We start from the raw sequence: 57671 nt of genomic DNA on the forward strand, positions 1-57671 counted from the left end.
CCGCCGCTCACGCCGAAGCCGCCGGCTGCACCGCCCGCCGCGCCGCCTGCGCCGCCCGAGCCTTCGTGACCCGAGCTCACCGCGTTCAGCGCGCCGTGCGCAACCGTCGACTTCTCGACGTGCGTCGCCGCCATCGTGCGCAGGTAGTAGGTCGTCTTCAGACCGCGCACCCAGGCGAGCTTGTAGATCTCGTCGAGCTTCTTGCCCGATGCGCCCGCCATATAGATGTTCAGCGACTGCGCCTGGTCGATCCACTTCTGACGACGCGACGCCGCCTCGACGAGCCACACCGGATCGACTTCGAACGCGGTCGCGTAGATCGCGCGCAGGTCGGCCGGGATGCGGTCGATGCGCGAGAGCGTGCCGTCGAAGTACTTGAGGTCGGCGACCATCACTTCGTCCCACAGGCCGCGCGCCTTCAGGTCACGCACGAGGTAGTCGTTGACCACGGTGAATTCGCCAGACAGATTCGACTTCACGTAGAGGTTCTGGTACGTCGGCTCGATACATGCCGACACGCCGATGATGTTCGAGATCGTCGCGGTCGGCGCGATCGCCACGCAGTTCGAGTTGCGCATGCCGTAGGTCGCGATGCGCGAGCGCAGCGCCGCCCAGTCCATCGACTCGCTCGCATCGACTTCGACGTAGCCGCCGCGCGCCTGCTCGAGCAGCTTCACCGAGTCTTGCGGAAGGATGCCGCGATCCCACAGCGAACCGCGGTAGCTCGAATAGCGGCCGCGCTCTTCGGCGAGCTCGGTCGACGCGTAGTACGCGTAGTAGCAGACCGCTTCCATCGAGCGATCGGCGAACTCGACCGCTTCCTGCGACGCGTACGGCGTGCGCAGCACGTGCAGGCAGTCCTGGAAGCCCATGATGCCCATGCCGACCGGGCGATGCTTGAGGTTCGAGTTACGCGCCTTGGCGACCGCGTAGTAGTTGATGTCGATCACGTTGTCGAGCATGCGCATCGCGACGCTGACCGTGCGCTTCAGCTTGTCGTGGTCGAGCGCGAGCGTGCCGTCGGCCTGCTCCTTCAGGTGCGCGACGAGGTTCACCGAGCCGAGGTTGCAGACGGCGATTTCGGCATCGCTCGTGTTCAGCGTGATTTCCGTGCACAGGTTCGACGAGTGAACGACGCCGACGTGCTGCTGCGGCGAGCGCACGTTGCACGGATCCTTGAACGTGATCCACGGATGGCCGGTTTCGAACAGCATGCCGAGCATCTTGCGCCACAGCTGCGCCGCCGGAATCTTCTTGAACAGCTTGATCTCGCCGCGCGCGACCTTGTCTTCGTAAGCCGTGTAAGCCGCTTCGAAATCGGCGCCGAACTTGTCGTGCAGGTCCGGGCAGGTGGACGGCGAGAACAGCGTCCAGTCGCCGCCTTCCATCACGCGCTTCATGAACAGGTCGGGAATCCAGTTCGCGGTGTTCATGTCGTGCGTGCGGCGACGGTCGTCGCCGGTGTTCTTGCGCAGCTCGAGGAATTCCTCGATGTCGAGGTGCCACGATTCGAGGTACGCGCACACCGCGCCCTTGCGCTTGCCGCCCTGGTTCACGGCGACCGCCGTGTCGTTGACGACCTTCAGGAACGGCACGACACCTTGCGACTTGCCGTTGGTGCCCTTGATGTGCGAGCCGAGCGCACGCACGCGCGTCCAGTCGTTGCCGAGGCCGCCCGCGAACTTCGAGAGCAGCGCGTTTTCCTTGAGCGCTTCGTAGATGCCGTCGAGGTCGTCGTCGACCGTGGTCAGGTAGCACGACGACAGTTGCGAGCGGCGCGTGCCCGAGTTGAACAGCGTCGGCGTCGAGCTCATGAAGTCGAAGCTCGACAGCACGTTGTAGAACTCGATCGCGCGCGCTTCGCGGTCGATCTCGTTGAGCGCGAGGCCCATCGACACACGCATAAAGAATGCCTGCGGCATCTCGATGCGCACGTTGTCGTGATGCAGGAAGTAGCGGTCATACAGCGTCTGCAGACCGAGGTAGCCGAACTGCAGGTCGCGATTCGCGTCGAGCGCGGCGCCGAGACGCTTCAGGTCGAACTGCAGCAGCTTGTCGTCGAGCAGTTCCGCCTGCACGCCGCGCTTGATGAACTGCGGGAAGTACTCGGCGTAGCGCTCGCCCATTTCGGCTTGCGTCACTTCTTCTTCGAGGATCTCGCGGCGGATCGTGTGCAGCAGGATGCGCGCGGTGACCTGGCTGTAGGCCGGGTCCTTTTCGATCATCGTGCGCGCGGCGAGGATGGCCGAGTCGTACACCTGGCTCATCGGCACGCCGTCGTACAGGTTCTTCACCGTTTCCGCGACGATCGGCTCGGCGCTCACCGCCTCGCCGAGATTCGCGCACGCCGACTCGATGATGCCGCGCAGCGCCGCCATGTCGAGCGGACGCGTGACGCCGTTGTCGGTCACGTTCAGGCCCGGCGTGCTGCCCGCGCCGGCCTGCTCGTCGTGCACGCGCGCCTGGTTGCGCTTCTCGCGGTACAGCACGTAGGCACGCGCGACGTTGTGTTCGCCGCCGCGCATCAGCGCGAGTTCGACCTGATCCTGAATGTCTTCGATATGGAACGTGCCGCCGTTCGGGCGGCTGCGCACGAGCGCGCGCACCACGCTCTGCGTCAATTGCTCGACCAGTTCGCGCACCCGCGCCGACGCCGCGCCCTGACCGCCGTTGACGGCGAGGAACGCCTTCGTCACGGCGATCGCGATTTTCGACGGCTCGAACGCCACCACGCTGCCGTTGCGGCGGATCACCTTGTAGTCGGCGTAGCTGGTGTGCGGCGCGAGCGCCTGCGCGCTCTGTGCCTGGCCGAAGGCCTGGCCAGCCGGTGAGCCCTCGTAGCGGGTCGTCGCGTTGTCGGTGGTTTGCATGTGCAAAGCTCCTGGTCCTGGAAATTGCGGCGAGTGCCGCGGATTAAATCGAACGCCGCGCCGCCGCGAGCGCGTGCGATGAGATACAGGAAGGCCGGCTACGCCGGTTGGCGGGATGCGACTGCGATGAGGCCTGGTTCGATTTGATGTCGGTCGTCATCGAGCATGTCGCGATCACTGGCTGGTCCTTTCCTGAATGCGTCTGGATGCGGCCGGAGATCCCCTTACCCGCCGCGCCCCAGGAATTTTTCGCTGCCTGGAATGCTTGCGGCGCCATGCTCGAAGAGCGGGGCGCCGCAGACTTATACACCCGGTTATTCACATGGTTATGCACAGCCAACACAAGATATAGTGCGAAACCGGGTTTGTGGCACCAAGTATAGTGGAGATTCGAGACAGGTCAAACCGTTTTATTTGCTTTCGAAGTCTTGACTTTTCTGCTCGCGCGCGCAAAAGGCATCGCGTGCGGAACGAGGCGGCGCCTTGTTCCGCGCGCTTTACACGAGATTGCGCGAAGGATCGCGGAAGGCCGTTTACCGGCCCGCGGAAAACTTGAGATAGGGGAAATACCGAGCGTCGAGCGAGGTGTCGCGCTGCAGTCGCGGCCACTCGAAATGCGGACCGGGATCGGTCTTGCGGCCGGGCGCGATGTCGGAGTGACCGGCGAGCGCGTCGATCGGATAGCGTGCCTTCAAAGCGCTCACGAGCGCGGCGAGCGTGCGGTATTGCGCCGCTTCGAAGGCGGTGGTGTCGCTGCCTTCGAGCTCGATGCCGATCGAGAAATCATTGCAGCGCTCGCGGTCGAAAAAATTCGACGGCCCCGCGTGCCACGCGCGCTCGTTGCACGACACGAACTGTTCGAGCGCGCCGTCGCGATGAATCACGAAATGCGCGGACACGCGCACGCCGCGCAGATGCGTGTCGTAGTACGGATGCGCATCGCAGTCGAGCGTGTTCTGGAACAGCTCGGCGATCGCGGTGCCGCCGAACTCGTTCGGCGGCAGGCTGATGTTGTGGACGACGATCAGCGTCGGCACGGCACCTTGCGGCCGCGCTTCGAAATTCGGCGAGGGCAGCTTGCGCGCGGCGGAAACCCAACCGTCGGCATCGACGGCGAACGCGACGCTCATCGGGCGTCGCGGCCGCTCGGACGCGCGCCGTGACGCTGCGCGTGCGCGGCGCAGCAGAAGGTCTGCCCCGCCACGCTCACCGAGTCGCTCTGCGGCGCATGCACGCCGCACTCGACGCAGCGGATCATCGGCTCGGCAAGCTGCGGCTGCCCGTTGGACGAACCTGCGCCGTTATTCGCGGCGTTGGCACCGCTGTTCGCACCATTCGCGCCGGCGCCCGTGCGTTGCGCGGTTTGCGCGTCGTGACGGCGCAGCGCCTTCACGAGCCATTGACCGACGATGAACAGCAGGATCAGCAAAAAGATTTGTCGCATGGTGACACGCTCACACTACAGGCCGGTGCAACAGCACCTCGAAAACAAAACGGCTGCCGACGTACGCGAGCAACAGCGCGACGAACGAGGCCAGCACCCAGCGCAATGCCGCACGGCCGCGCCAGCCGGATACCTTGCGCGCGGTCAGCAGCGCGCCGAACATCACCCACGAGAGAATCGCGAACACGGTCTTGTGATCGAGCCGCAACGCGCGGTCGATCAGTTGCTCGCTGAACAGGATGCCCGAGACGAGCGTCAGCGTGAGCAGCACGAAGCCGGCGCCGATCAGACGGAACAGCAGCTTTTCGAGCGTAAGCAGCGGCGGCAGCGTGTCGAGCCAGCTCGACCACCAGCCGTTGCCGGCCGCCGCGTGCCGTTGCGCGAGACCGCCGCGCATCGCATGCAGACGCCGCTCGACCGCGAGCATCAGGATCGCGTGCAGTGCCGCGATCGCGAACAGACCGTAGGCGATGTTCGCGATCAGGAAGTGCAGCTTGAACATCGGCGCGGCCGCATACGGCAGCACGCGCACCCCGCCGAACGCGAGCGGCAGCAGCGACGCGACGCAGGCGAGCGGCAACACGAGCAGCCGCAAGCCGTCGAGCGGGAAGAAGAAACTCTCGATCCAGTAGATGCCGGCGCCGAGCCAGAACATCGCCGACAGCGCGAACGCGAAGCCGAACACCATCGCGTTCTGCGGGAAGATCGTGGTATGCAGCAGCACGCCGTGAGCGAGCAGCGCGACGCACAGGAGCGCGCGCCCGGGCACGCTCATACCGGTGGCGACCGAAGCGCCCGTGCCGGCGGCATTGACAGGCAACGGCGGGGACAACGGCGGCACGCTCTCGAGCAGCGGGCGCGCGGCCGCGTGCCGGTGCGAGCGCCAGCCGGCCACGGCGAGGCCGCCGTAGAGAAGCGCGGTGAGGGCATACAGTACAATATCCATATTCGAAGTTTACACTAGGGCCCTGCTCCGCGACGTCTTGCGCTTCGCGCGCTGCGCGGGCCCCACCGTTCATCGCTCCCCATGCTCGACAATCTGACTCAACGGATGGCGCGCGTCGTCAAGACGCTGCGCGGCGAAGCCCGGCTCACCGAGGCGAACACCCAGGAAATGCTGCGCGAAGTGCGTCTCGCACTGCTCGAGGCCGACGTGGCGCTGCCCGTCGTGCGCGAGTTCATCGCCAAGGTCAAGGAGAAGGCGCTTGGCGAGGAAGTGATCGCCAGCCTGTCGCCGGGCCAGGCGCTCGTCGGCGTCGTGCAGCGCGAGCTGACCGCGGTGATCGGCGGCGACTACGAAGGCAAGGCCGCCGAGCTCAACCTCGCCGTCACGCCGCCCGCGATCATCCTGATGGCGGGTCTGCAAGGTGCCGGCAAGACGACCACGGTCGGCAAGCTCGCCAAGCTCTTGCGCGAGAAGTACAAGAAGAAGGTGCTGACGGTTTCGTGCGACGTCTATCGGCCCGCCGCTATCGCCCAGCTGAAAACGGTGACCGAGCAGGTCGGCGCGGACTTCTTCCCGTCCGAGCCCGACCAGAAGCCGGTCGATATCGCGCGCGCCGCGGTGGACTGGGCCAGGCGCCATTACCACGACGTGCTGCTCGTCGACACGGCCGGCCGTCTCGGTATCGACGAAGCGATGATGAACGAAATCGCCGCGCTGCACGCCGAACTGAAGCCGGCCGAAACGCTGTTCGTCGTCGACGCGATGCTCGGCCAGGACGCGGTCAATACCGCGAAGGCGTTCAGCGACGCGCTGCCGCTCACCGGCGTCGTGCTCACCAAGCTTGACGGCGATTCGCGCGGGGGCGCGGCGCTGTCGGTGCGTCACGTGACGGGCAAGCCGGTCAAGTTCGTCGGCGTGGCCGAAAAGCTCGACGGCCTCGAAGTGTTCCACCCGGACCGCATGGCAAGCCGGATTCTCGGCATGGGCGACATCCTCGCGCTCGTCGAGGAAGCGCAGCGCGGCGTCGACGTGCAGGCCGCGCAGAAGCTCGCCGACAAGGTCAAGAAAGGCGGCGACTTCGACCTCAACGACTTCCGCGCGCAGCTCACGCAAATGAAAGGCATGGGCGGCCTGTCGTCGCTGATGGACAAGCTGCCCGCGCAGTTCCAGCAGGCCGCGGCCGGCGCCGACATGAGCCAGGCCGAGAAGCAGATGCGCCGCATGGAAGGCATCATCAACTCGATGACGCCGGCCGAGCGCGCCAAGCCCGAGCTGATCAAGGCGACGCGCAAGCGCCGCATCGCCGCGGGCGCGGGCGTGCAGGTGCAGGAAGTCAACCGCATGCTGAACCAGTACGAGCAGATGCGCACGATGATGAAGAAGCTCAAGGGCGGCAATCTGCAGAAGATGATGCGCGGCATGAAAGGCATGCTGCCCGGCATGCGCTAAGCTTGATGGGGACGGTCGCGCACGCCACGCGCGCAAACGCCGTGGCATCGTGCGGCTGACGCCGGGTTCGCGCGGGTTTATATTCTCTAGCGCACGGCGCCGTCCCCGACCGGAACGTCCCACGGGATGTTCCCACTCACTCTATGTATACAGTTACCGCCCGTTAGACGTCATGAACCGCGAAGAAGCCCTCCATATTTTTCAACACTCCGAAGAGATCGTTTCGGCCTCGGACGTCAACGCATCGATCGCCGGCATGGCAACCGCCATCCGCAACGAGATGAGCGAGGACTTCCCGCTCGTGCTGTCGGTGATGGGCGGTGCCGCGGTGTTCACCGGCATGCTGCTGCCGCATCTCGATTTCCCGCTCGAGTTCGACTACATCCACCTCACGCGCTACCGCAATACGACGAAAGGCAGCGACGAAATGCAGTGGCGCGTCGCGCCGGCCGAGTCGGTCAAGGATCGCGTCGTGCTCGTGCTCGACGACATCCTCGACGAAGGCGAGACGATGGCCGCGATCCGCGACCGCATCCTCGCGATGGGCGCGAAGCGCTTCCTGTCGGCGGTGCTGTGCGAGAAGATCATTCCGAAGGCGAAGCCGCTGCGCCCCGACTACTGCGGCTTCGAGGTGCCGGACCGCTACGTGTTCGGCTGCGGGATGGATGCGAAGGGGTACTGGCGCAACCTGCCGACCATCCGGGCGTTGACCGAGGGGGCGTAAGTCGCGCACTGGCGCCTCGGCGCTCCGGCGTAAAAAAAGCAGCCTGTGTTGGCTGCTTTTTTTATGGCTGCATCGGCGACAGGTGGCCTACCGACTCCCGCGTCATAGCTGGTGCACGAAAGAGCGAATCCCGCCGAGCATCATCTCGACCGAGATCGCCACGAGCACGAGCCCCATCAGTCGCTCGAACGCCGCCATCACGCGTTCGCCGAGCCAGGCCTGGATGCGCTCGGCGAGCATCAGCACGATCGCGCAGACGATCATCGTAACGGTCAGCGCGCCGATCCACTCGAACGTCTTGCCCGGCGCCTGCGAGGTCAGCAGCATCACCGTCGCCAGTGCCGACGGACCGGCCAGCGCCGGAATCGCGAGCGGCACGATGAGCGGCTCGCCGCCGCGCGCGTCCCCGCCGAACGGGCCGTCCGGATGCGGAAACACCATGCGCAGCGCGATCAGGAACAGCACGATCCCGCCGCCGATCCGCAACGACAGGTCGCTGAGGCTCATCATGCGCAGAAAGCCCTGCCCGAGCACCATGAACACCAGCAGGATTGCAAACGCGATCGCGACCTCGCGCAGGATCACGACCGTGCGGCGCTCGGGCGCCACGCCCTGCAGACAGCTGACGAAGATCGGGATGTTGCCGAGCGGATCGGTAATCAGGATCAGCAGCACGGTCGCCGACAGAAAGGTGTACTCCACCGCTCGCTCCGCCTGGTACGCCCGCTCAGCTCACTCGCTTAATGCGCGAGTGCCGCGCGCACTTTGTCGATCACGGTCTGCGCCGCGCTCTCGACCGGCAGCAGCGTCGCTTCGGCATCGCGGCGGCCCTGGTATTCGAGCTTGCCGTCCTTCAGGCCACGGTCGCCGATCACGAGACGATGCGGCACGCCGATCAGCTCCCAGTCGGCGAACATGACGCCCGGACGCTCGCCGCGATCGTCGAGGATCACGTCGATGCCGGCCGCGACGAGTTCCGCGTACAGCTTGTCGGCCTGCTCGCGCACCGCGTCGCTGCGGTCATAGCCCATCGGGCACAGCACGACTTCGAACGGCGCGATCGACTCCGGCCAGATGATGCCCTTGTCGTCGAAATTCTGTTCGATCGCCGCGCCGAGAATACGCGTGATGCCGACGCCGTAGCAGCCCATTTCCATCGGCCGCGGCTTGCCGGTTTCGTCGAGGCAGGTCGCGTTCATCGCTTCCGAATACTTGGTGCCGAGCTGGAACACGTGGCCCACTTCGATGCCGCGGCAGATGTCGAGCACGCCCTTGCCGTCCGGCGACGGATCGCCCTTCTTCACGTTGCGAATATCGGCGACGACCGGCTCCGGCAGATCGCGGCCCCAGTTCACGCCGGTGGTGTGATAGTCGACCTCGTTCGAGCCGACCACGAAGTCGCTCATGTTCGCGACGGTGCGGTCCGCGATCACCTTGACCGGCTTCTTCGTGTTGATCGGACCGAGATAACCCGGCGGCGTGCCGAACGTTTCGACGATCTCGGCTTCGGTCGCCATGCGGAAGTCGGCGAGACCGGGCAGCTTGGCGGCCTTGATCTCGTTCAGGTCGTGGTCGCCGCGCAGCATCAGCAGCCAGATGGTCGGCTCGGCGCCTTCGTTTTCGGTGGCGAGAATGATCGACTTGATCGTGCGCTCGAGCGGGATGTTCAGCAGTTCGGCGACGGCCTCGCACTTCGCCTTGCCCGGCGTGGCGGTCTTCTTCATGTCCTCGGCGGGCGCCGCGCGCTGCGCGATGAGTGGCAGCGCTTCGGCCGCTTCGACGTTCGCGGCGAAGTCGGAAGTCGGGCAATAAGCGATGGCGTCCTCGCCGGTGTCGGCGATCACGTGGAATTCGTGCGAGCCGCTGCCGCCGATCGAGCCGTTGTCCGCCGCGACCGCGCGGAACTCGAGCCCGAGGCGCGTAAAGATGCGCACGTACGCGTCGTACATCTTGCGATACGACTCGCGCAAACCTTCGATGTCCTTGTCGAACGAGTACGCGTCTTTCATGATGAACTCGCGGCCGCGCATCACGCCGAAACGCGGACGGATTTCATCGCGGAACTTCGTCTGGACCTGATAGAAGTTGACCGGCAACTGACGGTAGCTCTTGATCTGGTTGCGCGCGATGTCGGTCACGACTTCCTCGTGCGTCGGCCCCATCACGAAGTCGGCCTGCTTGCGGTCCTTGAAGCGCAGCAGCTCGGGGCCGTACTTCTCCCAGCGGCCCGATTCCTGCCACAGCTCGGCCGGCTGCACCGCCGGCATCAGGAGTTCGATGGCGCCCGCCCGGTTCATTTCCTCGCGCACGATGGCTTCCACCTTGCGGATCGAACGCAGCCCGACCGGCAGGTAATTGTAGATACCGCCAGCGACGCGGCGGATCATGCCGGCGCGCACCATGAGCTTGTGGCTGACGATCTCGGCGTCGGCAGGAGCTTCCTTGAGCGTGCCGATAAAGAAACGGGAGGCTTTCATTCAGATTGTCCAAAAGCGGCGGCTCCGGAGGGACCGCCCGAAAAGGTGAAAACGTTGGGGAAATCGATACAGATCCGCCGCCGGGAGCACCGTTCGCCCGACCGGCGGCACCCAGCCCCGCACGGCGCCGCAACCGCCGCGCGCAGCCTTCGCACAAGGGACATGGCACGGGAAACCGACAGGCTACCGCAAACACGGGCCCATTGCGGCGAATCGTTCCATTCTTATGCGATTCGGTGCGTAGGGTCCGTTATCTGTTTATAATCAAAGCAATTTTAAAGGATTCGAAGGTGGTTGTATGCTGGATCGTGAAGGCTTTCGCCCGAACGTCGGCATCATCCTCTTGAACGCGCACAACGAGGTGTTTTGGGGCAAACGGCTCCGTGAACATTCCTGGCAGTTTCCGCAAGGGGGCATCAAATATGGTGAGACCCCCGTGCAAGCGATGTATCGGGAGTTACACGAAGAAACCGGACTGCTTCCTGAGCACGTCAAGGTGATCGGTCGCACGCGCGACTGGTTGCGTTATGAGGTGCCTGACAAGTTCATCAAGCGTGAAGTACGCGGTCATTACCGCGGCCAGAAGCAAATCTGGTTCTTGCTCCGGATGGTGGGACGCGACTGCGATATCTGCTTGCGCGCCACCGACCACCCGGAGTTCGATGCCTGGCGTTGGAACGAGTACTGGGTGCCGCTCGACTGTGTGATCGAGTTCAAGCGGGATGTGTATCAGTTGGCGCTGACGGAGCTATCCCGTTTCATGCGCCGGCCTGTGCCGCGTGCGGAAAAACCTGGCGGGCACCATGGGTCGCGCTATCCCCGGGTGACCTCGTCGATGCAGAGTCCTCCGGATTCCACGGTCAGTACGGTGACTTCGGTCACTGTCGTGAGTTCGGTGAGCATCGCGACCACGACTCACGTTGTGGTCATGCAGGATTGCGGAGATGACGCCGAAGCCGTACAAGCGAACAGCGAAGCGCGGCATGACGAGGAATCCGCCGACGAAAGCGCCGGCCCGCTGGTCCGGCCGGGCATGCGCGGTTAACAATTCCGGGCGGCTGTCGATGCCGCCTCTCTCTGGCGCGGCTTTCGGGCCGCGTCCGTCTTTCGAGGGAATCAGATTGAAAGCATTTGCTCTCGCCGCGGCGTGCGTCGCCACCGGCGCCCTGCTGGCAGGCTGTTCGAGCGCCGGCAAACCGACCAATAAAGACGACAGCGCGTTCGTCTATCTGCTGGACCGCAAGGGCAACTGGGTTGAAAACAAGGTAGACACGCTGCCACCTCTGCCGACGGAGGCGAATCTGCTGCCGTTCGAGGTGTCCGGCAATACGCCGCTGCAATTCGCAATCGACGCGAAATCGGTCAGCGTCGGCGACGACGGCGTCGTGCGTTACACGGTGGTCGTCACGAGCCCGAGCGGCGCGCGCAACGTGAACTACGAAGGTATCCGCTGCGACACGTACGAGTGGCGCCAGTATGCGGGCCTGAATGCCGATCACGACGGCTGGGACAAGGATGTCGCCAACCAGTTTTCGCGCATCGAGAATGGCGCGCTGAACGCGTACCAGGCGGCGCTGTACCAGGACTACATGTGCGCGAACAAGATTCCGACTGGCAGCGCGCAGCACATCGTCGAGAACATTCGCTACAAGCGCACGCAAACGTCGCAGATTCACTGAGTTGCGTTCGCGGGCGCGCTCCGGGTTCCTCCCGGTGCGTTGCGCCAAAGACGGAAAAAGCCGTTCCAGTTCAGGCTGGAGCGGCTTTTTTGTGGGCTTTGGCTTTCTACGAACCTTGTTCGGGTTCGCGTCGCGGGACGAATCAGAGCAACACGAGGTTGTCGCGGTGGATCAACTCGGGCTCCAGCATATAGCCGAGCACCGACTCGATTTCGCCGCTGGGGCGCCGCTGGATCAGCCTGGTTTCGGCGCTGCTGTAGTTCGTCAAACCGCGCGCCACCTCGCGCCCCGACGCGCTCACGCACGCAATCACCTCGCCGCGCGCAAACGCCCCCTGCACACCAACGATGCCGATCGGCAACAGGCTCTTGCCGCCTGCGGTCAGCTTTTCCACCGCGCCGTCGTCGATCACGACGTGGCCGCGCACCTGCAGGTGATCGGCCATCCACTGCTTGCGCGCCGCCATCCGCGCGGTGCGGGCGATGAGCTGCGTGCCGATCGCTTCGCCCGACGCAAGCCGCGACAGCACGTCCACCTCGCGTCCGCTCGCGATCACCGTATTGGCGCCGCTATGCGCCGCGCGCTTGGCAGCAAGAATCTTGGTCAGCATGCCGCCGCGGCCGAGGCTCGAACCTGCGCCGCCCGCCATCGCTTCGAGCTCCGGCGCGCCGGCGTCGGCCTGCTGAACGAGCGTGGCACTCGGCTCCTTGCGCGGATCGGCCGTGAAAAGGCCTTGCTGATCCGTGAGAATGACGAGCGCGTCGCCTTCGATCAGATTGGCGACCAGCGCGCCGAGCGTGTCGTTGTCGCCGAACTTGATTTCGTCGGTTACGACCGTGTCGTTTTCGTTGATGATCGGCACGACGCCGAGGCGTAGCAGCGTGAGCAACGTGGAGCGCGCATTCAGGTAACGCTCGCGGTCGGCGAGGTCGGCGTGCGTCAGCAGAATCTGCGCGGTCTGGATCGAGTGCTCGGCGAAGCGGCTTTCGTACACCTGCGCAAGCCCCATCTGCCCGACGGCCGCGGCCGCCTGCAACTCATCGATTTCACGCGGCCGTTTGGTCCAGCCGAGCCGCTGCATGCCCTCGGCGATGGCGCCCGAGCTGACCAGCACCACCTCCTTGCCTTGCGCGCGCAGCGCCGCAATCTGCGCGGCCCAGCGGCCGATCGCCGTATGATCGAGGCCGCGCCCGTCGTTCGTGACGAGGCTCGAGCCGACCTTCACTACCAATCGCCGTGAATCCGCGATGACCGAACGCATCGTGCGCTGTCTCCCAAGATGACGCGTGATACATGCCGGCAGCCCGCCTGCTGGCGCCGGCGCTGGAGTTTTTATTCCTGCGGGTGGCTGCCGGACTCGCCAACCGCGGCCTGGACTCCCGATCCTTCGCGGAAACGCACGTCGGAAGCAAGGTCTTCGGCTTCGGCCGCGCGCTGCGCATCGGAATGTTCGGCGAGGTAGTCGAACACCGCGTAGCAGAGATTCTCACAGCCCTGGCCGGTCAGCGCCGAAATCTCGAACACCGGACCATCCCAGCCAAAACCTTCGAGGAACGCCGACACGCGCGCTTCGCGCTCGTCTTCGGGCACCATGTCGAGCTTGTTCAGAACGAGCCAACGCGGCTTCTGATAGAGCTGATCGTCGTACTTGCGCAGTTCGTTGACGATCGCCTTCGCTTCCACGACCGGATCGATCGACTCGTCGAACGGTGCAATGTCGACGATGTGCAGCAGCAGGCCAGTGCGCTGCAGGTGGCGCAGGAACTGGTGGCCGAGACCCGCGCCTTCGGCCGCGCCTTCGATCAAACCGGGAATGTCGGCGATCACGAAGCTGCGGCTCGGCCCGACGCGCACCACGCCGAGATTCGGCGCGAGCGTCGTGAACGGGTAATCGGCGATTTTCGGCTTCGCGTTCGACACCGACGAGATAAACGTCGACTTGCCGGCGTTCGGCATGCCAAGCAGGCCAACATCGGCCAGCACTTTCAGTTCGAGGCGCACCATGCGGCGCTCGCCCGGCTTGCCGTCGGTCTTCTGACGCGGCGCGCGGTTCGTGCTGGATTTGAAATGCAGATTGCCGAGACCGCCCGCACCGCCCTGCGCAATTTGCACGCTCTGATTGTGCTCGGTCAGATCGGCGATCAACTCGCCGGTTTCCATGTCGGTGATCGTGGTGCCGACCGGCATGCGCAGCGTGATGTCGTCGCCGCCCTTGCCGTAGCAGTCCGAACCGCGACCGTTTTCGCCGTTGCGAGCCAGATGTTTTTTCGCGTAGCGGTAGTCGATCAGCGTGTTGATGTTGCGGTCCGCGACCGCGATCACGCTGCCGCCCCGGCCGCCGTCGCCGCCATCCGGACCGCCGAACGGAACGAATTTCTCGCGGCGCATCGACGCGCTGCCATCCCCTCCGTCGCCGGCGATGACTTCAATCCTCGCTTCGTCAATGAACTTCATGCGTAACTCCGTCCCGTATGTGCTGCCAGATGCAGGGTGTACTGCCTGATTGGATGCTGCTATTTTGCCGCGCGCGTTGCGCGTTGATCAATCGACCGAACGGCATAGGCACAGCCAGCCAGCGATCGATGCCGCGCGCAGAAGGCGCCGCAATAAAAAAGGCCCCGCGAACTTCGCGGGGCCTTTTTCCGGTCCTGAAGCCCGTGCCTGATTAAACTCAGGCTGCCGGGACGACGGAAACGGTGTGCTTCTTCGCCGCGCCCTTCGTCGAGAACTGAACGTGGCCGTCCTTCAGCGCGAACAGGGTGTGATCCTTGCCCATGCCGACGTTTTCACCAGCGTGCATGCGCGTGCCGCGCTGACGCACGATGATGCCGCCAGCGTTGATAGCCTGGCCGCCGTAAACCTTCACGCCGAGGCGCTTCGATTCGGAGTCGCGGCCGTTCCGGGACGATCCGCCTGCCTTTTTGTGTGCCATTTGATCTGCTCCTTAACCGGTGCGCTTACGCGTTGATCGCGTCGATGCGCAGTTCGGTATAGTTCTGGCGGTGGCCGCCATGCTTCTGGTAGTGCTTCCGGCGACGCATCTTGAAGATGGTCACTTTTGCGTGACGACCTTGCGACACGACGGTAGCCTTGACGGAAGCCCCACTGACCAGCGGCGTACCGAACTTAATCGATTCGCCTTCGCCCACTGCGAGAACCTGGTCGAGCGTGATTTCAGCGTCAATGTCTGCCGGTATCTGTTCTACTTTAAGTTTTTCGCCGACGGCAACCTTGTACTGCTTGCCACCGGTTTTTATGACCGCGTACATTGAGAACCTCACTCTTTGTTCATTTTTCCCACGCACCGCGCGCGGAAACTCTCGATTATACATGGAGTTAGCTGCTCGGTCAAAACCTGTTTCCAAAACCGTTTAAGAGTCTTTCCGCCGCCTTCCGGCCTTACTTTCGCGACGGGGCGAGCGGCACCCGGCACCTCCCACGCAGCCCCGGCATGCGGCGCTGCCGACGCGGCAAAGCGCCCGCGCCGCAGCCGACGACCCGGAAGCGCCCCGATCGCCTTATAATTCGCGGCACTACCCAATTCAGCCATCATGTCGTCGACTGCCACCCCTTCCCCCAACGTCGCCAGCCTGCTTGCTCCGGTCGCCGAAGACATGCAGCAGGTGAATCGCGTCATCCGGCAACGTCTTGCGTCCGACGTGATGCTGATCAACCAGATTTCCGAGTACATCATCGGCGCCGGCGGCAAACGGCTGCGGCCCGCGCTGCTGCTGCTCGTGGCGGGCGCGCTCGGCGACACGACGGGGCACCGGCACGAACTGGCGGCGGTCGTCGAATTCATCCACACGGCCACCTTGCTGCACGACGACGTGGTCGACGAATCGGACCTGCGGCGCGGCCGTCAGACCGCCAACGCGCTGTTCGGCAACGCCGCGAGCGTGCTGGTCGGCGATTTTCTCTACTCGCGCTCGTTCCAGATGATGGTCGGCGTCGGCAAGATGCGGGTCATGGAGATTCTGTCGGAGGCGACCAACATCATCTCCGAGGGCGAAGTGCTGCAATTGCTGAACATGCACGACGCGGACGTCGACGAAGCCCGCTACATGCAGGTGATCCGCTACAAGACCGCCAAGCTGTTCGAAGCGGCCGCGCAGCTGGGCGCGGTGCTGGCCGGCGCGGACGCGAAAATCGAAGCGGCCGCGGCGGAATTCGGCCGGCGCATCGGCACGGCGTTCCAGATCATGGACGACTGGCTCGACTACACGGGCACGGCCGAATCGATGGGCAAGAACGCCGGCGACGATCTGCGCGAAGGCAAACCGACGCTGCCGCTCATCTATCTGATCGAACGCGGCACGCCGGAGCAGTCGGCACTCGCGCGCGAAGCGATCGAGCAGGGCGGCACCGACCGTTTCGAAACGATTTTCGAGGCGATCACGCGCTCCGGCGCGCTCGATCACACGCTCGAATGCGCGAAACAGGAAGCCCAGGCAGCCGCGACGGCAATTTCTTCATTCCCCCATTCCATTTTTAAAGAGAGCCTGCTAGAATTATGTTCTTACTCGACGGCAAGGCAGTCTTGAACGAGACTGAAACGCCGGATTAGTCTGAATCGAGTCAGCAGTACCTAATCGGGGTGTAGCTTAGCCTGGTAGAGCGCTACGTTCGGGACGTAGAGGCCGGAGGTTCGAATCCTCTCACCCCGACCAGATTCTCCTTGTTCGTTCAAGGTTCAAAAACCGCCGCAGCATTGCTCGGCGGTTTTTTGTTTTGCACGTCGTTTTTTACCCGCAGCCGTTGCTACACCGGCGACACACAGCCACCACATCGTCCATATCGGCGCCAACCCCAGTGGCGGGCCGCATAGCCCCCTCTGCTATATTCTCTCCATCCTTTCCCTTATTTTTCACGACGCGTGGAACAACTTCCCTTATGGGCGCAGATTGGCGCCGTCCTTCTGCTGCTCGTCTGCTCCGCCTTCTTTTCCATTTCCGAGACAGCGATGATGGCGCTCAACCGCCATCGTCTGAAGCACCTTGCCAACCAGAACACGCTCGGCGCGAAAACGACCCAGGGCCTGCTCGCGCGTACCGATCAACTGCTGAGCGTCATCCTGATCGGCAACAACCTGTTCAATACGATCATCCCGGTGCTCACGACCTCGCTCGCGCTGCACACGTTCGGCCGCAACAACCTCATCCTGTCGATCGCGACCGGGCTCGTCGCGTTTCTGATCATCGTGTTCGCGGAGATCACGCCGAAAATCGTCGGCGCAACCTTTCCCGAGAAGATCGCGCTACCCGCGAGCCTGCTCATCGCGCCGCTGATGCGCGCCGCGAAACCGCTCATCTGGTTCGTCAACCTGTTCGCGAACGGCATCCTGCGCGTGCTGCACATCAACACGAAAAGCGCGCGCGACCAGCGGCTCTCCACCGAAGAATTGCGCACCATCGTGCTCGAGTCCGGCAGCTTCATGCCGACCAAGCACCGCAGCATCCTGCTGAATCTGTTCGACCTCGAAAACATCTCCGTGGACGACGTAATGATCCCGCGCCGCCGCATCGAGGCGCTCGACTTCGACGCGCCGTTCGAGCAGATCCTGCATCAACTCGAAACCTGCTATCACAACAAGCTGATCGTCTACCAGGGCGACATCGACCGTGTGCTCGGCGTGCTGCACGTACGCAAAACGCTCGCGGCCCTGCACAACCAGGAACTCGGGCGCGACACCCTGCGCGAACTGCTGACCGAGCCGTATTTCGTGCCGAGCGGCACGCCGGTGTTCCAGCAGCTCCAATATTTCCAGGAGAGCCGCCAGCGCACCGCGCTCGTCGTCGACGAATACGGCGAACTGCAAGGGCTCGTCACGCCGGAAGACATCATCGAGGAGCTGATCGGCGAATTCACCACCTCGATTCCGCGCGGCGCCAGTTCGCGCGGCGGCTGGAACGAGGATGGCGAATGCATCGTCGCGGGCAGCATGCCGCTGCGCGAGCTGAACCGCTGGCTGCACCTCACGCTGCCCACCGACGGCCCGAAAACGCTCAACGGCCTGATTCTCGAAATTCTCGAAGACATTCCCGATGGCGACGTCTGCGTGCAGATCGGCGAGATCAAGCTCGAAGTCATGCGCAGCGACGATCAGGCGATTCGCACCGTCAAGCTGTTCAAACCGCCGTCGCGCAAAGCCGCCAAAGCGCGCCCCAACTGACGCCCTGGCTGGCAATCGCCGATTCGCGATCAGCATCGCACACGGCCGTTCAGCGCGCCATTAGCCGAATGGCTGAATGGCGCCGCCGTCCTCACTGCCGGAAGATGAAGCCGTCACGTTCTACAGGCGGCTCATCGCCGGTCTCTCATGCCCAACTCCTTTGCAGCCGCGGCGGCCGCGCCACGCGCCCTGCCCTTCAACGGCGAAACTGGCGCAGCCAGTCTCGCCGATCCCGACAACGCCCCGGCCGTGCGTCTCCTGACCGACACGCTGCGGGAAGCGACGCGGCGCAATGCGTCGGATATTCACATCGAGCCGGCCGAGCACGGCTGGCGCATACGCTTGCGGATCGACGGCGTGCTGCATGAAATCCCGCGGCCGCCCGCTCATCTGCGCGATGCATTCGTCACGCGCGTGAAAGTACTCGCGCGGCTCGACATCGCCGAACGGCGCGTGCCGCAGGACGGTCGCCTGCGCATCGCCAGCACGCCGCAGCGCATCGAGGACTATCGCGTCAACTCGCTGCCCACTCTGTTCGGCGAAAAGCTCGTGCTGCGCCGGCTCGACGCACTGCCCGCCGATCTTTCGCTCGATTCGCTCGGCCTCGATCCGCAACAGCGTCAAACCGTCGACGCTGCGATTCGCGCGCCGCACGGTCTTGTGCTCGTCACCGGACCGACCGGCAGCGGCAAAACCCTGTCGCTGTACTGCTTTCTGAATCTGCTGAACGGCGAGGCGCGCAATCTCTGCTCGGTCGAGGACCCGGCGGAGATCCAGCTCGCCGGCATCAATCAGGTCAGTGTGCGCGAGAAAGCCGGGCTGACTTTCGCAGTCGCACTGCGCGCGTTTCTGCGTCAGGACCCGGACGTCATCATGGTCGGCGAAATCCGAGACAACGAGACCGCCGACGTCGCGGTCAAGGCCGCGCAAACCGGCCACCTCGTGCTGTCCACCTTGCATACGAACGATGCCCCCGCGGCGATCGCGCGGCTCATCGACATCGGCGTCGAGCCCTACAACCTCGCGGCCGCGCTGCGGATGGTGACGGCGCAACGGCTCGTGCGGCGCCTGTGCGCCGCGTGCCGCAAGCCAGCGCCGCATTCGGCGGCGGCGCTCGAGGCAGCCGGGTTCGCCGCCCACCGGCTCGATGGCTGGCAGCCTTATGCGGCAGTCGGCTGCGCGGCCTGCCACGGCATCGGCTACCGGGGACGCGTCGGCATTCACCAGGTGATGCCGGTCTCCGACGCCATGCGCGAACTGATCGTCGCCAGCGCGGGCGTCCACGAGCTGGCCCGGCTCGCGCAGACCGAACAGGTCGCGACGTTGCGCGACGCCGCGCTCGCGCGCGTACGCGACGGCACCACGAGTCTCGCCGAAGCGCTCGCCGCCACCGAAGTCGCATGAGCACCGTTCCGCTCCTTCGCCCCGCTGCCGACCAGCGCTTCAAATGGCGCGGCCTCGACGCCGACGGCGCGCGTCAAAGCGGCTCGCTGATCGCGCCGGACGCGAGCGCCGCACGGGCCATGCTCAAACGCGACAACCTGTTCATCGTGGAACTCGCGATGCAAGGGCCGGCGCCACGCCCCCAAACCCGCGCCGCCGACGTCACGCTGTTCACGCGGCAACTCGCGAGCCTGTTGCGCGCCGGTCTGCCACTCGCACCCGCGCTCGAACTGCTCGCGCAAGCACCCGCGTCGCGCCGGCAAGGCATGCCGCGCATCATCGCCGCCGTCGCGCGCGACATCACCGCCGGCCTGCGCTTTTCGGCGGCATTGCAGCGGCACCCCGCGCAGTTCAACGCGCTGTACTGCCAGCTCGTCGAAGTCGGCGAAGCCGCGGGCGCACTCGCCACGGTGCTCGCCCGTCTCGCCGACGACCGCGAACGCGCCGCCGCGCAACGCGCGAAAGTACGCGCGGCGCTGACCTACCCGGTCGCGATCCTGCTGCTCGCCATGGCGATTACGGCTGCGTTGCTGGTGTGGGTCGTGCCGACCTTCAAGCAGATTTTCGACGGTTTCGGCGCGCAGTTGCCCGCGCCGACACAGTTCGTGCTAGCGCTGTCAGCCGGCGCGGCGCGCTGGAGCGTGCCGGCGTTTGCGCTGCTGGCCGCGCTGAGCTCGGCCATGACGTTCGTGTTGCGGCGGTCGGCCAGCGCCCGCATCCGTTTTGCGCGCGCCTCGCTCAACCTGCCGGTAGCCGGCCCGCTGCTACGCACGCTGTGCGCGGCGCGCTGGAGCCGCGCGCTCGGCACGCTGCTGTCCGCCGGCACACCGCTCGCCGATGCCTTCGACTCGCTCACGCACGCAACCGGCAATGCCTTTTTCGATCGCGCCACGGCGGGCATCGCGGTGAGATTGCGGCGCGGCGAACGGCTCGCCGCGGCGATGCGCGCCGCGCAATGCTTCCCGTCCGAGGTCGTGCAGCCCGTTGCGGTCGCCGAGGAATCGGGGGCGCTCGACACGATGCTGCTCGACGTCGCCTCGCTCGCCGATCGCCAGGTGGACGAAAAGATCGGCACGCTGTCGAGCCTGTGCGAACCGCTCGTGATCGTCGTGCTCGGCGCGCTGGTCGGCGGCCTCGTGATTGCGATGTATCTTCCCATTATTCAACTCGGCAACGTGGTGTAGCATCGCAGCCGAATCCATTCCAACTCCATGCAGGCTCCTCTTCCGCTCGTGCAAGAAACCTCTTCCAGCCTGCTCGCGGGCTTACTGCCAGGCCGCTTCGCAAGCGATGTCGGGCTCGCGATCGCCAGTCTGCCCGCGGGCGTGCAGATCGCGTTCGCGATCGTGTTCGGCCTCGTGATCGGCAGCTTTCTGAACGTAGTCGTGCACCGGCTGCCCATCATGCTCGAACGCGCCTGGCGCGAGGAAATCAACGAGGCCACCGAGACGCCGCAAGCCGACGACGGCCTGCCCGCGCGCTATAACCTGTGGGTGCCGCGCAGCGCATGCCCGCATTGCGGTCACGTTCTGAGCGCGTGGGAAAACCTGCCGGTCCTGAGCTATCTCATGTTGCGCGGGCGTTGCTCCGCGTGCGGCACGCATGTGAGCCTGCGCTATCCGCTGCTCGAAATTGCGAGCGCCGCCTGCGCCGCGAGCGTGCTCGCGGTGTTCGGCCCGACCATGATGGCGCTCGCCGCGTTCGGCCTGTGCGCGACGCTGCTGGCGATGAGCGCGATCGACATCGACACGCACCTGTTGCCCGACTCGATGACGCTGCCGCTGCTGTGGGCCGGCATCATCGTCAATTTCAACGGTATGTTCACGAACCTGCACGACGCGGTGCTCGGCGCGATCTTCGGGTATCTCGCGCTATGGGCCGTGCATTGGGTGTTCCGTCTCGTACGTGGCGTCGAAGGCATGGGCTACGGCGATTTCAAGCTGCTAGCCGCCCTCGGCGCCTGGCTCGGCTGGGCTGCCCTGCCGCAAATCGTGCTGATCGCGGCGATCGCCGGTGCGGTGGTCGGACTCGCGGCCACGTGGCGCGGCCGCATGCGCTTCGAGGAGCCGCTGCCGTTTGGGCCGTTTCTCGCCGCGGGCGGTGCGCTCACGCTATTTGTCGGCACGCCGCTCTATCTGGCTCTGGGAGGCTGAAGCATGTTCGTTGTGGGACTGACTGGCGGCATTGGCAGCGGCAAATCGACGGTGGCTAATCTGTTTGCCGCGCGCGGCGTGCCGCTCGTCGACACCGACGTGATCGCGCATCGCATCACCGCGCCGCATGGCGTCGCGATGCCGCTCATTGCCGCCGAATTCGGCACGGAGTTCGTCGCGCCGGACGGCTCGCTCGATCGCGCGCGCATGCGCTCGCTCGTGTTCAGCGACGAAGCGGCGCGCAAGCGTCTCGAAAGCATCACGCATCCGCTGATTCGCGCGGAAACCGAGCGCGAGCAACGCGAGGCGCAAGGGCCGTACGTGATCGTCGTGGTGCCGTTGCTGGTCGAATCCGGTACGTGGAAGAACCGGGCGAATCGGGTGCTGACCGTCGATTGCAGCGTCGAGACGCAGATCGCGCGCGTGATGAAGCGCAACGGCTTCAGCCGCGAACAGATCCTCGTGATCATCGCGCGCCAGGCCACGCGCGAAGCGCGCTTAGCCGCCGCCGACGACGTCATCGACAACGACAATGCGCCGCTCGAAGCGCTCGAAGCTCAGGTGGATGTACGGCATCGCGCGTACCTGTTGCTCGCGAATGGGTGAGTAACGGGTGAACGAGCGAGAGGGCCGGCCAAACCGAAGCCGCCGCGTGCGCTGACCTGCGCACACACGCAATACCGCGATACGTGACGCACCCGGATCGCACACATGCGTTGCATAGGCGTGTGCCGCACCTGGCCGCGATCGATCCGTACGCGGATCGATCGCATGCATGCGTCCCGATGAAGCGCCACGCGAATCTCGAAGCGCAACGCGAGCGCAACATGACACAAGCGTGTCCGCGGCACGCCTCATGCACGAGCACGCCCGAGGCAAAAACCCGCCACCGGCATGACTCAACCGCGGCACGAGGCACCATCAGCCCAGGTTCCCACACGAACCGCCACCCGCGCATTGAACTTTGCGCGCCCCCAGCAGCCGAAACGCTCTGAACCATCGTGAAGTCACGAAAAAAGTTGCGAAAGCGCGCTGAAAAAGTGCGTGATTGCTTGGGTAGTCCCACGGCATTAGAATGTTTTGCATTCCTGTCACCGACCACGCCCGAGGCGAGCCCGCTTGATCCTTTACGAGTACCCCTTCAACGAGCGAATCAGAACGCTGTTGCGCCTCGAAGATCTGTTCGAGCGCTTCACGTTCTTTCTGACTCAGGAAGACGCCAGGGAACATCACGTCGCACTGACAACGTTGTTCGAAATTTCCGAAGTCGCGGGTCGCGCAGATCTGAAGTCCGATCTGATGAAGGAGCTCGAGCGGCAACGGCAAACGCTCGCGCCGTTTCGCGGCAATCCCGGCATCGAACAGAACGCGCTGGAAGCGGTGCTCGGCGAAATCGAGCAAACGCTCGCAGGGCTCGCGCAGATGCAGGGCAAAACCGGCCAGCATCTTGCAGACAACGAATGGCTCGCGAGCATTCGCAGCCGCGCCATCATTCCTGGCGGCACCTGCAAATTCGATCTGCCGTCCTACTATGCGTGGCAACAGCTGTATCCCGATCAGCGTCGCCAGGACATCGCCAAATGGGTCACGCCGCTGCTGCCGCTGCGCGACGCGGCCACCATCGTGCTGCGGCTCGCGCGCGAATCGGGCCAGGCGTCGAAGGTGATGGCGATGCAGGGCAGCTATCAACAGATGCTCTCGGGCCGCTCGTATCAATTGATGCAGGTGCGCGTGGCACCTGAATTGCGCGTGATTCCCGAAGCGAGCGCCAACAAGTACATGCTGTGGGTGCGCTTCACGGTGCAGGACGGCGATCTGCGGCCGCGCGCGGTCGACGTCGACGTGCCGTTCCAGCTCACGCTTTGCAGCCTGTAAGCGCTCGCCGTCCTTAACAGACCCAAACAGCCCAATCCGGATTCAGGGAACGCGCCTTTGAAACGGCGCGAAATAGCCTTATATTCGTTACTTGTTCCGTTTGCGATTGACTGTCCGACCGTATGCCTACCGTCGTCAAATGTCCTACTTGCGGCAAAGATGTCCGCTGGACCCCTGAAAACCGCTTCCGTCCTTTTTGTTCCGAACGCTGCAAGCAGATCGATCTCGGCGCATGGGCCGCCGAGAAATACAAGATAGGCGGCAACGACCAGGAAGCCTCGTCATCCGATGAAACGTCTCGTGACGATTACAACCCGCATTGAGCCCGGCCGCGAGACTAAAAAAAGGCCATCGAAAGACCGGCAATAAAAGGCGATAAACAGACGATAAAAAACCACGCGGCCCGGCGCTGTTCGCACAACCCCCGTCACCGCGTGGTTTCATCTGCTACACGTGCTACCCGCCGACTACGTCTTCTCGGCCGCCAGCCACTCCAGCACCGGAATGGTCGCCGGCAGCAGCGGCGAGACCTCGGCAGGCAAGCTCTGCCACACGAACGCCTGGCCTTCGCGGCCATGCGGCTCGCCTGACCACTGCGTCACCTTGCAGAAGAACAGCCGCACATAGGCATGCGGATAATCGTGTTCGAGCGTATGCCACAGATGGCTCGCCTCGACCTCGATGCCCAGCTCCTCGTGCAGTTCGCGCGCGAGCGCGGCCTCGACCGATTCGCCCGGTTCGAGCTTGCCGCCCGGAAACTCCCAGTAGCCCTCGTACGGCTTGCCCGCCGGACGCTGCGCGAGCAGATAGCGCCCGTCCGGCTGCACCAGCACGCCGACCGCGACTTCGGTGACCGGGCGGGCGGCGCCGTTCTTGCCCGTGTTGCCGCTTGCCTCGCTCATGCCGGCGTCTTACGGCCGGACCAGTCGCGCGCGAACTGCCACGCGACACGTCCCGAGCGCGATCCGCGTTCGAGTGCCCACACGAGCGCATCGCCGCGCGCCGCCTCGATTTCGGCGTCGTCGCAACCGAAATGCCGCAGCCAGTGCGCGATGATCGTCAGATAGTCGTCCTGCTTGAACGGATAGAAGCTGACCCACAGCCCGAAACGCTCGGACAGCGAAATCTTCTCTTCGACCAGTTCGCCCGGATGAATCTCGCCATCCGACGTGTGCTTGTACGTCTCGTTGTCGCTCATGTACTCGGGCAGCAGATGGCGGCGGTTCGAGGTCGCGTAGATCAGCACGTTGTCCGACTGTGCGGCGACCGAGCCGTCGAGCGCGACCTTCAGCGCCTTGTAGCCCGATTCGCCCTCTTCGAACGACAGGTCGTCGCAGAACACGATGAAGCGCTCCGGGCGCTTCGCGATCAGATCGACGATGTCGCCGAGATCGTGCAGATCGTCCTTGTCCACTTCGATCAGACGCAGGCCGTCTTTTGCGTACGCGTTCAGGCAGGCCTTGATCAGCGACGACTTGCCGGTGCCGCGCGCGCCCGTCAGCAGCACGTTGTTGGCCGGCTGCTGGCGCACGAACTGGCGCGTGTTCTGTTCGATCAGCCCTTTCTGGCGATCGATGTTCTGCAGGTCGTCGAGCGTGATCGACGAAATCGCGGGCACCGGTTGCAGGTAGCCGCGCCCCTGGCGCTTGCGCCAGCGGAACGCGACGGCGGCCGACCAGTCGATTTCCGGCGCGGCGGGGGGAAGCATGGCTTCCAGGCGACCGAGCACGGCTTCGGCCCGGGTCAGAAACTGTTCGAGTTTGTCCATGTTAAGTAGGCGGCCAGCGGCCGCGCATTGAGCCTGATTACGAGCGGTAGTCGGCGTTGATGCTCACGTAGTCGTGCGACAGATCGCAGGTCCAGATCGTGGCTTGCGCATTGCCGCGTCCGAGCACGACGCGAATGCCGATTTCGCTCTTTTTCATGACGCGCTGGCCGTCTTCTTCGCGGTAGGCCGGGTTGCGGCCTCCGGCGGTGGCGACCAGCACGTCGTCGAGATACAGATCGATCTTGCCGACGTCGAGATCGTCCACGCCGGCATAGCCGATGGCCGCGAGAATGCGGCCGAGGTTCGGGTCCGAGGCATAGAAGGCCGTCTTCACGAGCGGCGAGTGGCCGATCGCGTAGGCGATCTTGCGGCACTCCTCGACGCTCGAGCCGCCTTCGACATGCACGGTCATGAATTTGGTCGCGCCTTCGCCGTCGCGCACGATCAGCTGCGCGAGCGTCTGGGCGACTTCCGTCACCGCGTCGCGCAGCGCTGCATAAGCGGGCGAATCGGTGGACGTGATCGCGGGCAGGCTCGATTTGCCCGACGCGATCAGGATGAACGAATCGTTGGTCGACGTATCGCCATCGATCGTGATGCAGTTGAACGAGCGGTCCGCGACGTGCCTGACGAGTTCGTCGAGCACCGGTTGCGCGACGGCCGCGTCGAACGCGAGGAAGCCGAGCATGGTCGCCATGTTCGGCTTGATCATGCCGGCGCCCTTGCTGATGCCGGTCAGCGTGACCGTGTGGCCGTCGATCGTGACCCGGCGCGAAGTCGCCTTCGGCAGCGTGTCGGTCGTCATGATCGCCTGCGCCGCGTCGTACCAGTTCGCTTCCTTGCGGCTCGCGAGCGCGGCCGGCAAACCGGCCTTCAGACGGTCGACCGGCAGCGGTTCGAGAATCACCCCCGTCGAGAACGGCAGCACCTGCTCGGGTGCGATGTCGGCGAGACGCGCGAGTTCCGCGCAGGTTTCGCGCGTCGCCGCGAGGCCCGGCTCGCCGGTGCCCGCGTTCGCGTTGCCGGTGTTGATGACCAGCGCGCGAATCGGCTTGCCGCCCGCGCGCACGCGCTGCAGGTTCTCGCGGCACACGGTGACGGGCGCCGCGCAGAAGCGGTTCTGCGTAAACGCGCCGCCGACCGTCGCACCTTCGTCGACGGAAATGACGAGCACGTCCTTGCGGTTCGGCTTGCGGATATTCGCCTCTGCCCAGCCGAGCGTGACGCCGGCGACGGGATGGAGTTGAGCGGGATCGATCGAGGGAAAGTTGACAGCCATGGTCGCGACCTGTCGAAGAAAATGCCGGCGGGTGCCGGCATTGGGGAAACGGAACGGGTGACCCGGGCGTGCTGCCGGGCCACCGGCGAAATCAACGGCAAAGCCGCGCTAACGACGACACCGAAACAACGCGGCGCGCCCAGAAGCGCGCCGCACCGGCGTTACGCGATCTTGCCGTGGCACTGCTTGTACTTCTTGCCGCTGCCGCACGGGCACGGGTCGTTACGTCCGACCTTCGGCACGTTGTCGGTATTCACATGCACCGCTTGCGGGGCCACGCCGTGACCGTGGCCGTGGCTCATCGCGTCGCCGATCATCGCGGCGGTGGCCGCTTCGGCTGCGACGGGCGCGGCGGCGCCGGCTTCCGCGAATTCGGCATGACGGAACTCGACGTTCTCGAGATGACCGCCCTGCTCTTCCATCTGCTCCGCAGCCGCCTCGAGCTGCTCCGGCGACTGAATCTGCACGTTCATCACGATGCGCGTGACTTCGAGCTTCACCGCGTCGAGCATCGCGGCGAACAGTTCGAACGCCTCGCGCTTGTATTCCTGCTTCGGGTTCTTCTGCGCATAGCCGCGCAGATGGATGCCCTGGCGCAGATGGTCGAGCGCCGCCAGGTGTTCGCGCCACGCACGATCGAGCGTCTGCAGCATGATCGAGCGCTCGAACGCGCTGAACGATTCGCGGCCCACGAGCTGGACCTTCGACTCGTACGCTTCGTCGGCGGCGGCCTCGACCGCTTCGAGAATTTCGTCCGCGTTGATCGAGTTCGACTCGTTGATCATTTCCTGAATCGCGAGATCGAGCTGCCATTCGTTGCGCAGCACTTCCTCGAGTTCGGGCACGTCCCACTGCTCTTCGATGCTGCCCGCCGGTACGAACTGATGCACGATGTCGGCGATCACGCCGTGACGCATCGCGCCGATCGTCTCGGTAATGTCGTTCGCTTCGAGCAATTCGTTGCGCTGCTGATAGATCACCTTGCGCTGATCGTTCGAGACATCGTCGTATTCGAGCAATTGCTTACGAATATCGAAGTTGCGCGCCTCGACCTTGCGCTGCGCCGATTCGATCGAGCGCGACACGATGCCCGCTTCGATCGCCTCGCCTTCCGGCATCTTCAGGCGGTCCATGATCGCGCGTACGCGGTCGCCCGCGAAAATGCGCAGCAGCGGGTCTTCGAGCGACAGATAGAAGCGCGACGAACCCGGGTCGCCCTGACGGCCGGCACGGCCGCGCAGCTGGTTGTCAATCCGGCGCGACTCGTGACGCTCGGTGCCGATGATGTGCAGACCGCCCGCGGCCTTCACCTGATCGTGCAGCGTCTGCCATTCGTCGTGCAGCTTCTGGATGCGGCGCTGCTTTTCATCGTCAGAAAGTGTTTCGTCCTGCTCGATGAACGACGCCTGTTTCTCCGCGTTGCCGCCGAGCACGATGTCGGTGCCGCGGCCGGCCATGTTGGTGGCGATCGTGATGCGCTGCGGCCGGCCCGCTTCGGCGACGATCGCCGCTTCGCGCGCGTGCTGCTTCGCGTTCAGCACTTCGTGCGGCAAACCGGCCTGCTTGAGCAGATGCGACAGCAGTTCCGAGTTCTCGATCGACGTCGTGCCGACCAGCACCGGCTGACCGCGCTCGTAGCACTCGCGAATGTCGCGGATCACCGCGTCGTAGCGTTCCTTCGCGGTCTTGTAGATCTGATCCTGCTTGTCGATCCGCTTGGGCGGACGGTTGGTCGGGATCACGACCGTTTCGAGACCGTAGATCTCGTTGAATTCGTACGCTTCGGTGTCGGCCGTGCCGGTCATGCCGGCCAGCTTCGCGTACATGCGGAAGTAGTTCTGGAACGTGATCGAAGCGAGCGTCTGGTTCTCGCTCTGGATCTTCACGTGCTCCTTCGCCTCGACCGCCTGGTGCAGACCGTCCGACCAGCGGCGGCCGGCCATCAGACGGCCGGTGAATTCGTCGACGATGATGACTTCGCCGTTCTGCACAACGTAGTGCTGGTCCTTGAAGAACAGCGTGTGCGCGCGCAGCGCCGCGTACACGTGGTGCATCAGCGTGATGTTCTGCGGCGCGTAGAGGCTTTCGCCCTCGCCGATCAGGCCCCACTCGGCGAGCAGGCGCTCGGCTTTTTCGTGGCCAGATTCGGTCAGGAACACCTGACGGCCCTTTTCGTCGAGCGTGTAGTCGCCCGGCTTCTCGACGCCGGTGCCGTCCGCCTTCTCTTCGCCGATCTGGCGTTCGAGCAGCGGCGGCAGCGCGTTCATGCGCACGTAGAGTTCGGTGTGATCTTCGGCCTGGCCGGAGATGATGAGCGGCGTACGCGCTTCGTCGATCAGGATCGAGTCCACTTCGTCGACGACCGCGAAATTCAGGCCGCGCTGCACGCGCGCGTCGGTCTCGTAGACCATGTTGTCGCGCAGGTAGTCGAAGCCGAATTCGTTGTTGGTGCCGTAGGTGATGTCCGAGGCGTAGGCTTTCTGCTTGGACTCGTGGTCCATCTGCGACAGGTTGATGCCGACCGACAGACCGAGGAAGTTGTAGAGCCGCGCCATCCATTCGGCGTCGCGCTGCGCGAGGTAGTCGTTGACCGTGACCACGTGCACGCCGCGCCCCGACAGCGCATTCAGGTACACCGGCAGCGTCGCGACGAGCGTCTTGCCTTCGCCGGTGCGCATTTCGCCGATCTTGCCGTAGTGCAGCGCCATGCCGCCGATCAACTGCACGTCGAAGTGGCGCATTTTCAGCACGCGCTTGCTGGCCTCGCGGCAAACCGCGAACGCCTCGGGCAGGATCTTGTCGAGAGATTCGCCGCTCGCGACGCGTTGGCGGAATTCACCCGTTTTGGCGCGCAGCTGATCGTCCGTCAATTGCTCGATCTGCGGTTCGAGCGCATTGATCGCCGCGACGGTCTTTTGATATTGCTTGACTAGCCGCTGATTACGGCTGCCAAAAATCTTCTGTAGAAAACCGGTGGTCATCGGATCGGTGTCTGCGTCGCGGCTTCGGCTGGCTCGCGGTGTGCGGTTCGGGCACGCGCGAGCCTAGAGTCGGAAAGGCTTTGGCCGCTTAGTCCAGGAGTGAATTCGAATCGGGCATTCTAGCACGCGCCTTTGGCAGCGCTTGTGTCAGAGGTGCGACGGCGCGGGCGTTCGGGGGGGGCCCCGGGGGCCGTCCGGCAAACTCCGGCGACGCGTCGCAAGCGGGGTTCGCAAGCTGCCCGCGCGGTACAATCGCGGCATGGGCGTGCAAGGTGCGCGCCCACGTCGTTAATCCCAAACATGAGCCGTTTTTCGTCCTTTTCAAGGCCGCCGAAGCAGTTCGATCTGCGCCGTCCCCAGCCGCTTTCCGAGGTGCTGGGCCGCACGGACGCGTTCGCCGCGCTGCGCGCGGGCGTCGAGCAGATTGCCGCGCTCGAGAAGGATCTGCGCGAGTTGCTGCCCGATTATCTGGCGAGCAGTGTCGAGCCGGGCTTCATCAAGGACGGCGTGCTGGCCCTCTTTGCCGCGCACAACGCCCTCGCGGCACGGCTGCGACACCTGGAGCCGCGGCTGCTGGCGGATTTGCAGCAGCGCGGCTGGCCGGTCCATGCGCTGAAGATTCGCGTGCGGCCGCAGCCGCTCAAGGAGCCGCCGCCCGTCAAGCAGGCGCGCATGACGCCGGCCGGCGCCGACGCGTTGCAGGCGCTCAGCGAATCGCTGGCGCCGTCACCGCTGCAGGAAGCGCTCGCGCGCATGGCGGCGAGGCATCGGCGCAATCGCTGAATAACGCAATCGCTAAGCAATAGACGAAAAAAAACGGCCCCGAAGGGCCGTTGTTCCATCTGGCTTGCCTGTGCGCTACAACTCGGGCGTCAGGCGAAAGCCGTTTGCGTTTCGTACGCGAAGCCGCGCGGCGCTTTCTGCGTGTCTTCAAAGGTGACGACTTCGTACGCGTCTTCGTGCGCGAGCAGTTCGCGCAGCAGCGCGTTGTTCAGGCCGTGGCCCGACTTGTACGCGGTGTACGACGCCAGCAGCGGATGGCCGACCACATACAGGTCGCCGATCGCGTCGAGCATCTTGTGCTTGACGAACTCGTCGTCGTAACGCAGGCCGTCGTTGTTCAGGATGCGGTACTCGTCGAGCACGATCGCGTTGTCCATGCTGCCGCCGCGAGCGAGGCCCAGTTCGCGCATCATTTCCACTTCATGCGCGAAGCCGAACGTGCGGGCACGCGCGATTTCGCGCACATACGACGTGTTGGCGAAATCGACTTCGAGCGCCTGGCCGGTTTTGTCCACGGCCGGGTGGCGAAAGTCGATCGTGAACTTGAGCTTGAAGCCGAAGTACGGGTCGAGACGCGCGAACTTGTCGCCATCGCGAATTTCGACCGGCTTCGTGACCTTGATGAATTTCTTCGCCGCGTTCTGCTCTTCGATACCGGCCGACTGGATCAGGAACACGAACGAACCCGCGCTGCCGTCCATGATCGGGATTTCCTCGGCGGTGACGTCGACGTAAAGGTTGTCGATGCCGAGACCGGCGCAGGCGGACATCAGATGCTCGACCGTCGACACTCGCGCGCCGTCTTTCTGCAACACGGAGGCGAGACGCGTATCGCCAATCGCCATCGCCGACGCAGGAATGTCCACCGGCGTGGGCAAATCCACGCGCGAAAACACGATGCCAGTGTCCGGCGCCGCCGGACGGAGCGTCAGGTCGACTTTGCGGCCGGAGTGCAGGCCGATGCCGACAGTCTTGACGATCGATTTGATTGTGCGCTGCTTCAACATGGTGATCTTCTACTCGATTGAAAATCCCAATCGGGACTTTTTATTTCATAGCGCGAAGTATACTCCAATCCCCAGACAAGCGTCTTTGCAGGGAACGTATCAATCTGTTTCGCTGCATTACCCCTTAGGCACCGCGAGGGGAAGCAGGACGGGCCGATGCCCCGGAACGGAGGCGTTTCCGGTCATCGGCCCGCGTAACGGCCTGTCACAAAAGCGTCGCAATCACCGTTGCCGAAACCTCACGCGACATCAGCGCGCAGGCCCGCGGCGAAGGTGTGACGCCAGCAACTAGCTCAACGTAGCGAGAATACTCGCCGCATCGCTGACTTCGAATTTGCCGGCAGCTTCGACGTTCAGCGTCTTGACCACGCCGTCGTCGACCACCATCGCGTAGCGCAGGGAACGGATTCCCATGCCACGCGCCGACAGATCCTGCTCCAGACCGAGCGCCCGCGTGAAAGCCGCACTGCCGTCCGCCATCATGCGCACCTTGCCCGAGGTGTGCTGATCGCGTCCCCACGCGCCCATCACGAACGCGTCGTTGACGGACACGCACCAGATCTCGTCGATGCCGGCAGCGCGCAACTGCTCGGCGTGCTCGACATAACCCGGTACATGTTTGGCCGAACAGGTCGGCGTGAACGCGCCGGGCAATCCGAAGATCACCACGCGCTTGCCCGCCGTCTGCCCGCGCACGTCGAAACTGTTCGGTCCGATCGTGCAGCCCGCCCGCTCGTCTTCGACAAACTCGAAGAGCGTCGCGTCGGGTAGCTTGTCACCTGCCTTGATCATGCTCAGTCCTTTGCATCGATGCGAAGCACGCTCGCACGTCGTCGTGTCGCAGTGAAATCCAGCGTCAGCCCAACTACACAACTACAGGCTGCGCCGCCCGGCGGCAGTCGCCCGGTCCGTTTCGCGAATCCGCAGAGGGCAGTCGCCCCTGCCGCGAATCAGACGATACGCGACCTCTTTGCCGTTCACCCGCCACGCTCGTGCATTCGTCCGCCAGCGCTGCACCGCAATACAACCCGCAGCGCGGCAACGAAAGCCTGCCCGCGCGCTCAGTCCGCCTGCTTGCGCAGGAACGCCGGAATGTCGTACGTGTCGACGCCCTTTTCCTGCAGCGCCTGCACGTGCGAGGCCGCGGTGTCGCGCGAGGTGCGCCACACTGCCGGCGTATCCAGCGCGCCGTAGTCGGCCGTGCTCGCGTGACCCGCCGCCGGTGCGTAGGCAGCATGCTGCATCGCGCCGACCGGCTGGTTGTCGGTGCCGGTGCGCAGCAGCGTCATCGGTGCCGATTGCTGCTTCTTCGCCGCGCGGCCGAGGCCCGTTGCGACGACCGTCACGCGCAGCGCGTCGCCCATCGCATCGTCGTACACCGCGCCGAAGATCACCGTGGCATCTTCCGCAGCATAGCTCTTGATCGTGTTCATCACTTCGCGCGTTTCCGACAGACGCAGCGAACGGCTCGACGTGATGTTGACCAGCACGCCGCGCGCGCCCGACAGATCGACGCCTTCCAGCAGCGGACTCGCGACGGCCTGTTCGGCCGCGAGGCGCGCGCGATCGACGCCGGCAACCGTCGCCGTGCCCATCATCGCCTTGCCCTGCTCGCCCATCACGGTCTTCACGTCTTCGAAGTCGACGTTCACGAGACCGTCGACGTTGATGATTTCCGCAATGCCCGCCACCGCGTTGTTCAGAACGTCGTCAGCGCACTGGAAGCACTTGTCCATCTCGGCGTCATCGCCCATCACCTCGAACAGCTTGTCGTTCAGCACGACGATCAGCGAGTCGACGTGATCCTCCAGTTGCTGCGAACCGGCTTCCGCGACGCGCATGCGCTTGCCGCCTTCGAATTCGAACGGCTTGCTGACCACACCGACGGTCAGAATGCCCATCTCCTTCGCGATCTGCGCCACGACCGGTGCCGCGCCCGTGCCGGTGCCGCCGCCCATGCCGGCGGTGATGAACACCATGTGCGCGCCGCGCAGTGCGTCGGCGATGCGCTCGCGGGCTTCTTCAGCGGCGGCGCGGCCCATTTCCGGCTTCGCGCCCGCGCCCAGACCCGTGTTGCCGAGCTGGATCACCGCGGTGGCACGCGAACGCGACAGTGCCTGCGCGTCCGTGTTCATCACGATGAAGTCGACGCCTTGCACGCCTTTGTTGATCATGTGCTGAACGGCATTGCCGCCAGCGCCACCGACTCCGACGACCTTGATGATGGTGCCGTTCGTTTCGGTTTCCAGCATCTGGAATTCCATGTTGCCTCCGTCAAGATAAAAAAGTACCGCCACTCGGCGTTATCCGGCAGGAGATCGGGCAACCCCCTGTCGCGCGCCAGCCGCCGGCACCAGCGCGAATTTCTCGAAACCTGTAATCAGAAGTTGCCGAGGAACCAGTCCTTCATGCGCGAGAACACCTGCCCCATCGACCCCGACTGCACCGCAACCTTGCGCCCGCGCATGCGCTGCGAGCGGCCTTCGACGAGCAGGCCCATCGCCGTCGAGTAGCGCGGATTGCGCACCACGTCGGCGAGACCGCCCGCGTATTCCGGCACGCCGATGCGCACCGGCTTCAGGAAAATGTCCTCGCCGAGCTCGACCATGCCGATCATCATCGACGCGCCGCCCGTCAGCACCACGCCGGAGCTCAGCAGTTCTTCGTAACCCGACTCGCGCACGACCTGCTGCACGAGCGAAAACAGTTCTTCGACCCGCGGCTCGACCACGGCCGCGAGCGCCTGGCGCGACAGCGTGCGCGGACCGCGCTCGCCGAGACCCGGCACTTCGATCATCTCGTCCGGATCGGCGAGCGCCTGCTTGGCGATGCCGTAGTCGACCTTGATGTCTTCGGCGTCCGGCGTCGGCGTGCGCAGCGCCATCGCGATGTCGCTCGTGATCTGGTCGCCGGCGATCGGAATCACGGCCGTGTGGCGAATCGCGCCTTCGCTGAAGATCGCGATGTCGGTCGTGCCGCCGCCGATGTCGACGAGCACCACGCCCAGTTCCTTTTCGTCTTCCGTCAGCACCGCGAGCGACGACGCGAGCGGCTGCAGGATCAGGTCGTTCACTTCGAGGCCGCAGCGGCGCACGCATTTGACGATGTTCTGCGCCGCGCTCACGGCGCCGGTGACGATGTGCACCTTCACTTCGAGGCGGATGCCGCTCATGCCGATCGGCTCGCGCACGTCTTCCTGACCGTCGATGATGAATTCCTGCGTGAGGATATGCAGCACCTGCTGGTCGGTCGGAATGTTGATCGCCTTGGCGGTTTCGATCACGCGCGCGACGTCGGCCTGCGTGACTTCCTTCTCCTTGATCGCGACCATGCCGCTCGAATTGAAGCTGCGAATATGGCTGCCGGCGATGCCGGTGAACACGTTCGTGATCTTGCAGTCGGCCATCAGCTCGGCTTCCTCGAGCGCGCGCTGGATCGACTGCACGGTGGCTTCGATGTTCACCACCACGCCTTTCTTGAGCCCCTTCGATTCGCTCTGGCCGAGACCGATCACCTCGTAGTGGCCCTCGCCCTTCAACTCGGCGACGATGGCCACGACCTTCGACGTCCCGATGTCGAGGGCGACCAGCAGATCCTTATAGTCTTTACTCATAGCGTGCTCATTGCGTGTGATGTCCGTTTACTTCTTGCCCTTGTCGGGTTCGCTGATGAAGCGCATGCCAGCGGCACGAATCGCGAAACCGTTCGGATAGCGCAAGTCCGCATACTCGATATCCTTTCCCCAACGTTGCGTGACCGCGTTCCATGCCGCGGTCAGACGCCTGCTGCGATCGGCGAGCGTGTCCTGATTGCGTTCGCGCCCCAGCTCCACCTGCGTGCCGTTCGAGAGCTTCACCGTCCACGCGTAGCGCGGCGACAGCGTTACTTCCTCGGGCGTCGCATTGAGCGGCGCGAACCACTTCTGGAAGTCGTGATAACGCGCGACGACTTCCTTTGCCGTACCGTCCGGGCCGTCGAACGCGGGCAGATCCTCGTCGAGCTCGCCCTGGTTCGCCGTGAACAGCTCGCCGTCGACGCTCACGAGCTGATCGCTGCCCCACGTCCCAAGCGGCTTGTACTCCTCCAGCGTGACAGCCAGTGCATTCGGCCAGACGCGCCGCACGCTCGCGTGGCGCACCCACGGCATCTGCTCGAAGGCCTGCCGCGCGACATCGAGATCGACGGTGAAGAAGTTGCCCTTCAACTTGCCGACCACGCCGGCGCGCACCGTCGGCGAATTGATATGCTCGGTGTCGCCGTCGATCTGGATTTCGCGCAACGCGAAATTCGGGCGCTGGATCAGCCAGTAACCGCCCGCCGCCAGCAGCAGGAGCACCAGCAACGCATGCAAGGCATTGCTGGCGAGATTGAGCTGGCGAACGTTGTTCCACATGGTGTTGCTTGCGATTGCCTTGATTAGTCGTTCAATGTCAGCGCCAATACGCCGACCACCAGGTCCTGATAACTGATGCCGACCGCGCGCGCCGCTTTCGGCGGCAGCGAGTGATCGGTCATGCCGGGCGCCGTGTTCACTTCGAGGAAATACGGCTGGCCTTCGCCGTCGAGCATGAAGTCGGCGCGACCCCAGTCGGTGCAGCCGAGCACGTCGAACGCGCGGCGCGCGAGCTGCTTCAGGCGCGTTTCCTCGTCGGCGGGCAGGCCGCACGGAATCAGGTACTGCGTGTCGTTGGCGATGTACTTCGCGTGGTAGTCGTAGAACTCGCCGGCCGGCACGATGCGGATCACCGGCAGGTCCAGATTGCCGGCGATGCACGCGGTGTATTCGCCGCCGCCCTCGATGCTCTTCTCGACCACCACGATACGGTCGTGCTTGACGGCTTCGAGCAGCGCGGCCGGCAGCGCGTCCGCGCTCTTCACCTTGATGACGGCGACGCTCGACCCTTCGCTGGCCGGCTTCACGAACAGCGGCAGACCGAGCTTCGCGACGATCTCTTTGGAGCGCGCTGCGTAGTCGTCGCCGCGCAGCACCGCTTCGAACGGCGGCGTCGGAATGCCGAGCTGCTGCCACACGAGCTTGGTGCGGAACTTGTCGAGACCGAGCGCCGAGCCGAGCACGCCGCTACCGGTGTACTTGATGCCGTAGAAATCGAGCGCGCCCTGAATCTGGCCGTTCTCGCCGTAACCGCCATGCAGCGCGTTGAACGCGCGCACGAAACCCTCTTCCCTCAACGCGGACAGCGGACGCTCGGCCGGGTCGAACGGATGCGCGTCGATGCCCGCGTCGCGCAGGCCTTGCAACACCAGCCGCCCGGAATTGAGCGACACCTCGCGCTCGGCGGAATTACCGCCGAGCAGCACGGCCACCTTGCCGAATTGTTTAGCGAGTTGATCGGATTTGATGCTGCTCATCTCACACCTTCTGTTCCTGAGCGAGGCGACCCGGCACACCGCCGATCGAACCCGCGCCCATCGTAATCACCACATCGCCGTCGCGCACCACGGTGGAGAGCGCGTCCGGCACTTCATCGACCGTATCGACGAACACCGGCTCGACCTTGCCCGCGACGCGCAGCGCGCGCGCGAGCGCGCGGCCATCCGCGGCGACGATCGGCGCTTCGCCGGCCGCGTAGACCTCGGTCAGCACGAGCGCGTCGACAGTCGACAGCACCCTCACGAAATCCTCGAAGCAGTCGCGCGTACGCGTGAAGCGGTGCGGCTGGAACGCGAGCACGAGACGCCGGCCCGGAAACGCGCCGCGCGCCGCCGCCACCGTGGCCGCCATTTCGACCGGGTGATGACCGTAGTCGTCCACCAGCGTGTAGGCGCCGGCGGCCTCGCCGTTGCTCATAACCGGCACTTCGCCGTAGCGCTGGAAGCGCCGGCCGACGCCGTTGAAATCCGCAAGCGCTCGCTGGATATCGGCATCTTTCACTTCAAGTTCAGTCGCGATCGCGATCGCGGCCAGCGCGTTCTGTACGTTGTGCTCGCCCGGCAGATTCAACGTGATGTCGAGCGGCGCCGCGTCTTCGCGCATCGCGGTGAAATGCATGCGGCCTTCGCGCGCCTCGACGTTGACCGCGCGCACCTGCGCGTCGGCCGCGAAGCCGTAGCGGATGATCGGCTTCGACACGAACGGCAGAATCTCCTTCACGTTCGGATCGTCGACGCACAGCACCGCGATGCCGTAGAACGGCAGACGGTGCGTGAATTCGATGAACGCCTGCTTCAGACGCGCGAAGTCGTGACCATAGGTATCCATATGATCGGCGTCGATGTTCGTAATGACTTCGATCACCGGGAACAGGTTCAGGAACGACGCGTCCGATTCGTCGGCCTCGGCAACGATGAAGTCGCCGGTGCCCAGGCGCGCATTCGCGCCCGCGCTGATCAGCCGCCCGCCGATCACGAAGGTCGGATCGAGCCCGCCCGCCGCGAGCACGCTCGCGACGAGCGAGGTGGTCGTGGTCTTGCCGTGCGTGCCGGCAATCGCGATGCCCTGCTTCAGGCGCATCAGTTCCGCGAGCATCACCGCGCGCGGCACGATCGGAATGCGCCGATGGCGCGCTTCGAGCACTTCGGGGTTATCGCTGCGTACCGCGGTCGACACGACCACCGCGTTCGCCCCCTCGATGTTCTCCGCCGCATGGCCGATCGAAATGCGCGCGCCGAGCGCGGCGAGACGTTCGGTGACCGCGTTTCCCGACAGGTCCGAGCCGCTCACCTGATAGCCGAGATTGACGAGCACCTCGGCGATGCCGCTCATGCCGACACCGCCGATGCCGACGAAATGAATATGTTTGACGATGTGTTTCATTGCTTTCCTTCAGGGCTCATGCCCGCCGTCGAACCCGCACCCGCCACCGTCGCGCAGATCTGCGCGACCTGTTCGGTGGCATCCGGTTTCGCGAGCGAGCGCGAACGCTCCGCCATCTCCGCGAGACTTTCGCGTGTCCGGCTGCGCAACCAGTCGGCGAGCTTTTGCGCCGACAGATCGCGTTGTTGCACGACCAGCGCCGCGCCGTTGTCGGCGAGAAACGCTGCGTTGGTGGTCTGGTGATCGTCCACCGCATACGGGAACGGCACGAAGAACGCCGCGACGCCGACCGCCGCAATCTCCGACACCGTCATCGCGCCCGAGCGACAGATCACCAGATCGGCCGCTTCGTAGGCGCTCGTCATGTCGTCGATGAACGGCACGAGCGAGACGTCGGCACCCGCCTGCAAGCCGGCTGCCGCGTAGTTCTCGCGCAGCGCGTCGATATGCCTGGCCCCCGCCTGATGCACGATGCGCGGGCGCTCGTTGGCGCCCAGCAGCGCAACCGCGCGCGGCACCACATCGTTCAACGCTGCCGCACCGAGACTGCCGCCCACCACCAGCACGTTCAGCGGACCGCTGCGTTGCGCGTAGCGAGCTTTGGGTGCATTCGCGCGCGCAAGTTCCTCACGGATCGGATTGCCGGTCCATTCGCCGTGCGGCAGCGCATTCGGGAACGCAACGAGCACGCGTTTCGCGAGCTTCGCGAGCACCTTGTTCGCGAGACCCGCAATCGAATTCTGTTCGTGCAGCACGAGCGGCCGGCCACTCAGCGCGGTCATGAGACCGGCCGGAAACGTGATGTAGCCACCCATGCCGAGCACGACATCGGGCTTCACGCGACGCAGCACGGAGAAGCTCTGCGTGCAGGCGCTCAGCAGGTTCACCGGCAGCATCAGCTTGGTCTTCAGACCCTTGCCTCGCACGCCGCCGAAACGCACGTACTCCATCGGAATGCCGTGCTTCGGCACGAGCGTCGCTTCCATGCCCGCCGGGTTGCCGAGCCACACGACTTTCCAGCCCCACGCCTGCATCCGGTGCGCGACCGCGAGCCCCGGGAACACGTGTCCCCCGGTGCCGCCGGCCATCACCATCAGCGTGCGTTGTGGCAGAGCCGTCATACTTTGCCCCCACGCATCAGCACCCGGTTCTCGTAATCCACCCGCATCAACACGGCGATAGCGACGCAGTTCAACAAAATGCCCGAACCGCCGTAACTGACGAGCGGCAACGTGAGCCCCTTGGTCGGCAGAAGCCCGAGGTTCACGCCCATGTTGATGAAGGTCTGCGCGCCGAACCAGAGGCCGATGCCCTTGGCGACGAGACCCGCGAACGTGCGGTCGAGCGCGAGCGCCTGACGGCCGATCTCGAACGAGCGGCGCACGATCCAGTAGAACATCAGGATCACGACCAGCACGCCGACGAAACCGAGTTCCTCGCCGATCACCGCGAGAATGAAGTCGGTATGCGCTTCCGGCAGATAGTTGAGCTTCTCGACGCTGCCGCCGAGGCCCACGCCGAACCACTCGCCGCGGCCGAACGCGATCAGCGAGTGCGTCAGCTGATAGGCCTTGCCCTGCGCGTAGCGGTCGTCCCACGGATCGAGGTAGGCGAAAATCCGCTCGCGACGCCACGGCGACGCCCACACGAGCAGACTGAAGGTGCCCACCGCGGTCGCGACGAGGCCGCCGAACAGCTTGCCGTTCACGCCGCCGAGGAACAGCACGCCCATCGCGATCGCCGCGATCACCATGAACGCGCCCATGTCCGGTTCGAGCAGCAGCAGCGCGCCGACAAGACCGACCGCGACCGCCATCGGCAGAAAGCCCTTGGCGAAGCTGTGCATGTACTCCTGCTTGCGCACCGTGTAGTTCGCCGCGTAGATCGTCACCGCGAGCTTCATGATTTCCGACGGCTGCATGTTCGTGATGCCGAGCGGAATCCAGCGGCGCGCGCCGTTCACGCCCTTGCCGATGTGCGGAATCAGCACGATCACGAGCGCAGCGAGCGAGATCAGGAAGAGCTTCGGCGCGTACTTGTCCCACGTCGAAATCGGAATGCGGAACGACACGACGCCGACCACGGCGCCCATCACGACGAAGATGACCTGGCGCACGAGGAACGCGTAGTCGTGATACGAGGCGTATTTCGGCGAGTCGGGCATTGCGATCGACGCCGAATACACCATCACGATGCCGAGCCCGAGCAATGCGACCACGACCCACAGCAGCGAGTGGTCGTAGTCGAGCATGCGCGAGCGCAGCGGACGCACGCCGTTGACCGCGCTCGCGAGACCGCTGCCGCCCGTGCGGCCAGCGGCGCGCGCCGGGCCGGCGCTACTGCCGGCTGCTTCGCGCGAGCCGAAACGTTCCGACCAGCTCATATCATCGTCCCCCGTTCGGCCGCGATGTCTTCCACCGTGCCGCGGAATACCTCGGCCCGATGTGCGTAACTCCTGAACATGTCCAGGCTCGCGCAGGCGGGCGAGAGCAGCACCGCGTCGCCAGGCTGAGCGAGCGCGGCGGCAGCGCGCGTCGCTTCTTCCAGCGTCGCGTGATCCGTCATTGCGACGCCGCTGTGCTCAAGCGCCGCGCGAATCTGCGGCGCGTCGCGGCCGATCAGCATCACCGCGCGACACCAGCGCATGACCGGCGCGGCGAGCGGTTCGAACGCCTGGCCCTTGCCGTCGCCGCCGGCGATCAGCACGATGCGCTGCGCGAGACCGTCGAGCGCGGCGACCGTCGCGCCGACGTTGGTGCCCTTGCTGTCGTCCACGTAGTCGATGCCGTCGATCGACGCGATCAGTTCCACCCGATGCGGCTCGCCGCGATATTCGCGCAAGCCATGCAGCAACGGCGCGCCGGGCAGGCCGATCGCGCGCGCGAGCGCATACGCGGCCAACGCGTTCGCGGCGTTGTGCAAGCCGCGGATGCGCAATGCGTCGGCGGGCATCAGGCGCTTCAGCGCGATGTCCGGCGTGGCGGCCGCTTCGTTCTTGCGGCGGCGCTTCGGTGTCGGTTCGTCGCTCGCGTCGCGATCGTGCGCCTCGACGAGCCACACCATGCCGTTATCGCGCAGCAGACCATAATCGCCGTCGTTCTGCGGTTCGGCCACGCCGAACGTGATCACTTCGGCTTCACCGCTCGCGGACGCGAGCGACATCACGCGCGCGTCGTCGCGATTCAGCACGCGCACGGTCTGTGTACCGAAGATGCGACCCTTCGCCGCCGCGTACGCATCGAGCCCGCCGTGCCAGTCGAGGTGATCCTGCGTGATGTTGAGCACGGCCGCCGCATCGGGCGCAAACGTATGCGAGGTTTCCAGCTGGAAGCTCGACAGTTCGAGCACCCACACGTCGGGCAGCGCGGTCTGGTCGATCGCTTCGGAGAGCTTGTCGAGCAGCGACGGGCTGATGTTGCCGGCCACCGCGACCTTCCTGCCCGCGCGTTCGCACAGCAGGCCGGTCAGGCTCGTCGTCGTGGTCTTGCCGTTCGTGCCGGTAATCGCGATCACCTTCGGCGCGTAGCCCGATTCGCCGAGCGTGCGCAAGGCCTGCGAGAACAGTTCGAGCTCGCCCCACACCGGAATGCCCTGCTCGCGCGCCGCCGCGATCAGCGGCAGCAGATCGGCGGCGAGCGGCGACAGCCCCGGGCTGATCGCGACCAGTTCGACGCCGTCGAGCAGCACCGGCGCAAACGGACCGCCGACGAAATCGGCATCGACGCCATGCGCTTCGAGCGCGGACAGGTTCGGCGGCACCTCGCGCGTATCGGCCACCCGCAGCCGACAACCGTGCCTGGCGCACCAGCGCGCCATCGCGAGACCGGATTCACCCAGTCCCAGCACGAGCACCCTCGGCTTTTGCCGATCCCGAAACTTCTCGCCGAACATCGCCTGCTTCCTTAAATACCGCTGCTTAACGCAATTTGAGAGTGGACAAACCGAACAGGCACAACATCAACGTGATGATCCAGAAACGCACGACCACCTGCGTTTCCTTCCAGCCCGACAATTCGAAATGGTGATGCAGCGGCGCCATCCTGAAGAGGCGCCGCCCTTCGCCGTAGCGACGCTTGGTGTATTTGAACCACGTGACCTGCAACATCACCGACAGCGTTTCCGCGACGAAAATGCCGCCCATGATGAACAGCACGATTTCCTGACGCACGATCACCGCGACCGTGCCGAGCGCGCCGCCGAGCGCGAGCGCGCCGACGTCGCCCATGAACATCTGCGCCGGGTGCGTGTTGAACCACAGGAACGCGAGGCCCGCGCCGCCCATCGCCGAGCAGAAGATCAGCAATTCGCCCGCGCCGGCGATGTGCGGGAACAGCAGGTACTTCGAATAGACCGAGCTGCCCATCACGTACGCGAACACGCCGAGCGACGCGCCCACCAGCACGACCGGCATGATGACGAGGCCGTCGAGGCCGTCGGTCAGATTCACGGCATTGCTCGCGCCGACGATCACGAGATACGTCAGCACGATGAAGCCCCACACGCCGAGCGGATAGCTGATCGACTTGAAGAACGGCAGCATCAGGTCGGCGCGCGCGGGCAAGCCCATCGACAGGCCGCTGCGCACCCACGCCATGAACAGGTCGAACACGCGCACGTTGCTCGCCTCGGACACGCTGAACGCGAGATAGACCGCCGCGAACAGACCGATCACCGACTGCCAGAAATACTTCTCGCGCGAAGACATGCCGCGCGGGTCCTTGTAGACGACCTTGCGGTAATCGTCGACCCAGCCGATCACGCCGAAGCCGAACGTGACGAGCATCACGATCCAGATGAAGCGGTTGGTCAGGTCGGCCCACAGCAGCGTGGCCACGGCGATGCCGAGCAGGATCAGCACGCCGCCCATCGTCGGCGTGCCGGATTTGACGAGGTGCGTTTGCGGACCGTCCTTGCGCACGGCCTGGCCGACCTTCATCGCGGTCAGCTTGCGAATTACCGCCGGGCCGCAGACGAGCCCGATCGACAGCGCGGTGATGGTCGCCATCACCGCGCGAAACGTCAGATAACTGAACACGCGCAAGAAGCTTGCGTCATTCTGCAGCCATTGCGCCAGCGCCAGTAGCATGCCGGGTTCCTTCTATTTCAATGTGCTGCGGGCGTCGTGCCCGCGGCGTTGGGTTGTGGACTCGTCACGGCGTCCACCACGCGCTCCATCTGCATGAAGCGCGAGCCTTTCACGAGAAGCGTTGCGGCCGCGCCGAAGCCGGCCTGCTGCAATTGCGCGACCAGCGCGCCGACATCGGCGAGGTGGTGCGCGCCCGCGCCGTATGCGGTGCAGGCGTCGCGCGAGGCGTCGCCCATTGCATACAGCGCGTCGATACCGCGCTCTTTCGCATACGCGCCGATTTCGCGATGAAACGCCGGGCCGTTGTCGCCGACTTCGCCCATGTCGCCCATCACGAGCACGCGCGGCGCGGCGCGCGACGCGAGCACGTCGATCGCGGCGCGCATCGAATCGGGATTCGCGTTGTAGGTGTCGTCGATCACGGTGGCGCCCGCGAGCGTGCCGAGCGCGGCCTGCTTCACTTGCAGACGCCCCTTCACCGCGCCGAACGATTCGAGACCGCGCCGGATCGCGTCGAGCGACACGCCCGCGGCGAGCGCCGCCGAAGTCGCCGCGAGCGCGTTGTGCGCGTTGTGATCGCCGAGCACCTGCAGCGTGACGTCGAGGTGGCCTTGCGGCGTGTCGATGCTCAGGCGCTGGCCGTCGAAGCGGCCCGTCACCGCGGCTTCGGTCGTGCGCTCCACGCTGTTCAGCGCGAAATCGACGATGCGGTTGCCGGTCGCGGCCACGCGCCAGATGCTCGCGTAGGCATCGTCGGCGGGGAACACGGCCGTGCCGTCGGGCGCCAGCGCGTGAATCACGCTCGCGTGTTCGAGCGCGACCGCTTCGACGGTCGCCATGAATTCCTGATGCTCGCGCTGCGCGTTGTTGACGACGGCAACCGTCGGCTCGGCGATCTTCGCGAGCAGTTCGGTTTCGCCCGGATGATTCATGCCGAGCTCGACCACCGCGAGCTGATGCGCGGCGTGCAGACGGAACAGCGTGAGCGGCAGACCGATGTCGTTGTTGAAATTGCCGGCGGTGGCAAGACGCGCATCCGCGCCGACCGCGGCCGCGAAAATCGACGCGATCATTTCCTTGACCGTGGTCTTGCCGTTGCTGCCCGTGACCGCGACGAGCGGCATGCCGAACTGGCGGCGCCAGCCGCGCGCGAGCGCGCCGAGCGCGGCGCGCGTCTCGGCGACGCGGATCGCGGGCACGCTCCAGTTCTCCGGCGTGCGCGTAACGAGCACGGCCGCGACGTTGCGCTCGGCGACTTGCGGCAGGAAGTCGTGCGCGTCGAAACGGTCGCCCTTGATCGCGACGAACAGGTCGCCGGGGCCGGCACTGCGGCTGTCGGTCGAGACGCGCTCGAAACGCACGCCGGCGTCGCCCGACACGGTGGCGCCCGGAATCAGCGCGGCGGCTTCGTGCAGCGAGAACATGCTCATTCGCCACCTCCGCGTGCGTGCGTCGCGCGCGCGGCAAGCGCGAGGCGGGCGTGGTCCTGATCGGAGAATGCGCGTTTCTTGCCCATGATTTCCTGGGTGGCTTCGTGTCCCTTGCCGGCCAGCACGACGACGTCGTCGCGCGCGGCGCCGCGGATCGCCTGCAGGATCGCGCTCGCGCGGTCTTCGATGCGGCGCGCCCGCGACGCGTCCCGCATGCCCGCGACGATCTGCTCGATGATCGACTGCGGATCTTCGCTGCGCGGGTTGTCGCTCGTAACGACAACGCTGTCGGCGAGCTTTTCGGCAATCGCGCCCATCAGCGGACGCTTGGTTGCATCGCGGTCGCCGCCGCAGCCGAACATGCAGACGAGTTCGCCGCCACGCGCGGCCGCGATCGGGCGCAGCGCGTCGAGCGTCTTTTCGAGCGCGTCGGGCGTATGCGCGTAATCGACCACGACGAGCGGCTCGTCGTTTTGCAGACGGCCGCCGAGGCGCTGCATGCGGCCGTTCACCGATTCGAGCTTCGCAAGTTCGGAGAGCGCCGCGTCGAACGGCACGTCCGCGGCGAGCAGCGTGCCGAGCACCGCAAGCAGATTGCTCACGTTAAACGCGCCGAGCGTTTGCACGTCGACTTCGGCGCTGCCCCAGTCCGAGGTAGTCAGATGAAACGCCGTGCCGGTGGTCGTGGCACGCACGTTCGAGGCGACGAGCCACGCGTCGGCTTGCGGCGCATCCTTCGCGTCGGCGCTGCCTTGCCCGACTTCGATGCCGTACGCGATGGTGCGCGCGTGGCCGCGCGTGCCCGCGAGCAAACGGCGGCCGGCGGCATCGTCGCGATTGATCACGGCTGCCTGCAGTTCGGGCCAGGCAAACAGGCGTGCCTTCGCCGCCTCGTAGGCGTCGAACGTACCGTGATAGTCGAGATGATCCTGCGTGAGATTCGTGAACACGGCGATGTCGAATGCGGTGCCGTTCACGCGCCCCTGATGCAGCGCATGCGACGACACTTCCATCGCGATCGCCTGCGCGCCCGCGTCGCGCAGTTGCGCGAGACTGCGTTGCAGTTGCGGCGCGTCGGGCGTCGTGAAGCCGGTGTGCACGAGCTGGCCGGGGAAACCGGTACCGAGCGTGCCGACGATCGCGCAGCGCGTGCCGAGCGCACTGAGCGCCGTGGCGATCCACTGGCTGCACGAAGTCTTGCCGTTCGTGCCCGTAATGCCGACCGCGAGCATCGCGTCGCTCGGCTCGCCGTACCAGGCGCTCGCGATCGAGCCGGCCAGTTCGTTCAGCGCCGGCACCGCGTGCGCGACCGACGCGTCGAGCGCGCCGGCGAAACCTTCGGGTTGCACGAGCACGGCCGTCGCGCCGCGCACGAGCGCGGCGTCGATGAACGGGCGGTTGTCCGCGCCGTCGACCGCGTAGGCGAAGAACGCGTCGCCGGCCGCGAGCGAGCGCGTGTCGGCATGCAATTGCGCGCCTGGCCGCACGTGCTCGTGCAGCCAGGCGAGGGCGTCGGCGATCTGCCGGTGCGCTGGATGTTGCTCGCGCAGCACGCTCATCGCTCGACTCCGGGACGATTTTTCGCGTTGGCGGAAATGGTCATCTTTTTCACGCCGGGACTCGTGGACAGCTTCTTCACCGTGGCTTGCGTCGCCGGCGCACCGGGCGCGGGCGGAGCCGAGTCGTCGGTCACGACCATCTGCTTGACGGGCATGTCGGGCGGCACGTTGAGCGCGCGCAGCGTGTCGCCGACGATGCCCGAGAACACCGGCCCCGACACCTGGCCGCCGAAGTGGCTGCCCGCGGTCGGTTCGTCGACCGACACGGCGACGACGATACGCGGATTCGGCATCGGCGCCATGCCGACGAACGACGCGCGGTATTTGGAGTGGTCGTAGCCGTGCGGACCGTGCTTGTACGCGGTACCGCTCTTGCCGCCGACGCGATAGCCGGGCACCGCCGCATCCGGCGACGTACCCTGCGCCGACACGACGGATTCGAGCATCGTGCGCACTTCGCGCGAGGTGGTCGGCGAGAAGATCTGCGGACCGGTGGCCGGCTGGTCACCCGGCGTGTGGAAAATCGTCACCGGCATGAGCTGGCCGTCGTGCGCGATCGCGGTGTATGCGCGGCCGAGCTGGAACAGCGACACCGACAGGCCGTAGCCGTACGACATGGTCGCCTGCTCGATGCGGCGCCAGCTTTTCCACGGACGCAGACGGCCCGCCGCCGCGCCGGGGAAGCCGACCTTCGGCGCCTGGCCGAGGCCGATGCTGGTGTACATGTTCCACATCTCTTCGGGCCGCAGCTGCATCGCGATCTTGGTCGCGCCGATGTTGCTCGACTTCTGGATCACGCCGCCGACCGTCAGCACGCCGAAGCCGGCGTCGTCGGTGATCGGCGCGCCATCGAGTACGAAGTGGCCGTTGCCCGTATCAACCAGTGTAGTCGGCGTCACGCGGTGCAGATCGAGCGCGAGCGAAATCGTGAACGGCTTCATGATCGAACCCGGCTCGAACGTGTCGGTCAGGATGCGGTTGCGCAACTGGTCGCCGGTCAGGTGCGAGCGGTCGTTCGGGTTGTAGGTCGGGTAATTGACGAGCGCAAGCACTTCGCCGGTGCGCACGTCGATCACCATCGCCGCGCCGGCCTTCGCCTTGAATTTCTCGACGGCCGCTTTCAGGTTCGTATACGCGATGTACTGGATCTTGCTGTCGATCGACAGGTCCACGTCCTGGCCGTTGTGCGGCACGACCTGCTCGTCCACGTCCTCGATCACGTGGCCCATGCGGTCCTTGATGACGCGGCGGCTGCCCGACATGCCGGCGAGCAGCTTCTGGTCGCCGAGTTCGACGCCTTCCTGGCCCTCGTCCTCGACGTTCGTGAAGCCGATCAGGTGGGCGGTGATCTCGCCTTCCGGATAGAAGCGCTTGTATTCCTCGCGCGAGTAGATGCCGGGGATGTCGAGCGCGGCGACTTTCGTGGCGACGTCGAGCGGCACCTGGCGCTTCACGTAGACGAAATTCTTGTCTTCCGACAGTTTCGTGCGCAGCTCCTTCGTCGTCATGCCGAGCAGACGCCCGAGCGAGTCGAGCTTGTCGGCGCCGAGATCGTCCGGCACCGCGTCGGGAATCGCCCAGATCGCGCGCACGGGCAGACTCGTGGCAAGCACGAGACCGTTGCGGTCGAGAATCTTGCCGCGCGTGGCCGGCAATTCGATGCGGCGTTGATAGCGGATTTCGCCCTGCTTCAGATAGAACGCGTTGCCCGGTCCCTGAATCCAGAACGCGCGCCCGGCGAGCGCGACGAACGCCATGAACAGCATGAACACGACGAGCTTCGAGCGCCACATCGGCAGGCGCACCGACAGGATCGGATTGGCGGAAAACGCAACGCTCTTGCGAGCCGACGATTTTTTCATCGCACGCCTCCGCGACGGGTTGCCGCCGGTGCCGAGGCCGGTGCCGAAGTGGGGATCGGCGCGTCGACGGCCTTCGCGGCGCCCGGGTCGAGCGTCAGGTACTGGGTGCGGCCCGTCGTGACCGACTGCATCTTCAGCGAGGCGGTGGCGATCTGCTCGATGCGCGAGGTTTTCGACAGCGCGCTCTGCTGATATTGAAGCTGCGAATAGTCCTGCTGCAGCTGGCGCTCCTGCGATTGGGCGCGCTGCAGCTGGATGAAAATCTGACGCTGCTGATTGGTCGCGTTGACGACCGACAAGGCACAGCCCATCACGATGATCAGCAGGAAAATGTTGAGACGGTTCATGGCGCGATCCGCTCCGCCACGCGCATCACGGCAGAACGGGCGCGCGGGTTGTCGGCGAGCTCGGCGTCGCCCGGGAATACGCGGCCGATGATCTTGAGCGGGGGGCTCGGCAGGTCGACCGCGCGGATCGGCAGGCGGCGGTCGACCGCCGGCGTGCTCGCGTGCGCCTGCATGAATCGCTTGACGATCCGATCCTCGAGCGAATGAAAGCTGATGACCACCAGCCGCCCCCCTTGCTCCAGCAACGACAGTGCTGCTTCTAGAACGACTTGCAACTCCGCAAGCTCTTGATTGACGTGAATCCGTATAGCCTGAAAGGTGCGGGTTGCCGGGTCCTTACCCTTCTCACGGGTTTTGACGACGTTAGCCACGATTTGGGCAAGCTCGCCCGTGCTGACGAGAGGCCCAAGACGGTCGGACTCTGCCCGGCGAGCAACAAGCGCCTTTGCAATCTGAAAAGCAAACCGTTCTTCCCCATAATCTCGTATCACCTCCGTCAATTCCTGCACCGTGGCCCGCGCGAGCCAGTCAGCCGCGGACTCGCCGCGCGTCGGGTCCATCCGCATGTCGAGCGGGCCGTCGGCGCGAAAGCTGAAGCCCCGCTCCGGATCGTCGATTTGCGGCGACGAAATGCCCAGATCCAGCAACACCCCCGACACCCGTCCTACGCCACGCTCCGCCATCGCGGAGCGCAGTGAAGCAAAACTCTCGTGCACGATGCCAAAGCGCGGATCGCCGATCTGCTGCGCCGTCGCAATGGCGAGCGGGTCCTTGTCGAACGCGATCAGCCGCCCCGCGTCGCCCAGGCGCTCCAGCACGAGGCGGCTATGCCCGCCGCGGCCGAACGTGCCGTCCACATACGTGCCGTCCGCGCGCGTCACCAGCGCGTCGACCGCTTCGTTCAGCAGCACCGTGCGATGCTGCAACTCGTTTCTCATCGCAGATGCCATATAAATAAGCTGCGATCAGAACGTGAAATCTTTCAACGCGTCGGGCATGCCCTCGGCGATCGCCGCCTGTTCCTTCGCGGCGTAAATCTGTGCGTCCCACAACTCGAAGTGACGGCCCATGCCGAGCAGGGTCACTTCCTTCTCCAGCGAGCCGGCCGTGCGCAACTCCGGCGACACGAGCACACGGCCTGCGCCGTCCATATCCACATCCATTGCATTGCCGAGAAAAATGCGCTTCCACCAGGCTGCGTTCATGGGCAGCTTGTCGACCTTGTCACGGAAGATTTCCCATTCGGGGCGCGGAAAGAGCAACAGGCAGCCGTCCGGGTGCTTGGTGATCGTCACCCGTCCCTCTGCCTGTGTTTGCAGCGCATCCCGATAACGAGAGGGAATCGACATCCGCCCCTTCGCATCGAGCGTCAGCGCCGACGCCCCTTGGAACACTTCGCTCTCCCCTCTTGCAGCGCTATTGCGCCGGCTTCCCGATTCGTAAAAATCTACCCGAAAGTGGTGTTGAGATCACACAAAAATACACTTTCTCACACTGTCTCCCACTTTAGAGGAACGCTAAACACGGGTCAAGGGAGCGGCCCGCTTTTCGAGCGAATTTTGTTTGCTAGAACAAGGACTTAGCGCGACTCCCTCACGTCAGATATAAAACGGAAAACCGTTATAAATGAATGAGCTAGTGAAACTTGTGAAGGTGATACGTGAAAAGTGCGGGGAAACAGCGCGGATTGAAAGAGATCGTTAAGACGGATCGGGAGGGATAAACAGGCCTTGCGGAGGGCTTACAGGAAGCGGCGGGCGCAACGCCGCCCCGGTTTCGGAAAACGGGTTTCAGCGGCGGTTCGGCTTGACAGTTTTATAGGTAATAGGCCGTGCGCGTCATGACCTTCGACATCGCGCGCATCAGCGCGCGCGCGGGAAACGGCAGTTCGACGCCGCCCGCATCCATCGCGGCCCGGCCGTGCTGCGCTTCGTCGATACGCATCTGCTCGACGATCGCGCGCGATTCGTGATCGGCTGCCGGCAGTTTCTCGAGATGGCTATCGAGATGCAACTCCACCTGACGCTCGGTTTCGGCCATGAAGCCGAGGCTTACGCGATCGCCCATGCGCCCGGCCGCGAGACCGACCGCCAACGCGCCCGCGTACCAAAGAGGATTCAGCAGACTCGGACGCGAGTCGAGCGCCTCGAGACGCTTCGCGGTCCACGCAAGATGGTCTTCTTCCTCGGCGGCGGCGTGCTCGAACATGGCGCGCAATACGGGCGAACGCGTGGTGAGTTTCTGCGCCTGATAAAGCGCCTGTGCGCAGACCTCGCCGACATGGTTCACGCGCATCAAACCGGCCGCGTGCGCGCGCTCCGCTGGCGAGAGTTCGGGCGCCTCGGCCATCGCCGCCGACTCGTGCGGAACCGGTAGCGGACGACCCATCCGCGACACGCCCGTCAGTGAGCGTAAACCCCGATCAAACTCGCCAATCAACTCGTCCAGCCACATAAAACGCTCCCCAATTCAAGCTGCGCCTCATCGCAGCGGAAGGTCCGCGCGACAAGGCTTTGCGACGCAAAACCGGCTGCGCGGAAAGCTCGAATCCGCATGAAATGGGCGACCCATTTCCGATTCTAGACCATGTTGCGTAAACGAAACAGGAGCCGTCCAGGCCCTCCGCTTTTTCTTTGTGGCATGTATGCCTTTTGTTACATTACGTGGCAACTTCTCGCGAAGTTGGACAAGCAAGGCCTTTGAGCCCTAGATAAATATTTCGCCTTGTACAAAAGATTCGTAATCCTTGGAGATCATTCGATGAAAAAGTCGCTTCTCGCTCTCGCAGCACTGGGCGCATTCGCAGGCGTCGCACATGCACAGAGCAGCGTGACCCTGTACGGTATCGTCGACGTTGGTATCAACATGAACACCAACTCGGGTGGCTACCACAAGTACGACATGTCCAGCGGCGTTCTGCAAGGCTCGCGTTTCGGCCTGCGCGGCACGGAAGACCTGGGCGGCGGTCTGAAGGCCCTGTTCGTGTTGGAAAACGGCTTTGACGTGACCAACGGCAAGCTCGGCCAAGGCGGCCTGATGTTCGGCCGTCAGGCATACGTCGGCCTGTCGAGCAACTTCGGCACGGTCACGCTGGGTCGTCAGTACGACTCCGTCGTCGACTACGTCGGTCCGTTCGAAGCGGGCGATCAGTGGGGCGGCTACATCGCTGCTCACCCGGGCGATATCGACAACTTCAACAACGCGTATCGCACCAACAACACGGTCAAGTTCACGAGCGCGAACTACGGCGGCCTGACGTTCGGCGGCACGTATAGCCTCGGCGGCCAAGCAGGCAACTTCTCCGGCAACCAGATCTGGTCGTTGGGCGCTGGCTACAACAACGGTCCGCTGCAATTGGGCGTCGGCTATTTGAACGCACGTACGCCGGCAGCTTCGGGCGGTATCTTCAACAACGGCGGCACGATCACGGCACCGAACGCGGCAGTGACCTCGCCGGTCTACGGCGCTTACACGTCGGCTAACACGTACCAGGTGATCGGTGCGGGTGGTGCATACACGTTCGGCGCGGCTACCATCGGCCTGACGTATTCGAACATCCGTTTCGCCAACCTCGGCACGACGTTCGCGCAACCGAGCGTCCGCGGTCAGTCGGCTACGTTCAACAACGGCGAAGTCAACTTCAAGTATCAGCTGACCCCGGCATTGCTGGTCGGCGCTGCATACGACTACACGCGTGGCGCGAGCATCGCAGGTGCGTCGACGGCTCAGTACCACCAAGGCGCTGTGGGCGTGGACTACTTCCTGTCCAAGCGTACGGACGTGTACGTGATCGGCGTGTACCAGCATGCTCTGGGCGATGTGCTGAACGCAGCCGGCAATGGCGTGGTCGCTGCAACGGCTGGCATCAACGGCCTGACCGGCTCGACGAGCGCCAACCAGTTCACGGCTCGCGTCGGTATCCGTCACAAGTTCTAATAAGTCGTAAAAACGCAGTTTGTCTCAAAGGCGCCTTCGGGCGCCTTTTTTTGTGCTCGCCGTTTGTGGCTAGCCGGGGGACTGGTGGATTCGCGGTGCCGGGTGTTTGCCGTGCGCGGTTCTCTCGGGCGGCAATCTCGACAAAGAAAAACCCGGCGGGCTTTCGTCCGCCGGGTTTTTCTTCCGGGTTTTCCTGTTTGCTATCTGACTCGCCGGTTAGCGTGCCGGCCTGGCACGCTCCGATGCGCTCACGCCCTTCCGTCGCGCAGCTCGCGGCGCAGAATCTTGCCGACGTTGCTCTTCGGCAGTTCCGTGCGGAATTCGACGACCTTTGGCCGTTTATAGCCGGTCAGTTGCGTCTTGCAGTACGCGAAGATGTCCTCGTCGGTCAGCGCCGGGTCCTTCTTCACGACGAACAGCTTCACCGCCTCGCCCGAATGCGGGTCCGGCACGCCGACCGCAGCGACTTCGAACACGCCCGGCAGCTTCGCCACGACGTCCTCGATCTCGTTCGGATACACGTTGAAGCCCGACACGAGAATCATGTCCTTCTTGCGGTCGACGATCTTCACGAAGCCATCCGCGTTCATCATGCCGACATCGCCCGATTTGAAGAAGCCGTCCGGGGTCATGACCTTCGCGGTTTCGTCCGGACGGTTCCAGTAGCCCGCCATCACCTGCGGTCCACGGATGCAGATTTCGCCGGCCTGGCCGAGCGGCACTTCGTTGCCGTCGTCATCGCGGATCGAGATTTCGGTGGACGGCAGCGGCAAACCGATCGTGCCGCTGTATTCGGTCACCGTGACCGGGTTGCAGGTCGCACACGGCGACGTTTCCGACAACCCGTACCCTTCGACGATCGGCGTGCGCGTTGCCTCGAACCAGCGCTTCGCGACCGCCTCCTGCACGGCCATGCCGCCGGCGTTCGCGGTGAGCAACTTCGAGAAGTCGAGCTTGTGGAAATCGGGGCTGTTCAATAACGCGTTGTAGAGCGTGTTGACGGCAGGGATCGTCGTGATCGCATAGCCTTCCAGCGATTTGATCGTGCCGGGAATATCGCGCGGATTCGGAATCAGCACGCCGAGACCGCCGGTGCGGATCGTCAGCAAGCCGCACACGGTCAGCGCAAACACGTGATAAAGCGGCAGCGCGACGACCGTGATGAACTGATCGATATCGGTACGATTCGCGCGCACCGGATTGAGCCACACTTCCGATTGCAGCACGTTCGCGATCAGATTCCGGTTCAGCAGCGTCGCGCCCTTGGCCACGCCGGTCGTGCCGCCCGTGTATTGCAGGAACGCCACGTCGTCCGGTCCCTGCTGGACGGGTTTGAAACCGAGACCCGCGCCCTGCGCGATCGCGGCGTTGAACTTGATGTAGCCCGGCAGGCTCCACGCCGGCACCATCTTCCTGACCTTGCGCACGACGAAGTTCACGAGCGGGCCCTTGATGCCCATCAGGTCGCCCATCGTCGCAACGACGATATGCTTGACCGCCGTATTGCGCACGATCGCCTGCAGCGTTGCCGCGAAATTCTCGAGCAGGATAATCGCTTCGGCGCCGCTGTCCTTCAACTGATGCTCGAGTTCGCGCGGCGTGTAGAGCGGGTTCACGTTCACGACGACGTAGCCCGCGCGCAAGATGCCGGCGATCGCCGCCGGATATTGCAGCACGTTCGGCATCATGATCGCGACTCGCGCGCCGCGCGCGAGTCCCTTCGACTGAAGCCATGCGGCGAGCTTGCGTGAGAGTTCGTCGAGTTCGCCGTACCTGATTTCCTTGCCCATGCAGACGAACGCCGGCTTGGCCCGGTGTTCGCGAAACGCATCCTCGAGCAGTTCGGCTACCGACGAATAAAGGGAAGGGTTGATTTCTGCGGGAACGCCGGGCGGATAAGATTTCAGCCAGATTTTCTCCATGCAGCGTCTCCTGAATTATTTTCGAATGGTCGTGCTAAAAATCGCATCGTAGCATGGACACATTATTGCTATCGACGAAAGCGATGAGGTTAGACTGCTGACTCGAACCCGTGGGAGCTCGGATGCCGAGTGGCCGTGCAGCCGGCCTTCCGAGGGCATTTCAGGCTCGCTCGACTTCGACGAGACAGTCATAAAACGTGGCGGAACCGCCGAGATCGGTGAGTGCCTGGCTCGTCAGCTGATTGGCGTTGCGACCGTCCGGCGCGAGCTTTTTCCACCAGATCGACAATCCGACCACGAGCCCTTCGCGCGCCCTGTCGGTCACGCGGGCGCGCGCCTGCATCGAACCGCGGTCGTTGAAAATACGCACCTGCTCGCCGTCGGCGATGTTTCGCGCGTGAGCGTCGGCTGGATGGATGTCGAGATGCGGCTCACCTTCCGTCGCACGCAAACTCTCGATATTCACGAAGGTGCTGTTCAGGAAGTTGCGCGAGGGCGGCGAAATCATCGCGAGCGGATAACGGGAGGCGAGTTCGGGCGCGCCGTCGGCAGATTCGTGGGGCGGCAGATAGTCGGGCAGCGGATCGAGCCCCTGCTGCGCGAGACGTTCACTATAGAACTCGCACTTGCCGGATGGCGTGTGGAAACCGCCGTCGGCAAAAGGTGCATCGGGCAGGTTGAGTTTGGCCCAGCCGTTCTGTTTCAGCGTCGCCCAGTCGATGCCTTCGAGCGTTTTGTCCTGCCAGCGGAACGCGGCCTGCGCGATCGCTTCATCGCTCTCGAATAGCGCGGTGTCGTCGAGTCCCATGCGGCGCGCGATGCCGCGAAAGATTTCGGTGTTCGGGCGGGCTTCGCCGATTGGGGCGATCGCAGGCAGGTTAGCCATCACGTGCGTGTGGCCGTACGACTTGTGCACGTCGAGGTGTTCGAGCTGCGTGGTGGCGGGCAGGAGCAGGTCGGCGTAGTCGGCGGTATCGGTCTGGAAATGCTCGAGCACGATAGTGAACAGATCCTCGCGCGCAAAACCGGCTGCAACACGCTCGGAGTCCGGCGCGACCGCCACGGGATTCGAGTTGTAGACGACAAGCGCCTCGATTTTCGGACCGAACGCGGCGTCGCCGGGATGCAGCAACGCGTCGCCAATCGCATTCATATTGACGACGCGGCTCGGCTTGGCCGGCCAGCCGGGCATCAGGTCCGGACGCTGCAGAGCATGCGAATCGACCGGCGCCCAGCCGCTCGATGACAGCAGCGCGCCACCCGAACGTTCGCGCCAAGCCCCCGTCAACGTCGGCAGACACGCGATGGCGCGTACCGCATTGCCACCGCCGCGCACGCGTTGCAGACCGTAATTCAGGCGAATCGCGGCCTTCTTCGTGCTGCCGTAAAGCCGCGCAAGTTCTACGATTGTCCGCTCTTCGATACCGCAAATCTCGCTAACTCGCGACGGCGGATAGCCAAGCGCGCGCTCCTTCAACCCGGCGAAACCCAGCGTATGCGCGGCGATGTACGCATGGTCGAGCCTGTCTTCTTCGATGAGCACATGCATCATGCCGAGCGCCAAAGCGGCATCGGTGCCGGGCTTCAATGCAATGTGCTGGTGGCATTTCTCGGCGGTGAGCGAGCGATACGGATCAATTGCGATCAGCCGCGCGCCGCGACGCTTGGCTTCCTGCGCGCGCGTCCAGAAATGCAAATTCGACGCGATCGGATTGGCGCCCCAGATCAGAACGACTTCGCTCTCGGCAAAAAACTCGATGTGCATGCCGATGCTCGCACCGTACGTGTATTTCAGCCCCGCGGCGCCGGCCGCGGCGCAAATCGTGCGGTCAAGCTGGGACGCGCCGAGCTTGTGAAAAAGCCGCAGCGAAATGCTCTCGCTCTGCACGAGCCCCATCGTGCCGGCGTAGCTGTACGGCAGAATCGCTTCCGGTGCGCGGCGCGCGATCTCCGCCAGACGAGTCGCGGCCAGTTCCAGAGCGGCGTCCCAACTGATCGGCTCAAAGCGCCCTTCGCCCTTGCGACCGATGCGTTTCATCGGCGTGGTTAGCCGGTTCGGATGGTACACACGCTCAGCATAGCGGCTAACCTTGGTACACAACACGCCTTGTGTCGGCGGATGCTCCGGGTCGCCCGCGACCTTGATCGCCCGCCCATTCTCGACGGTCACACGCATCGCACAGGTGTCTGGGCAATCGTGCGGACACACGGCACGTGCGAATTCGGTCGGGGCATTCATCGAAATGTTTCCAGGCAGACGGTGAGCACGAGCAATGTGGAATTTTATTACGCCATCAGGCCGCCGACCTGGGTGGTGCCGCCAAAAATACCTTCGGCGTAGAATCGATTATCTCCGTGCCCGGGCCAAGCGGCCTCGAGCGATCCCACGCAAGCCCAGCACACCATCACGCCATCATGAAACTGATCCCCGAAATCCAGGCCGCTCGCGGCGAAATCCAGACTCTCCGACGAACCATCCACGCCCACCCGGAACTGCGCTACGAGGAGGCAATGACGGCCGATCTCGTCGCCCGGACGCTCGAGTCATGGGGCATCGAAACTCATCGTGGATTGGGTAAAACAGGTGTGGTCGGCGTATTGAAACGTGGCAACGGCACGCGCGCGATTGGCTTGCGTGCCGACATGGATGCGCTACCGATTCAGGAACTCAACAGCTTCGAGCACCGCTCGAAAAACGACGGCAAGATGCACGCGTGCGGTCATGATGGACATACCGCGATGCTGCTCGGTGCAGCGCAATATCTGGCGAGGCACGGTGATTTCGACGGCACGATCGTGTTCATTTTCCAACCGGCCGAAGAAGGCGGCGCTGGTGCGCGAGCAATGATCGACGATGGCCTGTTCGTGAAATTCCCAGTGGATGCGGTGTTCGGCATCCACAACTGGCCGGGCATACCGGCGGGTCACTTCGGGGTGACGGAAGGTCCGATCATGGCGTCGAGCAACGAATTCCGCATCGAAATCAAGGGCGTGGGCGCGCATGCCGCGCTGCCGCACAATGGGCACGATCCGGTTTTTACGGCGGTGCAGATCGCGAATGGACTGCAAAGTATCATCACGCGCAACAAGAAGCCGCTAGATACGGCGGTGCTGTCGATTACCCAGATTCATGCCGGCGATGCGGTCAACGTTGTCCCGAACGATGCGTGGATCGCGGGAACGGTGCGGACTTTCACAACGGAGACGCTCGATCTGATCGAAACGCGCATGCGCAAGATCGCGGAGAGTACCGCTGAAGCATACGATTGCTCAGTCCAGGTCCGCTTCCATCGAAACTACCCGCCGACGGTCAACAGTGGCGAGGAAGCGCGTTTTGCGGCGACGGTGATGAAGGAGATTGTCGGTACGAAAAATGTCGACGATGCCGTCGAGCCGACAATGGGCGCTGAGGATTTTTCCTTCATGTTGCTGGCGAAACCGGGTTGCTACGCCTTTCTGGGCAACGGAGAAGGCGGGCATCGGGAAGCTGGACACGGCGCGGGCCCTTGCATGCTGCATAACGCAAGCTATGACTTCAACGATGAATTACTGCCGGTCGGGTCGACTTATTGGGTTCGGCTGGCGCAGAAGTTTCTCGCGCAGAGGAAGTGAGGCGTAGTGGGTGAGTGTTGCCGTGCCTTGCTGTAGATCAGCGAATAGAGTGGCCCGGTTTTTGACAGTTCTGCCCGACGCTCCCGTGCGGC

49 protein-coding genes and 1 tRNA gene are annotated in these 57671 nt (G+C 64.5%); 16 read left to right on the top strand and 34 right to left on the bottom strand.

The features are described from left to right. From GXB81_RS11755 to ccsA, 4 genes are all read right to left on the bottom strand, one after another. Positions 1 to 2870 (bottom strand): ribonucleoside-diphosphate reductase subunit alpha (locus GXB81_RS11755; RefSeq protein ID WP_205989202.1); only part of this gene is annotated, 2870 nt, incomplete at its 3' end. A gap of 533 nt (positions 2871 to 3403) precedes the next feature. Beyond that, entirely contained in the window at positions 3404 to 4000 is a 597-nt protein-coding gene (gene ampD, locus GXB81_RS11760; protein ID WP_167048758.1) for a 1,6-anhydro-N-acetylmuramyl-L-alanine amidase AmpD, read from the bottom strand. After that, complete coding sequence (locus tag GXB81_RS11765; RefSeq protein ID WP_167048756.1) at positions 3997 to 4314, bottom strand: PP0621 family protein; 318 nt, start codon at positions 4312 to 4314, stop codon at positions 3997 to 3999. Before GXB81_RS11765 ends, ampD begins: the two co-directional genes overlap by 4 nt. A 10-nt stretch (positions 4315 to 4324) precedes the next feature. After that, positions 4325 to 5260: a cytochrome c biogenesis protein CcsA gene (ccsA, locus tag GXB81_RS11770; protein ID WP_167048754.1), complete on the bottom strand. Its 936-nt coding sequence runs from the start codon at positions 5258 to 5260 to the stop codon at positions 4325 to 4327. A gap of 81 nt (positions 5261 to 5341) precedes the next feature. Here ccsA and ffh point away from each other — a divergent pair, with 81 nt between their 5' ends. Both ffh and GXB81_RS11780 read left to right on the top strand, forming a co-directional pair. After that, positions 5342 to 6709, top strand: coding sequence for a signal recognition particle protein (gene ffh / locus GXB81_RS11775; protein WP_167048743.1), 1368 nt, complete (start codon positions 5342 to 5344; stop codon positions 6707 to 6709). 172 nt (positions 6710 to 6881) lie between these two features. Beyond that, the gene (locus tag GXB81_RS11780) at positions 6882 to 7433 is read left to right on the top strand and encodes a hypoxanthine-guanine phosphoribosyltransferase (RefSeq protein ID WP_167048741.1); all 552 of its coding nucleotides are present in this window, start codon (positions 6882 to 6884) and stop codon (positions 7431 to 7433) included. 102 nt (positions 7434 to 7535) lie between these two features. Here GXB81_RS11780 and GXB81_RS11785 read toward each other — a convergent pair whose 3' ends face one another. Further along, positions 7536 to 8135, bottom strand: a complete 600-nt coding sequence (locus tag GXB81_RS11785) for a MarC family protein (RefSeq protein ID WP_167048739.1) — start codon at positions 8133 to 8135, stop codon at positions 7536 to 7538. 38 nt (positions 8136 to 8173) lie between these two features. Continuing rightward, entirely contained in the window at positions 8174 to 9910 is a 1737-nt protein-coding gene (locus GXB81_RS11790) for a proline--tRNA ligase (protein ID WP_205989203.1), read from the bottom strand. Between the two features lie 298 nt (positions 9911 to 10208). On the opposite strand from GXB81_RS11790, the gene GXB81_RS11795 reads away from it, so the two are divergent. Both GXB81_RS11795 and GXB81_RS11800 read left to right on the top strand, forming a co-directional pair. Further along, positions 10209 to 10955, top strand: coding sequence for an RNA pyrophosphohydrolase (locus GXB81_RS11795; protein WP_167048735.1), 747 nt, complete (start codon positions 10209 to 10211; stop codon positions 10953 to 10955). A 76-nt stretch (positions 10956 to 11031) separates the two neighbouring features. Then, complete coding sequence (locus tag GXB81_RS11800; protein ID WP_167048733.1) at positions 11032 to 11589, top strand: CNP1-like family protein; 558 nt, start codon at positions 11032 to 11034, stop codon at positions 11587 to 11589. Between the two features lie 142 nt (positions 11590 to 11731). Here GXB81_RS11800 and proB read toward each other — a convergent pair whose 3' ends face one another. The 4 genes from proB to rplU all read right to left on the bottom strand — a co-directional run bounded on the left by proB (position 11732) and on the right by rplU (position 14858). Then, positions 11732 to 12850 (bottom strand): glutamate 5-kinase, encoded by a 1119-nt coding sequence (gene proB, locus GXB81_RS11805; RefSeq protein WP_167048731.1) that lies wholly within the window; start codon positions 12848 to 12850, stop codon positions 11732 to 11734. A 71-nt stretch (positions 12851 to 12921) separates the two neighbouring features. Next, the gene (gene cgtA, locus GXB81_RS11810) at positions 12922 to 14043 is read right to left on the bottom strand and encodes an Obg family GTPase CgtA (RefSeq protein WP_167048729.1); all 1122 of its coding nucleotides are present in this window, start codon (positions 14041 to 14043) and stop codon (positions 12922 to 12924) included. Between the two features lie 217 nt (positions 14044 to 14260). Further along, positions 14261 to 14521, bottom strand: a complete 261-nt coding sequence (rpmA, locus tag GXB81_RS11815) for a 50S ribosomal protein L27 (RefSeq protein WP_008923994.1) — start codon at positions 14519 to 14521, stop codon at positions 14261 to 14263. 25 nt (positions 14522 to 14546) lie between these two features. Then, positions 14547 to 14858, bottom strand: a complete 312-nt coding sequence (gene rplU / locus GXB81_RS11820; RefSeq protein WP_007180329.1) for a 50S ribosomal protein L21 — start codon at positions 14856 to 14858, stop codon at positions 14547 to 14549. Positions 14859 to 15140: 282 nt separating this feature from the next. On the opposite strand from rplU, the gene GXB81_RS11825 reads away from it, so the two are divergent. The 9 genes from GXB81_RS11825 to yacG all read left to right on the top strand — a co-directional run bounded on the left by GXB81_RS11825 (position 15141) and on the right by yacG (position 23555). Next, entirely contained in the window at positions 15141 to 16133 is a 993-nt protein-coding gene (locus tag GXB81_RS11825) for a polyprenyl synthetase family protein (RefSeq protein WP_167048727.1), read from the top strand. Between the two features lie 49 nt (positions 16134 to 16182). Next, positions 16183 to 16259: transfer RNA gene (locus GXB81_RS11830), tRNA-Pro, on the top strand. A gap of 206 nt (positions 16260 to 16465) precedes the next feature. Further along, on the top strand, positions 16466 to 17761 hold the full coding sequence (locus tag GXB81_RS11835; RefSeq protein ID WP_167048725.1) for an HlyC/CorC family transporter: 1296 nt from the start codon (positions 16466 to 16468) through the stop codon (positions 17759 to 17761). 147 nt (positions 17762 to 17908) lie between these two features. Continuing rightward, on the top strand, positions 17909 to 19165 hold the full coding sequence (locus tag GXB81_RS11840; protein WP_205989204.1) for an ATPase, T2SS/T4P/T4SS family: 1257 nt from the start codon (positions 17909 to 17911) through the stop codon (positions 19163 to 19165). Further along, complete coding sequence (locus tag GXB81_RS11845; RefSeq protein WP_205989205.1) at positions 19162 to 20388, top strand: type II secretion system F family protein; 1227 nt, start codon at positions 19162 to 19164, stop codon at positions 20386 to 20388. The genes GXB81_RS11840 and GXB81_RS11845 overlap by 4 nt, the downstream gene beginning before the upstream one ends. 27 nt (positions 20389 to 20415) lie before the next feature. After that, complete coding sequence (locus GXB81_RS11850; RefSeq protein ID WP_167284627.1) at positions 20416 to 21357, top strand: A24 family peptidase; 942 nt, start codon at positions 20416 to 20418, stop codon at positions 21355 to 21357. Between the two features lie 3 nt (positions 21358 to 21360). Next, complete coding sequence (coaE, locus tag GXB81_RS11855; RefSeq protein ID WP_205989206.1) at positions 21361 to 21963, top strand: dephospho-CoA kinase; 603 nt, start codon at positions 21361 to 21363, stop codon at positions 21961 to 21963. Between the two features lie 513 nt (positions 21964 to 22476). Then, positions 22477 to 23232 (top strand): cell division protein ZapD, encoded by a 756-nt coding sequence (zapD, locus tag GXB81_RS11860; RefSeq protein WP_205989207.1) that lies wholly within the window; start codon positions 22477 to 22479, stop codon positions 23230 to 23232. A 122-nt stretch (positions 23233 to 23354) separates the two neighbouring features. Beyond that, positions 23355 to 23555, top strand: coding sequence for a DNA gyrase inhibitor YacG (yacG, locus tag GXB81_RS11865; RefSeq protein ID WP_167048713.1), 201 nt, complete (start codon positions 23355 to 23357; stop codon positions 23553 to 23555). 144 nt (positions 23556 to 23699) lie between these two features. Here the strand turns inward: yacG and GXB81_RS11870 are convergent, their stop codons facing one another. The 4 genes from GXB81_RS11870 to secA form a co-directional block, all read right to left on the bottom strand. Further along, on the bottom strand, positions 23700 to 24134 hold the full coding sequence (locus tag GXB81_RS11870; protein ID WP_167048711.1) for an NUDIX domain-containing protein: 435 nt from the start codon (positions 24132 to 24134) through the stop codon (positions 23700 to 23702). Next, positions 24131 to 25000: an ATP-binding protein gene (locus tag GXB81_RS11875; RefSeq protein ID WP_167048709.1), complete on the bottom strand. Its 870-nt coding sequence runs from the start codon at positions 24998 to 25000 to the stop codon at positions 24131 to 24133. The genes GXB81_RS11870 and GXB81_RS11875 overlap by 4 nt, the downstream gene beginning before the upstream one ends. A gap of 37 nt (positions 25001 to 25037) precedes the next feature. Then, positions 25038 to 26279, bottom strand: coding sequence for a bifunctional glutamate N-acetyltransferase/amino-acid acetyltransferase ArgJ (argJ, locus tag GXB81_RS11880; protein ID WP_205989208.1), 1242 nt, complete (start codon positions 26277 to 26279; stop codon positions 25038 to 25040). Positions 26280 to 26440: 161 nt separating this feature from the next. After that, positions 26441 to 29260 (bottom strand): preprotein translocase subunit SecA, encoded by a 2820-nt coding sequence (gene secA, locus GXB81_RS11885; protein ID WP_167048705.1) that lies wholly within the window; start codon positions 29258 to 29260, stop codon positions 26441 to 26443. A 300-nt stretch (positions 29261 to 29560) separates the two neighbouring features. On the opposite strand from secA, the gene GXB81_RS11890 reads away from it, so the two are divergent. Then, positions 29561 to 30043 carry a DUF721 domain-containing protein gene (locus GXB81_RS11890; RefSeq protein ID WP_205989209.1) on the top strand — a complete coding sequence of 161 codons (483 nt, stop codon included), beginning with the start codon at positions 29561 to 29563 and terminating at the stop codon, positions 30041 to 30043. 89 nt (positions 30044 to 30132) lie between these two features. On the opposite strand, the gene lpxC is transcribed toward GXB81_RS11890, so the two are convergent. The 18 genes from lpxC to coq7 form a co-directional block, all read right to left on the bottom strand. Further along, complete coding sequence (gene lpxC / locus GXB81_RS11895) at positions 30133 to 31050, bottom strand: UDP-3-O-acyl-N-acetylglucosamine deacetylase (protein WP_167048701.1); 918 nt, start codon at positions 31048 to 31050, stop codon at positions 30133 to 30135. Positions 31051 to 31338: 288 nt separating this feature from the next. Beyond that, on the bottom strand, positions 31339 to 31842 hold the full coding sequence (locus GXB81_RS11900; protein ID WP_167048699.1) for a peroxiredoxin: 504 nt from the start codon (positions 31840 to 31842) through the stop codon (positions 31339 to 31341). Between the two features lie 269 nt (positions 31843 to 32111). Beyond that, positions 32112 to 33314: a cell division protein FtsZ gene (gene ftsZ / locus GXB81_RS11905; RefSeq protein ID WP_167048697.1), complete on the bottom strand. Its 1203-nt coding sequence runs from the start codon at positions 33312 to 33314 to the stop codon at positions 32112 to 32114. 116 nt (positions 33315 to 33430) lie between these two features. Continuing rightward, complete coding sequence (gene ftsA / locus GXB81_RS11910; protein WP_167048695.1) at positions 33431 to 34663, bottom strand: cell division protein FtsA; 1233 nt, start codon at positions 34661 to 34663, stop codon at positions 33431 to 33433. 27 nt (positions 34664 to 34690) lie between these two features. Then, positions 34691 to 35443 carry a cell division protein FtsQ/DivIB gene (locus GXB81_RS11915; protein ID WP_167048693.1) on the bottom strand — a complete coding sequence of 251 codons (753 nt, stop codon included), beginning with the start codon at positions 35441 to 35443 and terminating at the stop codon, positions 34691 to 34693. A gap of 23 nt (positions 35444 to 35466) precedes the next feature. Beyond that, entirely contained in the window at positions 35467 to 36420 is a 954-nt protein-coding gene (locus tag GXB81_RS11920; RefSeq protein WP_205989210.1) for a D-alanine--D-alanine ligase, read from the bottom strand. A 1-nt stretch (position 36421) separates the two neighbouring features. Further along, positions 36422 to 37825 carry a UDP-N-acetylmuramate--L-alanine ligase gene (murC, locus tag GXB81_RS11925; RefSeq protein WP_205989211.1) on the bottom strand — a complete coding sequence of 468 codons (1404 nt, stop codon included), beginning with the start codon at positions 37823 to 37825 and terminating at the stop codon, positions 36422 to 36424. Then, positions 37822 to 38946, bottom strand: coding sequence for an undecaprenyldiphospho-muramoylpentapeptide beta-N-acetylglucosaminyltransferase (gene murG, locus GXB81_RS11930; protein WP_205989212.1), 1125 nt, complete (start codon positions 38944 to 38946; stop codon positions 37822 to 37824). Before murG ends, murC begins: the two co-directional genes overlap by 4 nt. Then, entirely contained in the window at positions 38943 to 40208 is a 1266-nt protein-coding gene (gene ftsW / locus GXB81_RS11935; protein WP_167048685.1) for a putative lipid II flippase FtsW, read from the bottom strand. The genes murG and ftsW overlap by 4 nt, the downstream gene beginning before the upstream one ends. Next, positions 40205 to 41716, bottom strand: a complete 1512-nt coding sequence (murD, locus tag GXB81_RS11940; RefSeq protein WP_205989213.1) for a UDP-N-acetylmuramoyl-L-alanine--D-glutamate ligase — start codon at positions 41714 to 41716, stop codon at positions 40205 to 40207. Before murD ends, ftsW begins: the two co-directional genes overlap by 4 nt. Positions 41717 to 41741: 25 nt before the next feature. Next, entirely contained in the window at positions 41742 to 42911 is a 1170-nt protein-coding gene (mraY, locus tag GXB81_RS11945) for a phospho-N-acetylmuramoyl-pentapeptide-transferase (protein WP_167048681.1), read from the bottom strand. Between the two features lie 17 nt (positions 42912 to 42928). Continuing rightward, a complete protein-coding gene (gene murF / locus GXB81_RS11950) occupies positions 42929 to 44341 on the bottom strand; it encodes a UDP-N-acetylmuramoyl-tripeptide--D-alanyl-D-alanine ligase (protein WP_205989214.1) in 1413 nt (470 codons plus the stop codon). After that, positions 44338 to 45900, bottom strand: coding sequence for a UDP-N-acetylmuramoyl-L-alanyl-D-glutamate--2,6-diaminopimelate ligase (locus GXB81_RS11955; RefSeq protein ID WP_205989215.1), 1563 nt, complete (start codon positions 45898 to 45900; stop codon positions 44338 to 44340). The genes murF and GXB81_RS11955 overlap by 4 nt, the downstream gene beginning before the upstream one ends. Further along, on the bottom strand, positions 45897 to 47762 hold the full coding sequence (locus GXB81_RS11960; RefSeq protein ID WP_167048675.1) for a penicillin-binding protein 2: 1866 nt from the start codon (positions 47760 to 47762) through the stop codon (positions 45897 to 45899). The genes GXB81_RS11955 and GXB81_RS11960 overlap by 4 nt, the downstream gene beginning before the upstream one ends. Beyond that, a complete protein-coding gene (gene ftsL / locus GXB81_RS11965) occupies positions 47759 to 48109 on the bottom strand; it encodes a cell division protein FtsL (RefSeq protein ID WP_167048673.1) in 351 nt (116 codons plus the stop codon). Before ftsL ends, GXB81_RS11960 begins: the two co-directional genes overlap by 4 nt. Further along, positions 48106 to 49059 (bottom strand): 16S rRNA (cytosine(1402)-N(4))-methyltransferase RsmH, encoded by a 954-nt coding sequence (gene rsmH, locus GXB81_RS11970; RefSeq protein ID WP_167048671.1) that lies wholly within the window; start codon positions 49057 to 49059, stop codon positions 48106 to 48108. The genes ftsL and rsmH overlap by 4 nt, the downstream gene beginning before the upstream one ends. Positions 49060 to 49074: 15 nt before the next feature. Continuing rightward, entirely contained in the window at positions 49075 to 49503 is a 429-nt protein-coding gene (mraZ, locus tag GXB81_RS11975; protein WP_167048669.1) for a division/cell wall cluster transcriptional repressor MraZ, read from the bottom strand. A 421-nt stretch (positions 49504 to 49924) separates the two neighbouring features. Beyond that, on the bottom strand, positions 49925 to 50563 hold the full coding sequence (gene coq7 / locus GXB81_RS11980) for a 2-polyprenyl-3-methyl-6-methoxy-1,4-benzoquinone monooxygenase (protein WP_205989216.1): 639 nt from the start codon (positions 50561 to 50563) through the stop codon (positions 49925 to 49927). Between the two features lie 306 nt (positions 50564 to 50869). Here coq7 and GXB81_RS11985 point away from each other — a divergent pair, with 306 nt between their 5' ends. Next, positions 50870 to 52045: a porin gene (locus GXB81_RS11985; RefSeq protein WP_167048665.1), complete on the top strand. Its 1176-nt coding sequence runs from the start codon at positions 50870 to 50872 to the stop codon at positions 52043 to 52045. Positions 52046 to 52293: 248 nt separating this feature from the next. Here GXB81_RS11985 and GXB81_RS11990 read toward each other — a convergent pair whose 3' ends face one another. Next, positions 52294 to 53967: a long-chain fatty acid--CoA ligase gene (locus GXB81_RS11990; RefSeq protein ID WP_205989217.1), complete on the bottom strand. Its 1674-nt coding sequence runs from the start codon at positions 53965 to 53967 to the stop codon at positions 52294 to 52296. A 160-nt stretch (positions 53968 to 54127) separates the two neighbouring features. Next, positions 54128 to 56206 (bottom strand): molybdopterin oxidoreductase family protein, encoded by a 2079-nt coding sequence (locus GXB81_RS11995; protein WP_205989218.1) that lies wholly within the window; start codon positions 56204 to 56206, stop codon positions 54128 to 54130. Between the two features lie 176 nt (positions 56207 to 56382). Between GXB81_RS11995 and GXB81_RS12000 the strand changes: the two genes are divergently transcribed. After that, positions 56383 to 57579 carry a M20 aminoacylase family protein gene (locus tag GXB81_RS12000; RefSeq protein WP_205989219.1) on the top strand — a complete coding sequence of 399 codons (1197 nt, stop codon included), beginning with the start codon at positions 56383 to 56385 and terminating at the stop codon, positions 57577 to 57579. The last annotated feature ends 92 nt before the right edge of the window (positions 57580 to 57671 follow it).

Source organism: Paraburkholderia sp. Ac-20336 (assembly GCF_017105025.1).
Taxonomy (GTDB): domain Bacteria; phylum Pseudomonadota; class Gammaproteobacteria; order Burkholderiales; family Burkholderiaceae; genus Paraburkholderia.

What these genes read in the sequence shown, in the direction of transcription:
- GXB81_RS11955 (WP_205989215.1), bottom strand. Translation starts at nt 45,900, where the DNA reads ATGAGCGTGCTGCGCGAGCAACATCCAGCGCACCGGCAGATCGCCGAC.
- GXB81_RS11795 (WP_167048735.1), top strand. Translation starts at nt 10,209, where the DNA reads ATGCTGGATCGTGAAGGCTTTCGCCCGAACGTCGGCATCATCCTCTTG.
- GXB81_RS11870 (WP_167048711.1), bottom strand. Translation starts at nt 24,134, where the DNA reads ATGAGCGAGGCAAGCGGCAACACGGGCAAGAACGGCGCCGCCCGCCCG.
- GXB81_RS11825 (WP_167048727.1), top strand. Translation starts at nt 15,141, where the DNA reads ATGTCGTCGACTGCCACCCCTTCCCCCAACGTCGCCAGCCTGCTTGCT.
- ftsL (WP_167048673.1), bottom strand. Translation starts at nt 48,109, where the DNA reads ATGAACCGTCTCAACATTTTCCTGCTGATCATCGTGATGGGCTGTGCC.
- ccsA (WP_167048754.1), bottom strand. Translation starts at nt 5,260, where the DNA reads ATGGATATTGTACTGTATGCCCTCACCGCGCTTCTCTACGGCGGCCTC.
- lpxC (WP_167048701.1), bottom strand. Translation starts at nt 31,050, where the DNA reads ATGTTGAAGCAGCGCACAATCAAATCGATCGTCAAGACTGTCGGCATC.
- GXB81_RS11985 (WP_167048665.1), top strand. Translation starts at nt 50,870, where the DNA reads ATGAAAAAGTCGCTTCTCGCTCTCGCAGCACTGGGCGCATTCGCAGGC.
- yacG (WP_167048713.1), top strand. Translation starts at nt 23,355, where the DNA reads ATGCCTACCGTCGTCAAATGTCCTACTTGCGGCAAAGATGTCCGCTGG.
- murF (WP_205989214.1), bottom strand. Translation starts at nt 44,341, where the DNA reads ATGAGCATGTTCTCGCTGCACGAAGCCGCCGCGCTGATTCCGGGCGCC.
- ftsZ (WP_167048697.1), bottom strand. Translation starts at nt 33,314, where the DNA reads ATGGAATTCCAGATGCTGGAAACCGAAACGAACGGCACCATCATCAAG.
- ampD (WP_167048758.1), bottom strand. Translation starts at nt 4,000, where the DNA reads ATGAGCGTCGCGTTCGCCGTCGATGCCGACGGTTGGGTTTCCGCCGCG.
- argJ (WP_205989208.1), bottom strand. Translation starts at nt 26,279, where the DNA reads ATGGCTGTCAACTTTCCCTCGATCGATCCCGCTCAACTCCATCCCGTC.
- GXB81_RS11780 (WP_167048741.1), top strand. Translation starts at nt 6,882, where the DNA reads ATGAACCGCGAAGAAGCCCTCCATATTTTTCAACACTCCGAAGAGATC.
- GXB81_RS11845 (WP_205989205.1), top strand. Translation starts at nt 19,162, where the DNA reads ATGAGCACCGTTCCGCTCCTTCGCCCCGCTGCCGACCAGCGCTTCAAA.
- rsmH (WP_167048671.1), bottom strand. Translation starts at nt 49,059, where the DNA reads ATGGCATCTGCGATGAGAAACGAGTTGCAGCATCGCACGGTGCTGCTG.
- murC (WP_205989211.1), bottom strand. Translation starts at nt 37,825, where the DNA reads ATGAAACACATCGTCAAACATATTCATTTCGTCGGCATCGGCGGTGTC.
- ffh (WP_167048743.1), top strand. Translation starts at nt 5,342, where the DNA reads ATGCTCGACAATCTGACTCAACGGATGGCGCGCGTCGTCAAGACGCTG.
- GXB81_RS11920 (WP_205989210.1), bottom strand. Translation starts at nt 36,420, where the DNA reads ATGAGCAGCATCAAATCCGATCAACTCGCTAAACAATTCGGCAAGGTG.
- rpmA (WP_008923994.1), bottom strand. Translation starts at nt 14,521, where the DNA reads ATGGCACACAAAAAGGCAGGCGGATCGTCCCGGAACGGCCGCGACTCC.
- GXB81_RS11840 (WP_205989204.1), top strand. Translation starts at nt 17,909, where the DNA reads ATGCCCAACTCCTTTGCAGCCGCGGCGGCCGCGCCACGCGCCCTGCCC.
- GXB81_RS11990 (WP_205989217.1), bottom strand. Translation starts at nt 53,967, where the DNA reads ATGGAGAAAATCTGGCTGAAATCTTATCCGCCCGGCGTTCCCGCAGAA.
- cgtA (WP_167048729.1), bottom strand. Translation starts at nt 14,043, where the DNA reads ATGAAGTTCATTGACGAAGCGAGGATTGAAGTCATCGCCGGCGACGGA.
- GXB81_RS11850 (WP_167284627.1), top strand. Translation starts at nt 20,416, where the DNA reads ATGCAGGCTCCTCTTCCGCTCGTGCAAGAAACCTCTTCCAGCCTGCTC.
- murD (WP_205989213.1), bottom strand. Translation starts at nt 41,716, where the DNA reads ATGTTCGGCGAGAAGTTTCGGGATCGGCAAAAGCCGAGGGTGCTCGTG.
- GXB81_RS11900 (WP_167048699.1), bottom strand. Translation starts at nt 31,842, where the DNA reads ATGATCAAGGCAGGTGACAAGCTACCCGACGCGACGCTCTTCGAGTTT.
- GXB81_RS11765 (WP_167048756.1), bottom strand. Translation starts at nt 4,314, where the DNA reads ATGCGACAAATCTTTTTGCTGATCCTGCTGTTCATCGTCGGTCAATGG.
- GXB81_RS11890 (WP_205989209.1), top strand. Translation starts at nt 29,561, where the DNA reads ATGAGCCGTTTTTCGTCCTTTTCAAGGCCGCCGAAGCAGTTCGATCTG.
- proB (WP_167048731.1), bottom strand. Translation starts at nt 12,850, where the DNA reads ATGCGTTCGGTCATCGCGGATTCACGGCGATTGGTAGTGAAGGTCGGC.
- coaE (WP_205989206.1), top strand. Translation starts at nt 21,361, where the DNA reads ATGTTCGTTGTGGGACTGACTGGCGGCATTGGCAGCGGCAAATCGACG.
- GXB81_RS12000 (WP_205989219.1), top strand. Translation starts at nt 56,383, where the DNA reads ATGAAACTGATCCCCGAAATCCAGGCCGCTCGCGGCGAAATCCAGACT.
- murG (WP_205989212.1), bottom strand. Translation starts at nt 38,946, where the DNA reads ATGACGGCTCTGCCACAACGCACGCTGATGGTGATGGCCGGCGGCACC.
- mraY (WP_167048681.1), bottom strand. Translation starts at nt 42,911, where the DNA reads ATGCTACTGGCGCTGGCGCAATGGCTGCAGAATGACGCAAGCTTCTTG.
- secA (WP_167048705.1), bottom strand. Translation starts at nt 29,260, where the DNA reads ATGACCACCGGTTTTCTACAGAAGATTTTTGGCAGCCGTAATCAGCGG.
- ftsA (WP_167048695.1), bottom strand. Translation starts at nt 34,663, where the DNA reads ATGAGTAAAGACTATAAGGATCTGCTGGTCGCCCTCGACATCGGGACG.
- GXB81_RS11790 (WP_205989203.1), bottom strand. Translation starts at nt 9,910, where the DNA reads ATGAAAGCCTCCCGTTTCTTTATCGGCACGCTCAAGGAAGCTCCTGCC.
- GXB81_RS11960 (WP_167048675.1), bottom strand. Translation starts at nt 47,762, where the DNA reads ATGAAAAAATCGTCGGCTCGCAAGAGCGTTGCGTTTTCCGCCAATCCG.
- GXB81_RS11995 (WP_205989218.1), bottom strand. Translation starts at nt 56,206, where the DNA reads ATGAATGCCCCGACCGAATTCGCACGTGCCGTGTGTCCGCACGATTGC.
- GXB81_RS11915 (WP_167048693.1), bottom strand. Translation starts at nt 35,443, where the DNA reads ATGTGGAACAACGTTCGCCAGCTCAATCTCGCCAGCAATGCCTTGCAT.
- rplU (WP_007180329.1), bottom strand. Translation starts at nt 14,858, where the DNA reads ATGTACGCGGTCATAAAAACCGGTGGCAAGCAGTACAAGGTTGCCGTC.
- coq7 (WP_205989216.1), bottom strand. Translation starts at nt 50,563, where the DNA reads ATGTGGCTGGACGAGTTGATTGGCGAGTTTGATCGGGGTTTACGCTCA.
- ftsW (WP_167048685.1), bottom strand. Translation starts at nt 40,208, where the DNA reads ATGAGCTGGTCGGAACGTTTCGGCTCGCGCGAAGCAGCCGGCAGTAGC.
- GXB81_RS11875 (WP_167048709.1), bottom strand. Translation starts at nt 25,000, where the DNA reads ATGGACAAACTCGAACAGTTTCTGACCCGGGCCGAAGCCGTGCTCGGT.